Raw genomic sequence first — 56,081 nt, forward strand, 5'->3', positions numbered from 1 at the left:
AGACGCAACCGGCGACCGGATCCGGTCGGTACCTGCACGGCTGCCGCTCCCCAGTGGCAGTGCTCCGCGCTCCCTGTACCCGTTGGATCAGTACTGCTTCCCGCCCGACGCCCCCTCGCGCTGCAACGATTGACGGCGCGCCGTGCCGAACGGGCCGCCATTGTGCAGGCCGATTACGACAAGTCCATTGATCAGGATCAACGCGCTGTAAAAGTGTGAACCAGCTAACGCTTTTTCCGGACTTTGGTCAGTGGGCGTGCTGCCGTGCATCGTTGTGAGAACGCTTCCACAACGGGCGTTGCGCAGAGTCAGGAAGTTTCCAGCCAACGGCGCAGCCCCTCGTGGGTGGGGTGTGTTGCGGAAAGCAGAAGCCGCCGCTGGGCCGGTCGGGTTGGGTACGCGGGGGACGCCGTGAATCCGTCCCTGGAGGCTTGGCAGCCGCTTGCTCTTGCGCGCAGTCCTGCACGCGCGGCAAGGCCAGGGTTGGGCGTCCTGCCCAACCCGCCCGATGCATGCCTCGGGCCCATGCGGCTGACACCCCCGCATACCCAACCCGACCGCCCTCTGACAGATTTCGGTGGTCTGCCACCCACGGAGAAGAAAGAGAAGATCGCAAGCGGGTCGCGCGCTGCGCTTGCTCGAGAGCCGAGCATGGCTATGCCGGTCGTCCTGACCGGCACCCTTCGGGCCGTCGCCGTGGGCGACGTTGGCAGCGGCTCCTGCCGCTGCCTTCGGCTCTACACAAAGCAAGGAAGCGACCCGCCAGGCCGCTTTTGCTTTTGATCTTCTTTTTCTTCTCCGTGGGTGGACGCGCACGGAACCTGTCCGTGGCCGGGTAGATGGGCTGCGCAGGGGCGTGAGCCGCATGGATGCGGCGACCGAGCTTACATGGACGTACTTGCAGCGTCCCCTGCGCAGCCCATCTACCCGGCCCCACCCATGAACTGCTTTGCGCGACCACCCACGAGGGGCTGCGCCGTTGGCTGGAAACCCTATCCCCCGTGCACGGGCCGGTGCCCACGTACCGCCATCACCAGTCCAATGCCGGCCAGCAGCGAGACCGCTGATGTCCCGCCATAACTGATCAACGGCATCGGAATGCCCACCACCGGCAGCAGGCCGGAAATCATTCCACCGTTCACCAATACGTAGACGAAGAACGCCAGCCCCAGGCTGCCGGCCAGCAACCGCGCATGGGTGTCGCGCGCGTGCACTGCGATCCACAGGCAACGCCCGACCACGAACAGGTACAGCGCGAACAGCGTCGCCACACCGATCCAGCCGAATTCCTCGGCCAGCACCGAAAACGCGAAGTCGGTGGTGTACTCGGGCAGGAAATCCAGCGTGGCCTGGGTGCCCTGCCCCCAGCCACGGCCGTGCCATCCGCCCGAACCGATCGCGATGCGCGACTGCAGGATGTTCCAGCCGGTGCCGAGCGGGTCTGCTGCCGGGTCGAGGAAGGTCAGTACGCGATCCTTCTGGTACTGCCGCAACACGCCGAGCCAGGCCAGTGGCGCGGCCACCGCCAGCCCCACCGCGCCGGTGGCCACCCAGCCCCAGTGCAGGCCCGCCAGCAACAACGCGAACACGCCGCTGGCGGTGACCAGCGTGGCGGTGCCGAGGTTGGGCTGCATCAGGATCAGCACGGCGGGAACGCCGATCAGCACTGCGGCCGTCAGTACCGTGCGTGGTGACGGTGGCAGCGGTTGCCGGTGCAGGTACCAGGCCATCATCAACGGCAGGCTGAGCTTGAACAGCTCGGAGGGCTGCAGGTAGAAGACGCCGAGGTTGAGCCAGCGCTGCCCGTACTTGCCGGTGCCGATCACATACACCGCCATCAGCGGCAGCATCGACAGCGCGTACAGCGCCGGTGTCCACGCGCGCAGGCGCAGCAGCGAAACACGCGACAGCAGCCACATCGCCAGCAGGCCACCGGCGAAGCGCGCCGCCTGCCCGGTGACCGGACCGGAAACGCTGTGCAGCACCGCCAGCCCCGCGCCCATCAGGATCAACAACGCGACCAGCAACGGCAGGTCGATCGTGCGCACCGCCTCACGGCAGCCGCCAAGCATTCGTTTCCAGTCCACGCTGGCCACGGTAACAACGCGCGCTTGCGTGAAGCTGTCAGGGTGCTTCTGCGTCTGTAGAGTCGAGCCGTGCTCGACTGCCTTTCATGCAGCAGAAGCAGTCGAGCACGGCTCGACTCTACAGAACAGCGAGAAGCAATCGAGCATATGGAAGCGCGATGAAAGGCGCGGCCGTTGTTACCCGTAGCCGCCGTGCACTGGATTGTGGCTACGCACGGCCATCACCAACCCGAAGCCGGCCAGCAGCGAGACCGCCGAGGTACCGCCATAGCTGATCAGCGGCATCGGCACGCCCACCACCGGCAGCAGGCCCGAGATCATCCCGCCGTTCACCAGCACGTAGACGAAGAACGCCAGGCCGGTGGCGCCGGCCAGCAGGCGCGAATAGGAATCGCGCGACTGGCTGGCGATCCACAGGCAGCGCCCGATCACCACCAGGTACAGCGCCAGCACGGTGGCCACGCCGATCCAGCCGAACTCCTCGCTCAGCACCGAGAACGCGAAGTCGGTGGTCTGCTCGGGAATGAAGTTCAGATGCGACTGCGAGCCCTCGCCCCAGCCCTTGCCATCGAAGCCGCCGGAACCGATCGCGATCTTCGACTGGATGATGTTCCAGCCGGCTCCCAGTGCATCCATCTCCGGGTCCAGGAACATCATGATGCGGTCCTTCTGGTACGGCCGCAGCAGCCAGAACCAGGCCACCGGCGCGACCGCAGCCACGCCACCCACGCCCAGCCCGACCCACCACCACGGAAGGCCTGCCAACAGCAGCACGAACACACCACTGGCGGCGATCAGCACACCGGTACCGAAGTCCGGCTGCAGCATCACCAGGCCGGTTGGCACGCCGATGATGACCAGCGCCACGAGCACGGTGTTGAAGCGCGGCGGCAACGGCATCTTGTGCAGGTACCAGGCCACCATCATCGGCAGACTGACCTTCAGCAGCTCGGCCGGCTGCAGGTAGAAGAATTTCAGGTCCAGCCACTGCCGGCCGTACTTGCCGGTGCCGAGCACGAACACCGCCAGCAACGGAATCATCGAGATCGCGTAGATCATCGGCGTGGCCGAGCGGATGCGCAGGATCGGTACCCGTGAGATGCCCCACAGCGCCGCCATGCCCACTGCGAAGCGCGCGCCCTGGGCCATCACCAGGCCGTCGCCACCGGCGCTCTTCAAGGTGGCCAGGCCGATCACCATCAGCGCGCCGAGGGCCAGGCACAGCACCCAGTCCAGCGTGCTGAAGAAGCGGCGCAGCATGTCGCCAGCCCAGCGCAGGAACACTCTCATCGTGCGGGCTCCGCGGGAGTCGGGCGCGGCGTGGCGGGCAGCGCTGCGGCGGCCGGCGTACCCGGCTGCGGTGCGGGTACAGGTTCCGGCGCAGGCACGCCGACCAGCACCGGATGTTCACCCAGCTGCGCAGCGGCAAGGTCGCCGGCCTGGCGCGCGCCGGCGTCTTCGTTGTCGAACGCGGTGGCGCCGATGGCAGTGGTGCCGCGCTCGCTGTCCAACGGCTGCATGCCTTCGGGCATCTTGCCCAGCAGGTAGGCGTCGAACACCTTGCGCGCGATCGGTGCAGCGGCCGAACCACCATAGCCACCGCCTTCCACGGCCACCGCGATCGCGATCACCGGGTTCTCGACCGGCGCGAAGCCGACGAACAGCGCGCGGTGGCGCAGGTGCATCGGCAGGCTCTTGGGATTCACCGCCGCCGTGCCCTTGCGGCTGATGACCTGCGCGGTACCGGTCTTGCCGGCCATCACGTACGGCGCACCGACCGCCACGCGCCAGCCGCTGCCGCCGGGCCGCATGGTCGCCATCATGCCCTCGCGCACGGCCTGCACGTTGTTGGGGTTGGGGCTGACCGGCTTGCTCTCGCCAGCCGGCATCGCCGACCAGTCGCTGTCGAAACCGTCGCGCTGCTGGATGACCAGATGCGGGGTGCGCAGCTGGCCGTCGGCCAGACCGCTGACGCCGCGCGCCAGCTGCAGCGGGGTGACCTTCCAGTCGCCCTGGCCGATGCTGATGTTGACCGTATCACCGGGGTACCAGGCTTCCTTGCGGCTCTTCCGCTTGTAGGCCGGCGACGGCAGGATGCCGCCGATCTCGCCGGTGAGGTCGATGCCGGTCGGCTGGCCGAAGCCGTAGTACTCCATGTAATGGTCGAAGCGCTCGATACCCAGGTCCAGCGCCAGCTTGTAGTAATAGGTATTGACCGATTCGGCGATGGACTTGCGCAGGTCGGTCCAGCCGTGGCCGCCACGGTGGGCGTCACCCCAGCCGCGCGAGGTGCCCGGCAGGTAGAACATGCCGGTGGACAACACCTTGTCTTCCGGGCGGCGCACGCCCGAATCGAGGCCGGCCAGGCCGATCAGCGGTTTCAGCGTGGAACCGGGGGCGACGCCACCGAGCACCAGGCGGTTGAACTGCGGCCGCGACGGGTTTTCGTTCAACGCCTTGAAATCGGCATGCGAGATGCCGTTGACGAACAGGTTGGGGTCGTAGGACGGCAGGCTGACCATCGCCAACACCTCGCCGCTACGCGGGTCCATCGCCACTGCCGAGCCTTCCTGGTCGCCAAAGGCGGCCACCATGGCGCGCTGCAGGTCGGCGTCGATCGACAGCCGCAGGTCGGCACCGGACTGCGCGGCGACGCGACCGATAGTGCGGATCGCACGCCCCTGCACGTTGGTCTCGACCTGCTCGTAGCCGACCTTGCCGCGCAGCTGCTGCTCGTAATAACGCTCCAGGCCGGACTTGCCGATGTGGGTCAGCGCGGCATTGCCCTCGCCGAGGATTTCCAGGTCCTTGTCATCGACGCGGCCGACGTAACCGATGATGTGCGCGAACAGATCGCCATAGGGATAGCGACGGGTCAGGTAGGGTTCCAGCTCGACGCCGGGGAAGCGCCAGCGGTCGACGGCGAAGCGTGCCATCTCCTCGTCGCTCATGCGCAGCTTCAGCGTGACCGGCAGGAACTTGCGGCGCGCCTTGCGCGACTTGTTGAACGCTTCCAGTTCTTCCGGGCTGATGCTGATGATCTTCGCCAACCCTTCCAGGGTGGCGTCCATGTCCTTGACCTTGTCCGGGGTCACGTCCAGGCGGAAGGCCGGCACGTTCTCGGCCAGCAGGCGGCCGTTGCGGTCGTAGATCATGCCGCGCCCGGGCACCACCGGCCGCGGCTTGATGCGGTTGGCTTCCGAGCGCGTGGCGTAGACGTCGTGGTCCAGCACCTGCAGCTTGAAGTACCAGCCGCCCAGGCCCAGCAGGCAGACCAGCACACCCAGGAAGCCCAGCGCCGCGCGGCGGCGGAACTGTTCGGCTTCGGCATGCGGATTCTTGACCTGGCGGCGCGGAATCATGGCTCAGCGCCCGCGCTTGCCGAAGCGCACCGCGTCCAGCAGCACGAATACCAGCGGCCACAGGCCCATGCCCAGCAGCGGTGCCCACCAGTACGACCACGGCAGGGTCGGCTCATCCACCACGATGTGGACCAGCGCGCTGACGATGCGGTCGTTGAACAGCAGGCCGCCGATGGCCAGCATCTGCTGGGACATCGGGAAGAAGCGGATGCGGGCGCGGAAGCGCTGCAGGATGAAGGCCAGCATCACCAGCCGCAGCGACTGTTCGCCGAGTACACCGCCGTACAGCAGATCGGCGATGACGCCACTGGCGAAAGCGACGCCCAGGCCGACACGCTCAGGCGCTTCAATCACCCAATAGGCCAGCACCAGCGCCAGCCAGTATGGGCGCAGCGGCTGCAGCAGCGCCGGCAACGGCAGCAGGCCCAGCAGCAGCGCCACCACCAGGCTGGCCGGCAACACCCACGGGTTGTCGCGCAGGCGGCTCATCGCTGGGCCTCCGGCGTGGTCGGTTGCCGGCCAGCGGCCGGCACTACCGTCGCCGACCCAGCATCGGGTGGAGAGCCCCCCTCTTGTTGAGGGGGGCGCGCTGAAGGCGCGGGGGTAAGGGAGGATGCGCGGGCCGGTTGCACCGAAGGTGCAGTCGGCGGCAATTCGCTGGCCGCAGGCAAGCGAATTGCCGCGCCCGGGCGCAGCAGCAGCACGTCGCGGCCGCGGTCCAGCTGCGCCGCCGGCTTCAGTTCGCCGACCAGGAAGGCGTGCGTGTCGTCCGGACGCAGGCCGGTGATGGTGCCGACCGGGAAGCCGGCCGGGAAGCGGCCACCGAGGCCGGAGGTGACGATCTCATCGCCCACTTCCACGCCGGCACTGAGCGGGATGTCGCGCAGTTCCAGCTTGTCGCCGCGGCCGTAGACGATCAGGCGAACGCCGTTGCGGGCCACCGTCACCGGCACGGCATGGTCGGGGTCGGTCAGCAGCAGCACGGTGGAGGTACCGCCAGTGACGCTGATCACCTGGCCCATCAGACCGCCGGCATCGATCACCGCCTGGCCGACGTGCACGCCTTCGCGGCTGCCGGCGTCGAGCACCAGACGCTGCTTCACCGGATCCAGGTCGATGTCCAGGATCGGCGCCAGCTGCACGTCCAGGCCACTGCGCTCGGCCACATTCAGCAGTTCGCGCAGCTGGGCGTTATCCAGCGCGGCGGTCTGCAGGCGGGTCAGGCGGGCGTTGGCCAGCAGCAGCTGGTTGCGCAGTTCACGGTTCTCGTTGACCAGCTGGCCGTGGCTGGCCGCCGAGTCCTTGACCTGGTTGCCGAGCTTGCCCGGCAGTCCCGCCAGTGCCCATACCGGCTGCACCAGGCTGTTGGCCTGCCCGCGCAGCTGCGCAAGCCAGCCGGCCTGGTCGTCAAGCACGATCAGGGTGATGGCCAGTGCGAGATAAGCCAGCAGACGCAGCGGGCTGGCGGCATCACCGGATCGGGAAGCAACGGGAGGTCCGGCGTAGGGCGGCACGGCAACGATTCAACTGGCAGAAGGCGGAAGGGAAACACGCGGACGCCCCGCCGGTGCCGGCCTACCCTCATGGTGGGCCGCACCCCGGAGGGGCGCTGCGGGCGCAGGCAGCCGGGACGGCTTATTCCGGCGCAAAGAACTCGTTGCCGTGCATGTCGACCAGCTCCAGCGCACGGCCACCGCCGCGGGCCACGCAGGTCAGCGGATCGTCCGCCACCTGCACGTGCAGGCCGGTTTCCTCGGAAATCAGGCGGTCCAGGTCACGCAGCAGGGCGCCACCACCGGTCAGCACGATGCCGCGCTCGGCGACGTCGGCGCACAGTTCCGGCGGGGTCTGCTCCAGCGCCAGCTTGACCGCGCTGACGATGCCCGACAGCGGCTCGTGCAGGGCCTCGAGCACCTCGTTGGAGCTGATCTTGATCATCTTCGGCACGCCCTCGGCGAGGTTGCGGCCGGAGATTTCCATCTCGATCACTTCCGCCTGCGGGTAGGCGCAGCCCAGCTCGACCTTGATGCGCTCGGCGGTGGCTTCGCCGATCAGCATGCCGTGGTTGCGGCGCACGTAGTTGGTGATCGACTCGTCGAAGCGGTCGCCGCCGATGCGGACCGAGGCCGAATAGACGATGCCGTTGAGCGAGATCACCGCCACCTCGGTGGTGCCGCCGCCGATGTCGATGACCATCGAGCCACGGGCTTCGGTGACCGGCATGCCGGCGCCGATCGCAGCGGCCATCGGTTCTTCGATCAGGAACACGTCACGGGCACCGGCTTCCTCGGCCGATTCCTTGATCGCGCGGCGCTCGACCTGGGTCGAGCCGGCCGGCACGCAGACCAGCACGCGCGGGCTCGGGCGCAGCACGCGCGACTTGTGCACCTTCTTGATGAAGTGCTTGAGCATCGCCTCGGTGTAGGTGAAGTCGGCGATGACGCCGTCCTTCATCGGGCGGATGGTGGTGATGTGGCCCGGGGTACGGCCAAGCATCTGCTTGGCTTCGGCGCCTACGGCTGCCACCGAGCGGGTACCACCAATGGCACGGTCCTGACGCACGGCCACGACCGATGGCTCGTTCAGCACGATCCCCTGCCCGCGCACGTAGATGAGGGTATTGGCCGTGCCCAGGTCGATGGACAGGTCGTTGGAGAACATGCCACGGAGTTTCTTGAACATCTGAGGAAGGAGTCCTGAGGGGTGTCGTGCCCGCCGCGGGATGGCGAAAAAATGGGCAGAAATCGAGGCCGACAAGCCTAGCAACCCGCCTGCCGCCGAGCAAGGAAAAAACTAGCTGAACCCGCGTCTTCACAGGCTTTCGGCCTGATCGGGTCTCACCCGGTTCTGGCCCTGAGCGGCACCAGCGGGTAACCTTTGCGCCGTCGGGCGCCCAAGGGCGCCGTTTGCTTGCCCGCCGAACCGGGCCGGCCCACCCCAAAATTCACCGCATAGGCTTACATCGATGTCCGCTCTGATCTGTGGTTCTCTTGCCTTCGACACCATCATGGTGTTCCCGGACCAGTTCAAGAATCACATCCTGCCGGACAAGGTGCACATCCTGAACGTGTCCTTCCTGGTGCCGCGCATGCGCCGCGAGTTCGGCGGCTGCGCCGGCAACATCGCCTACAACCTGCACCTGCTGGGCGGCCAGCCGATCCCGATGGGCACCGTGGGTTCGGACTTCGGCCCGTACCGCGAATACTTCGACGGCCTGGGCATCGACCTGTCGCGCGTGCGCGTGATCGATGAGCTGTTCACCCCGCAGGCGTTCATCACCACCGACCACGACAACAACCAGATCACCGCCTTCCACCCGGGCGCGATGATGCGCTCCTACGAAAACCACGTGCGTGGCGTACCGGGCGTGACCCTGGGCCTGGTCGGCCCGGACGGCCGCGAAGGCATGATCCAGAACGCGCAGGAATTCCACGAAGACGGCATTCCGTTCATCTTCGACCCGGGCCAGGCCATGCCGCTGTTCAACGGCCCGGAGCTGCGCGCGTTCATCGAGCAGGCCGACTACGTGGTGGTCAACGACTACGAGTCGAACCTGCTGCAGGAACGCACCGGTTGGGACGAGAAGGAGATCGTCAGCCGGGTCAAGGCCTACATCACCACCCGTGGCCCGAAGGGCGCGGTCATCCACACCCCGGAAAAGAGCTACGACATCCCGCCGGCGCACGAACGCCGCGTGGTCGACCCGACCGGCTGTGGCGACGCCTTCCGTGCGGGCCTGATCTACGGCATCCAGAAGGGCTACGACTGGCTGACCATCGGCCGCATGGGCAACCTGATGGGCGCGCTGAAGGTCGAGCACCCGGGCACGCAGAACCAGCGCTTCACCTTTGACGAGTTCAACGAGCAGTTCAAGCAGCAGTTCGGTTACGCGCTGGGCGCGTAAACGAACTGCCCGCGCATCTGTTCGGTGGGTGTCGACCTTGGTCGACACGCTGTGCCCTGGTAGGTGTCGACCTTGGTCGACACTGCCGGCCAGCGGCCGGCACTACCCCTTCTGCTGCAAGGCCGCCAACAGTGCACGGCAATCGGCGAAATGCCAGTCGGCGCGGTCCGGCCACGGGTGATCCGGTAGGTGTCGACCTTGGTCGACACTGCCGGCCAGCGGCCGGCACTACCCCTTCTGCTGCAAGGCCGCCAACAGTGCACGGCAATCGGCGAAATGCCAGTCGGCACTGCCCGGCCACGGGTTCTCCGGCAGATTGACCAGCACGGTGTGCGTGCCCGCGGCGCGGCCGCACTCCAGGTCGTAGGCGTGGTCTCCGACCATCACCGCCTCTGCCGCTGCGATGCCCCAATGCCGCAGGTGCTGCTGCAGCCCATCCGGTGAGGGCTTGGGCACCGCTTCATCGCGACCAATGATGTCGGCATCGTCGAACAGCTCCCCGACCCCGATCGCGTCCAGGGTCAGCTTCGCCAGCGCATGGTCGTTGCGGGTCAGGATGCCCAGCCGGCAGCCCGCCGCCGCCAGCGCGCGCAGCAGCTTCACCGCGCCCGGTGCCGGCAGTGCCTCCTCGGCCAGCGCACGTTCGTGATCCAGCAGCCACTCGCGCTTGGCCTGCGCCGGCGCATCCGGCAGCGCTGCGATATGGTCGAGGATATCTTCCTCCGCGGCGATCTGCAGCGCGCGGCGGATCGCGGCGAAGTCATGCACGGCCACCGTCAGTGTGCCGTCCATGTCGAACACCCAGTGCCGGATCGCGGACAACGCGTGCACTGCGCTGCCCGCCGCAACCATCACTGCCACCACTGCGGCATGCGGCTGGCGTCGACACCACCGGTTTCGAACACGGCGGTACGCGTGCCGCCGGCCTTGACCGGGAACTCGATGCTGATCGACTTGCCCTTGCGCGCCAGCTTCCACAGCGCCTTCTGGTCGGTGATGAACAGCGCGATGGCTTCATCGGTCTTCGGGCGCCAGGCCGCCATGGAAATCGGCTTGCCGTCGTCCACGGTCACCTTCACCGTGCACTGCGGGCAACGGAAATCGCCGGCCTGCAGCACCAGGTAGGCATGCCGCTTCCACTCCGGATGATCGCGGAACACCAGCTGCACCGGCTTGGCACCGCTGCCATCCACGTCCACCCGTTCTTTGCTGTAGATCTGCGCCGAGACCTGGTTGCCCTTGTTGCCCACCGGGATCTGGTTGTACTGCCACAGCGCCTGCATGCGGCGCAGGTCGCGCGCGGCATCACCCTTGGCCTTGACCTCGTCGAAGCCGGCGGCGATGCGCTCGGCGGCGGCGGTGTCCTTGTACTGGTCCAGCAGCGAGGCGCCATGCAGGCGCGCACGCTCCCAGTCCTGTGCGGCCACGGCCATGTCGTACTGCTTGGCCACGTCTTCGGCCTTGGCTTCCTTCTGTGCCTGCACGGCGGCTGCGGCGGCTTCCTGCGCCTTGCGCTCTTCCTCGGGGTTGCTGCAGGCAGCCAGGGCCAGGGTGCAGGCGGTGAGCAGGATCAGTCGTTTCATGGCGGAGGTCCTTCGTGTTTTCGCATATCTGTAGAGTCGAGCTTGCTCGACTGCTGTTGAAGAGCCAGTCGAGCAAGCTCGACTCTACAAAAAAAGCGCCGGGGGATGCCCGGCGCGTTTTCTTACTTGGCTTCGGCCTTGGCCAGCATGTCCTGGACCGAGGCGGTGGTGATCGGGTGGTAGCCCGGCTTGGCCTTTTCGAAGGCCTGCTTGGCCAGCTCCAGCCCCTTCGGCGTTTTCACCAGTTCGGCGTAGATCGGCAGGATCAGCTTGCGACGGCCGACGCGCTCGATGAACGCGGCTGCGCCTTCATTGGCCTGCTCGTAGCCGCTGCGGATCGCCAGCGGGTACCAGCGCATGGCGATCTCGCCATTCGGGGTGCCGGTGAAGTGGAAGGCCTTGTCCAGCGTGGCCAGCTTGTCCAGCGGCTGGGTCGCGCCCAGGCCGTCGATGAAGCGCACCCATTCCTGCGTGCTCCAGTCGGCGATGACCTGGCTGCTCGGCACGGTGCCGGCGCTGGCAAACGCGATGCGCGCGGTATCGACGCTGCTGAAGTTGCGCGACTGCGCCTTGGCCGCGAACGCCGGGATGCCCGGCTCGTCCAGCCATGCCTTCAGTTCGGCCTCGGTCACTGCCGACGGATTCTTCGGGAGCAGGTTCTTTTTCAGGTACTCGACGAACTGGTCGGTGTTCGCGCTCTGGAAGGCGTGGTCATCGAACCAGCCACGCAGGAACGGATCGAAGGTTTCGCGGCCGAAGCGCTGCTCCAGGAATTCCAGGAACCACGAACCCTTGACGTAGGCGACCTGGCTGAGGGCTTCGTCGGGGTCACGCTCGTTCAGCGGCGGCAGCGCCAGCGCCTGGTCGGCCGGGCTCATGTCCTTCACTTCGGCCAGCAGGTCGGTCTGGTCGATCTGCTTCTCCATCTCGGCCATCTCCTTGCCGTACAGGGCTTCGGTGATGCGGCCCTGGACGTAGGTGGTGAAGCCTTCATTGAGCCAGATGTCCTTCCAGCTGGCGTTGGTCACCAGGTTGCCCGACCAGCTGTGCGCCAGTTCGTGGGCGACCAGCGAGACCAGCGACTTGTCACCGACGATCACGGTCGGGGTGGCGAAGGTCAGGCGCGGGTTCTCCATGCCACCGAACGGGAACGACGGCGGCAGCACCAGCATGTCGTAACGGCCCCAGCGGTATTCGCCGTACAGCTTCTCGGCGGCACCGATCATCTTCTCGGTGTCTTCGAATTCCTTGGCGGCCTTGTTGACCATGGTCGGCTCGGCCCAGACGCCGGAGCGGCCGGAGATCGGCTCGAACACCAGATCGCCGGCGGCGATGGCCAGCAGGTACGACGGAATCGGCTGCGGCATCTTGAAGGTGTAGTCACCGTCACGCGCGGCCTTCGGATCGTTGTCGGCGCTCATCAGCACCATCACGTCCGGGCGCGAGACCACGTGCGCGCTGTAGGTGAAACGCACGCTCGGGGTGTCCTGCAGCGGCACCCACGAACGGGCGTGGATGGCCTGCGACTGGCTGAACATGAAGGGCAGCTTCTTGCCCTCGGTCATCGACGGTGCCAGCCACTGCAGGCCCGAGGCGGTCGGTGCGGTGTGGTAGGTCACTTCCACCTTGGCCGGCTGTTCCGGGGCTTCGATGGTCAGCTTGCTGCCGAACACCTTGTCAGCGGCGGCCAGCTCGAACTTCAACGGGCTGCGCGCGCCATCGGCAGCGACGGCCTCGACCTTGGACACGGTCAGCTCGCGGGTGTCGAGCACCAGCTGCTTGGCGTCCTTCTGCTTCCATTCCAGGGTGTAGGTGGCGGTGCCGCCGATCTGCTTCTGGTCGAAGTCCAGCTTCAGGTCCAGCGCGATGTCCTTGATGACGACCTTGTCCGGCTCGGCGTACGAGCTTTCGTCGTGGCTGCGGTTCTCGGCGTTCACGGGGGCGGCGGGGGCCTTTTCGGCAGTCGGGGCGGCGGCGGGCGCGGCCGCCTCCTGGGAGCAGCCGGCGGCCAGGGCCACGGCCAGCGGAAGGAGCATCAGCGGATTACGCATGAATCGGGACCGTTACGGGGATCAGACCCCCAATGGTAACTCCCTCCGGCTCCGCAGGCGTTGCGCGGTGCGGGGTAATGGCGGCCGGGGCCGATCCTGCGCCTCCGGCGCATGCCAACCAAGGTTGGCTTCTACCGGAATGGCGGCGGACGCGGTACGGGCGGCCGGGGCTGCGCTGCGCCTCGGGCGCATGCCAACCAAGGTTGGCCTCTACCGGTAGGTGCCAACCTTGGTTGGCACGGATGTGTCAGCGCCCGGTGCAGGGGTGTGCCAACCAAGGTTGGCACCTACAAAAGCGCGGTTTACAGCTTGTAGCCGGAGTGGATCGAAACAATGCCGCCGGTCAGGTTCTTGTAGTGGCAGCGCTCGAAGCCGGCCTGCCCCATCATCGCCTTCAGCTCATCCTGCGGCGGATGCTTGCGGATGCTCTCGGCCAGGTACTGGTAGCTGTCCGAATCGTTGGCGAACAGCTTGCCCAGCTTGGGCAGGATCTTGAACGAGTGGAAGTCGTAGATCGGCTTGAACCAGTCGGCGGTGACTTCGGAGAACTCCAGCACGCGGGCCTGGCCGCCCACCTTCAGCACGCGGTACATCTCGCGCAGGCCAGCGTCCTTGTCGGTCACGTTGCGCAGGCCGAAGGCGATGGTGACCAGGTCGAAGCTGTTGTCCGGGAACGGCAGGGCTTCGGCGTTGCACTGCACGTAGTCCAGGCCGAGCACCAGGCCGCGGTTGGTCAGGCGGTCACGGCCGACCGACAACATGCCGGCGTTGATGTCGCCCAGCACCACCGAGCCCTCGGCGCCAACGCGCTCCTTCAGCAGGGCGGCGATATCGCCGGTGCCGCCGGCCAGGTCGAGCACACGGTCGCCCGGCTTCACCTGCGCGGTCGCCACGTAGTAGCGCTTCCACGCCCGGTGCACGCCCAGGCTCATCAGGTCGTTCATCAGGTCGTAGTTGCGCGCGACCGAGGTGAACACCTGGCCGACCAGCTTCTGCTTGTCCTTGGCGGCGACGTCGCGGAACCCGAAATGGGTGGTACCGGCTTTGTAGGGGGATTCGCTCATGGCCCCGATTATCGCACCGCCGGGGGCCAGCGGCACCCCCTGCCCGTATCATGGCGGGCCACGACTTACCGGAGCCCCGCATGATCACCACGCCCGACTACCAGGCCCTGCTGCAGACCGCCATCGCCGAAGCCCGCCAGGGCCTGGCCGAAGGCGGCGTGCCGATCGGCGCGGCGCTGTACCACAACGACGGCCGCCTGCTCGGCTGCGGCCACAACCGCCGGGTGCAGGAAGGCGACCCCTCCGTGCACGGCGAAACCGACGCCTTCCGCAAGGCCGGCCGCCAGCGCCGCTACCAGGACACCATCATGGTCACCACGCTGGCGCCTTGCTGGTACTGCTCGGGCCTGGTGCGCCAGTTCAACATCGGCACCGTGGTGGTGGGCGAATCGCGCACATTCCAGGGCGGCATCGACTGGTTGCGCGAAAACGGCGTCAACGTGATCGACCTCGACAACCAGGAATGCGTCGATCTGCTCGGCGGCTTCATTGCGCAGCATCCCGAGATCTGGAACGAAGACATCGGTGAATGAGCACCACGCAGTGTGCTGTTGAACCCGCTTAATGAACGCTTCAGTGCCGGCACGCCCTAGTGCCGGCAGCGTTTGCGGCGCCAGCCGTGAACCCGTGCACAGTCAGCCGTGCCCCGTGCACACGCTGCGGTAACACCCCGCCCCAGCGTCGCGCCTAGGGTGGGGCTACCGGGACCTTCCTTCCCCGGCGGAGCCAGCCATGTGCGCGCACGCCGTACGCCCCACGCCCGACCCGATCCTTGACGCCATCCGCAAGCGCCTGCAGCAGCAGTTCGCGCTGCATCAGCGTGGCGCCCGGTTCTGGACCGCTTACCAGGGCCTGCAGCTGGAACTGGTGCGCGGCCATCCGCTCGAACACGAACGCCTCTGCAATGCCATGGCCGACATGGCCGAAGAGATGGGCGCGGTCGAGCATGCGCAACTGATAGGCAATCGCAACGCCGGCTGCACATCTCCCTGACGCGGTATCCACCGGGGTCCGGGCCACACTGCGATGAACCCCCACTCCCATCCACTTCAACCGATTGGATCGACATGCACGCCGAAGTCCCCACCATTCCCCCGGTCATCAATGTTGACGCTGAGCTTGACCACTGGCGCCGCCAGCATGCCGACGGTGCATTGGCGCACAACTCGTTCGGCTCGTACGTACCGTGGATCAAGTTCGCTTGCGATTCGCTGATCACCCAGCCGCGCGCCAGCAATGCGCAGCGCGACGAGATGTTCCAGACCCAGTACGCCCTGCAGATCATGCCGCGCCTGAGCGAAGCCCAGGCCCGCGAATTCGTCGACCGTTGCTGGCAGCACGTCTACCAGACCAGCCCGGTGCGCCTGCAGGACGCCCCGCGCCTGCGCGCCTGAGCTGCACAGCCCCTGCACGAGCCGCTGCCGATCATCCTCGTCACCTGAGTGGGACGACGACGATGAAAGCACGCAACCTGTTCAATACGATCGCCAAGAAGGCCGCGGCCGCCACCGGCTCGCCGTGGACCTTCCTGGCCGCGGTAGCGATCGTGGTGATCTGGGGCATCAGTGGCCCGGTATTCGGTTTCAACGACACCTGGCAGCTGGTGATCAACACCGGTACCACCATCATCACCTTCCTGATGGTGTTCCTGATCCAGCACACGCAGAACGCAGATACCGCCGCGATGCAGATCAAGCTGGACGAGCTGATCCGCGCGACGGCCGAAGCCAACAACGAACTGTTGGATCTGGAAGAACTGGACGAGGAGCGGCTGGAAGAGATCCGTCGCGAGTACGAGCAGATGGCGCGCGAAGCTGGCGACGCGCTGGCGCGTGTGCGCGCCTGCCATGCAGCGCGGCGCGACGATGAAGCGGTGTAGCGCACACGCTCTGGAATGACAATGCCGGCCCGCGGCCGGCATTACCCTCGATCTCCAGGTAGGTGCCAACCTTGGTTGGCACAGGGCCAGCCGCCTGCGCTGACGCATCCGTGCCAACCAAGGTTGGCACCTACCAGAAGCACTGCTTACCCGCGCTCGTGCCAGCCGCCGCCCAGCACCTTGTACAGGGTGATGCGGTTGGCCTGCTGGGCCAGCTGCGCCTGCAGCTGGGTCTGCTGCGCGTTGTAGGCGGTACGGCGCGCATCAAGCAGGGTCACGAAGCTGTCCAGGCCAGCGTCGTAGCGTGCCTGCGACAGGCGGTTGGCCTGTTCGGCCGCTTCCACCAGGCGCTGCTGTGAACTCACCTGCTCATCCAGGCTGACGTTCAACGCCAGCGCATCGGCGGTTTCGCGGAAGCCCACCTGGATCGACTTCTCGTACTGTGCCAGCGCGATGTCACGGTCCGCATTGGCGATGGCCAGGTTGGCGCGCAGCTTGCCGCCCTGGAAGATCGGCAGCGTGATCTTCGGCAGGAAGCTCCACACGCGGGTCCCACTGTCGAACAGGTTGGACAATTCGCTCGAACCACTACCGATGCTGCCGGTCAGCGAGATGCTCGGGAAGAACGCCGCGCGTGCCGCACCGATGTTGGCGTTGGCCGCCAGCAGCTGGTGTTCGGCGGCCATGATGTCCGGGCGCTGCAGCAACACGTCGCTGGGCAGGCCGGCCGGCGGCGGTGCCAGTGCCAGCAGCTGCGGTTCGATGCTGTCCGGCAGCAGTGCCGGATCCAACTGGCCACCGGCCAGCAGCGCCAGCGCATTGCGGTCCTGGGCCAGCTGGCCACGCAGACGTGCAGCATCCGTACGTGCGGTCTCGACCAGGGTACGGGTCTGGGTCAGCTCCAGCGCCGAACTGCCACCACGCTCGTGGCGGGCCTCGGCCAGCCGCAGCGAATCCTCGTAGGTCTTCAGCGTGGCATCGGCGATCTTCAGCCGCTGCGCATCAGCCCCGTAGGTCAGCCACGCCGTGGCGGTCTCGGCCACCAAGCTCAGCTGCGCGTTGCGGCGGTTGGCGGCCACGGCGAAGTACTGCTGCAGCGCCGCTTCACTGAGATTGCGCACGCGGCCGAACAGATCCAGCTCGAACTCGGCTACGCCAACACCGGCGGTGAACTGCTCGGTGACACCGGCGTCGGTACCACGGCGGTCCATCTGGCCGGTGACTGCCACGCCGGGCACACGGTCGGCGCGCTGTACGCGGTACTGGCCGCGCGCGCGTTCAACGTTGAGTACGGCCACGCGCAGGTCGCGGTTGTTCTGCAGCGACTGGTCGATCACCTGCTGCAGGCGCGCATCGGTGAAGAAGTCGCGCCAGCCGACGGCGGCGACATCGGCCACCTCGCCCTGCGCGGCCTCGGCCGGCCACTGCGCCGGAATGGCCGGAGCAACGGCGGTGTTCTTCGGCACCAGGGTGGAGCAGCCGGCGAGCGCGAGCGCGGCGGCAATGGAAACAAACAGGGATGCACTTTTCATGGGAATGACTTCCATCGGTACTGCCGGATGGCAGGAGGTAGTGCCGGCCGCTGGCCGGCAACCTCGTTGGATTCACATCACGCGGGCAGTAGGTGCCGGCCAGCGGCCGGCACTACCGTTTCAGGTCACGTCGTGGACTTGCGCTTGAACACGCGCTGCACCACCACGAAGAACAGCGGCACGAAGAACACGCCGAGCACGGTGCCGACGATCATGCCGCCGAGCACACCGGTGCCGATCGCCTGCTTGGCACCGGAGCCGGCACCGGTGGAGATTGCCAGCGGCACCACGCCCATGCCGAAGGCCAGCGAGGTCATCACGATCGGGCGCAAGCGGTCGCGCACGGCGTGCATGATCGACTCGATCAGGCTGGCCCCCTTCTCCAGGTTTTCCTTGGCGAACTCGACGATCAGGATCGCGTTCTTGCTGGTCAGGCCCACCGTGGTCAGCATCGCCACCTGGAAGTAGATGTCGCGTTCCAGGCCCTTGAAGGTATTGGCCAGCACCGCGCCGAGGATACCCAGCGGGGCCGCCAGCAGCACCGCGGTCGGCACGCTCCAGCTTTCATACATCGCGGCCAGGCACAGGAACACGATCATCAGCGACAGCGTGTACAGCAGCGGCGTCTGCGAGCCGGCCTGGCGTTCCTGGTAGGACATCGCCGTCCACTCGATGCCGAAGCCCGCCGGCAGCTGCTTGGCCAGCTGTTCGATCTCGGCCATGGCGTCACCGGACGCGACACCCGGGGCCGGTTCGCCCTGGATTTCCATCGCCGACACACCGTTGTAGCGTTCCAGGCGCGGCGAACCGTAATCCCAGTGCTTGGTGGCGAAGGCACTGAACGGCACCATCTCACCCTTGTCGTTCTTCACGGACCAGAGATCGAAGTCCTCCGGCACCATGCGGAACGGCTGGTCGGCCTGCACGAACACACGCTTGACGCGGCCACGATCGACAAAGTCGTCAATGTACGAGCTGCCCCATGCGGCGGCCAAGGTACCGTTGATCTGGTCGATCGACAGCCCCAGCGAGGTCGCCTTGGCTGCATCGATGTCGATGCGGAACTGCGGCGTGTCTTCCTGGCCGTTCGGGCGCACGTTGGCCAGCTTCTTGCTGCCGGCGGCGAGGCCCAGCAGCTGGTTGCGCGCGGCCACCAGTGCCTCGTGGCCCTGGCCGCTGTTGTCCTTCAGGAAGAAGGTGTAGCCCGACGCGGTACCCAGTTCCGGAATGGCCGGCGGCGGGAAGGCGAAGATGAAGGCATCCTTGATCTGGCCCAGTGCCGCCATGGCGCGACCGGTGATCGGCATCACGCCATTGTCGGCGTCACGCTCGCTCCAGTCCTTCAGCTTGACGAATGCCATGCCCGCGTTCTGGCCCATACCGGCGAAGCTGAAGCCCTGCACCGAGAAGACCGAGTCCACCGCATCCTTCTCGTTCTGCAGGAAGTGGTTTTCCAGTGCCGCGATCGATTCCAGCGTACGTTCCTGGGTGGCACCGACCGGCGCCTGCACCAGCGCCATCAGCACGCCCTGGTCTTCGTTGGGCAGGAACGAGCTGGGCAGGCGCACGAACAGCACGCCCATCAGCACGAACAGTGCCGCCACGATGCCCATGAAGCGCCACGGACGGTGGATGATGCCGCGCACACCGCGCTGGTAGCTTTCGCTGGTGCGGTCGAAGCCGCGGTTGAAACCGTTGAAGAAACGACCGGACCAGCCCTTGTGTGCGACGTGGTGCTCACCCTTCTTCAGCGGCTTGAGCATGGTCGCGCACAGCGCCGGGGTCAGCACGATCGCGACCAGCACCGACAGCGCCATCGCCGAAACGATCGTGGCCGAGAACTGGCGGTAGATCACGCCGGTGGAGCCGCTCATGAAGGCCATCGGTACGAACACCGCCGACAGCACCAGGCCGATACCCACCAGCGCGCCGGTGATCTGGCCCATCGACTTGCGGGTGGCCTCAAGCGGCGACAGTCCTTCCTCGGACATGATGCGCTCGACGTTCTCCACCACCACGATGGCATCGTCCACCAGCAGGCCGATCGCCAGCACCATCGCGAACATGGTCAGCATGTTCACCGAGAAGCCCAGCATCGCCAGCACGCCGAAGGTACCCAGCAGCACCACCGGCACGGCGATGGTCGGGATCAGGGTGGCGCGGAAGTTCTGCAGGAAAAGGTACATCACCACGAACACCAGCACGATCGCTTCGATCAGGGTCTGCACCACGCCCTTGATCGACACGCGCACGAACGGGGTGGTGTCGTACGGGATCTCGGCCTTCAGGCCGGCCGGGAAGAAGCTCTTCATGTCCTGCAGCGCGGCATCCACGCCGGCCGCGGTATCCAGCGCGTTGGCGCCGGTGGCCAGGGTAACCGCCAGGCCGCTGGCCGGCTGGCCGTTGTAGCGGGTGACGAAGTCGTAGGACTCTGCACCCAGTTCGACGCGGGCGACATCGCCCAGGCGCAGTTCGGCACCGTCCTGCGCACCGCGCACGATGATGTTGCGGAACTGTTCCGGGGTCTGCAGGCGCGACTGCGCATTGATGGTGGCGTTGAGCTGCTGGCCCTTGATCGACGGCGCGCCGCCGAGCTGGCCGATGGCCACCTGGGCGTTCTGTGCCTTGACTGCTGCAGTCACTTCCGCAACGGACAGGCCGTAGGTGTGCAGCTTGTTCGGGTCCAGCCAGATACGCATGGCGTACTTGCCACCGAACACCTGGATGTTGCCCACGCCCGGCACGCGGCTCAGACGGTCGACGACATTGGAACCGACGTAGTCGGCGATGTCGTTGGCGTCCATGCTGCCGTTCTCGGACACGAACGCGATGACGTTCAGGAAGCCCGAGCTGGACTTGGCCACGTTGATGCCCTGCCGCTGCACTTCCTGCGGCAGCAGCGGCATGGCCAGCTGCAGCTTGTTCTGCACCTGCACCTGGGCGATGTCCGGGTTGGTGCCGCTCTCGAAGGTCAGGGTGATGGTGGCCTGGCCGTTGGACGAGCTGTTGGAGGAGAAATAGATCAGGCCATCAAGGCCCTTCATGTTCTGCTCGATGATCTGCGTCACCGAGTCCTCGACCACCTTGGCCGATGCACCCGGGTAGGTGGCGCTGATTTCCACCGCCGGCGGTGCGACGTTGGGGTACATCGAGACCGGCAGCTTGAACAGGGCCAGGCCGCCGGCGAGCATGATGATGATGGCGATCACCCATGCAAAGATGGGTCGATCGATGAAAAAGCGTGCCATGGGGTTCTCCGCTTACTTCGCGTCGCCGGCCGGAGCGGCAGGCTGGGCGGCCGCTGCCGGCTTGGCCGGAGCAGCGCCCTTCTCGGTGGCCTTGACCGGCATGCCGGGGCCGATCTTCTGCAGGCCTTCGACAATCACCTTGTCGCCGGCCTTCAGACCGTCCTCGACCAGCCACTTGTCGCCGACCGTGCGGCTGACCTTGACCGGGCGCACTTCGACCTTGTTGTCCTTGTCGACCACCATCGCCGAGGTGTCACCCTTCGGATCGCGGGCGATGCCGGCCATCGGCACCAGCACTGCATCGCTGCGCACGCCGCCGCCGATCACCGCGCGCACGTACGTGCCCGGCATCAGCAGGCCGTCCGGATTGTCCACCTTCACGCGCAGGCCGAAGCTGCCAGTGGCCGGGTCGACGCTGACTTCGGAGAACTCCAGCGTGCCCTTGTGCTCGAAGGTGCTGCCGTCTTCCATCAGGATGCTGACCGGCAGCGTCTGGTTGTCCTGCAGGCGGCCCGCGGCCAGCTCGCGGCGCAGCTGCAGCAGCTCGGCCGAGGACTGGGTCAGGTCCACATAGATCGGGTCCAGCTGCTGCACGGTGGCCAGCGCATTGGCCTGGCCGGCGCTGACCAGCGCACCCTGGGTGACGCTGGACTTGCCGATGCGGCCGCTGATCGGCGCGGTGATGCGGGCGTAGCCCAGAGTGACGTTGGCCGCATCCAGCGAGGCCTTGGCGGCGCCGACGTCGGCCTCGGCCTGCTTCTGCGCGGCCACCGCGTTTTCCAGGTCCTGCTGGCTGACCGCATCAACCTTGGCCAGCTCGGTGATGCGCTTGGCGCTCAGGCGCGCGGCGTTGGCGGTGGCCTCGGCACGCGCCAGCTGGGCACGGGCACTGTTGGCCTGTGCGCGGTAGCTGGCGTCCTCGATCTGGTACAGCGGCTCGCCGGCCTTGACCATGCCGCCCTCGGTGAACAGACGCTTGGCGACGATGCCGTTGACCTGCGGACGCACTTCGGCGACCAGGAAGGCGTTGGTACGGCCCGGCAGCTCGCGGGTGAGGCCCACGGTCTCGGACTTCAGCGTGACCACGGTGACGTCACCCGGGCCCTGTTCGGGGGCCTGGGGTTGGCCGCCGCAGGCAGCCACGGTCGCGGCGATTGCCAGCGACAGTGCAAAGGGTCGGATTCGGCTCAGCAACATGACGGAAAGGCTCTTGAAGGAAAGGGTCTCAGCCAGCGCTGATACGGCGGACCCTCCACCAGCGAAGGTGAAGACCGTGCGAACAGCGCCCACCCGGGTGGAGTGGGAGCCGGACGGGCCTGCCACGCACACGACGGGAATGATGGGTGCGAAATATACATACATGCTTGTTTGTTTGTAAACCGGTACAATTCAGCCACGTTTCACCCGCACTCGTACCCACACCCATGGCCCGCAAGACCAAAGAGGACACCCAGGCAACCCGGGAAGGCATCCTTGACGCCGCCGAAGCCTGCTTCCATGAACACGGCGTGGCCCGTACCACGCTGGAGATGATCGGTGCCCGCGCCGGCTATACCCGTGGCGCGGTGTACTGGCACTTCAAGAACAAGAGCGAGGTGCTGGCCGCGATCGTCGAACGGGTGCACCTGCCCTTCATGCAGGAACTGGAGCGCACCTCCACCGACCAGCGCGACACACCGGTGCACGACCTGCGCGCAGTGATGATCCACTCGTTCATCGAGCTGTCCGAGGACGAACGCCTGCGCAAGACCATGGAGATCATGCTGCGCAGCGACGCCTCGGCCGATACCAAGGTGCTGACCGAAATGCAGCAGGCCGGCTTCCGCGATGCGCTGGACCGGATGGAGCGCGCCCTGCGCCGGGCCCAGGACCTGGGCCAGCTGCGCGAAGGCGCGGACCCGAAGATCGCCGCGCGCATGCTGCACGCCACTGTGCTGGGCGTACTGCATGGCGCGATGGTCGAACCGGAACTGATGGATCTCAAGCGTGACGGCATGCTTGCGCTGGACATGACCCTGGCCGCCTACGTGAAAGAAGGCGTGTTCGTGCCCGGAACGGTGCCCGAGCCGCTGCCCGAAGCGTGAGCGGCATTGCTGCCGCCACTGCGGCACTGCACGATCTCTACCTGCCCGCAGGGCTGCAGTTGACCGGACCGATCGTGGCGGAAGCGGAAAGCGCAGAGTACGGTGCCTGCCGCTTTGCCCTTGAGGGTCACAGCATCGTGTTCCGCGTCGCGAAGATCACCCCCACCAAGACCGGCCAGTTCGTAACCCTGTGGAAGCGCCCCGCCCCCGGTTCTGATATCGCTCCATTGGATGCAGCCGATGCTGTGCACTTCGTGGTGATCGCGGTCTTCGACGGAACACAGCGCGGGCAGTTCATCTTCAGTCGTGACCTGCTGATCGAGCGCGGCGTGATGTCGCGCGATGGCGAGGGCGGAAAGCGCGCCCTTCGTGTCTATCCGCCGTGGAGCACGCCGACCGCAAAGGACGCGATCCGGACCCGGCAGTGGCAGCTTCGTTGCTTCCTGCCCACCGGTGCCGATGTCTCCGCCTCCGCCGGTGATCGATTACGCTTACTGTTGGGTTGAACCCGGCGGACCTTCCCTTTTCTGGACGCATCGTGATGATCCTGGACAACGTGGTATGGGGCTTCATCGGCTGTGGCAGCGTCACCGAGAAGAAGAGCGGGCCGGCCCTGGCCAACACGCCGGGCTCACGGGTGGCGGCGGTCATGCGCCGCAATGCGGCGTTGGCCGAGGATTATGCGCGGCGCCATGCGATTCCCCGCTGGTACGCGGACGCCGATGCACTCATCGCCGACCCGGAAGTGAGCGCGATCTACGTTGCGACGCCGCCCTCCACGCACATGCACTACGCGTTGCAGGCGATTGCCGCGGGCAAGCCGGTCTACATCGAAAAGCCGATGGCCATGGATCACGCGGAATGCGAACGCGTGCTGGAGGCCAGCGCGCGCAGCGGCGTGCCGGTGTTCGTGGCCTACTACCGCCGCGCCCTGCCCCGCTTCGCGCAGGTGAAGCAGCTGCTGGACAGCGGCACGATCGGCACGCCGCGCAGCGTGCGCGCCACCCTGCACCGGCCGCATTCGGCGAACGCTGCATCGCCGGACTTCTGGCGGACCAACCCGGCGATCGCCGGCGGCGGGCTGTTCGTCGATCTGGGCTCGCACACCCTGGACCTGCTGGATCATCTGCTGGGGCCGCTGAGCGATGTGCGTGGCCTGGCCAGCTCGTTGACCGGCGCCTACGCCGCCGAGGACAGCGTTTCGATGTGCTTCCGCACCGGGACGGGGGCGCACGGCATCGCGCAATGGAGTTTCTGCGCGTTCCGCCGCCAGGATGAAATCGAAATCACCGGCGATCGCGGACAACTGCGCTTTGCCACCTTCGAGGACGTTCCAGTGGTTCTGGAGACGGAAGCGGGCGTGCAGGCGTTCGACATCCCGAACCCGCCGTCGATCCAGCAGCCGTTGATCGCCACTCTGGTGGATGAGCTGCGCGGCAGCGGCCACTCACCATCCAACGGCATCAGCGCCGCCCGCACCAGTGCGGTGATCGACCAGGTGCTGCAGGCCTACCGCACACGGCACTCGCGCTGACTGCCAAAGCAGAAGGCCGCCTTTCGGCGGCCTCATGCTTTGCAGCGTCGGGCGTTACAGGATGTAGCGGCTCAGGTCCGGGTCCTGCACCAGCTCACCCAGGTGCGCATCGACGTAAGCGCTGTCGATGGCCAGGGTTTCGCCATCGCGGTCTGGTGCCTCGTAGCTGAGCGAATCCAGCAGGCGTTCCAGCACGGTGTGCAGGCGGCGGGCACCGATGTTCTCCTGGCGCTCGTTCACCTGGAAGGCGATCTCGGCCAGGCGGTCGATGGCATCGGCGGTGAAGCTGACCTTGACGCCTTCGGTGGCCAGCAGCGCTTCGTACTGTTTGGTCAGCGCGGCCTTCGGCTCGGTCAGGATGCGCACGAAATCACCCTTGCTCAGCGCACCCAGCTCCACGCGGATCGGGAAGCGGCCCTGCAGCTCTGGAATCAGATCGCTGGGCTTGGCCAGGTGGAACGCGCCCGAAGCAATGAACAGGATGTGGTCGGTCTTGATCGTGCCGTACTTGGTCGACACGTTGGAGCCTTCCACCAGCGGCAGCAGGTCGCGCTGCACGCCTTCGCGCGACACGTCGCCACCACCCACGTTGTCACCACGCTTGGCGACCTTGTCGATCTCGTCGATGAAGACGATGCCGTGCTGCTCGCAGGCCTCGATCGCGGCAGTGCGGATGTCGTCCTCGTTGACCAGCTTGCCGGCTTCTTCCTCGATCAGCAGCGGACGCGCGGCCTTGATGGTCAGCGTGCGCTTGTGCGCCTTGGCGCCGCCGCCGAGGTTGGCGAACATCGACTTCAGCTGCTGGCCCATTTCCTCCATGCCCGGCGGGGTCATGATGTCCATGCTGACGTTGGCAGCCAGGTCGAGCTCGATCTCGCGCTCGTCCAGCTCACCGTTGCGCAGCATCTTGCGGAACTTGATGCGGGTCTCGTTGTCCTGCGCCGACGGCTCGTTGCGGGCGACTTCCGGATCGAAACCGATGCCACCGCTGCGGCGCGGCAGCAGCGCATCGAGGATGCGGTCTTCGGCGCGCTCCTCGGCCTGGGTACGCACGCGCACCTTGGCCTGTTCGCGGTACAGCTTGACCGCGGTATCGGCCAGGTCGCGGATGATCTGCTCGACGTCCTTGCCGACGTAGCCGACTTCGGTGAAGCGGGTGGCTTCAACCTTCACGAACGGTGCGTTGGCCAGGGTGGCCAGGCGACGCGCGATCTCGGTCTTGCCGACGCCGGTCGGGCCGATCATCAGGATGTTCTTCGGCATCACTTCATTGCGCAGCTCCGGCACCAGCTGCATGCGGCGCCAGCGGTTGCGCAGGGCAATGGCCACGGCGCGCTTGGCGTCGTGCTGGCCCACGATATGCCGGTCCAGTTCCTGCACGATCTCGCGCGGGGTCATGGTGGCGGAGGAAACTTCGATCTTCGACATGGATGTGCTCACGGATTCATTGTCGGTAGTGCCGGCCACTGGCCGGCAACCAGGCACGCGTGCGGGGGATCATGAGGTTGCCGGCCAGCGGCCGGCACGCCCCTCACAGCTCCTCGACCACCACGTTGCGGTTGGTGTAGATGCAGATGTCGCCGGCAATGCCGATCGCTTCGCTGGCAATGGTGCGCGCATCCAGTTCGGTGTGCGCCATCAGTGCGCGCGCGGCCGACAGTGCATAGGAACCACCGGAACCGATGGCGATGATGCCGTCCTCCGGCTCGATCACATCACCGGTGCCGCTGATGATCAGCGAGGTTTCCTTGTCGGCCACTGCCAGCAGGGCCTCTAGCTTGCCGAGGCGGCGCTCGGTGCGCCAATCCTTGGCCAGCTCGACCGCAGCGCGCTGCAGCTGGCCGTGCTTTTCCAGCTTGGCCTCGAACAGCTCGAACAGGGTGAAGGCATCGGCGGCGGCACCGGCGAAGCCGGCCAGCACCTGGCCATCACGACCGAGACGGCGCACCTTGCGTGCATTGCCCTTCATCACGGTGTGGCCCAGCGTGACCTGGCCGTCGCCGGCAATGGCCACGTGCTCGCCGCGACGGACGCAGACGATGGTGGTGGCGTGGAAAACGTTGGGATTCTGACTGGGGTCCATGCGGCCTCCGATAGCTGTTCCCGGGACATGGGGACAGCGCCGGGTGCGATCAAGCCTGTGCGGATGGCTGCCGTTCAGCGCTTGGCCGCGCCCCATCGACAGGAGGGCGTCTTTCTGACGAGCGCATCGCAATGCGCGCGGACCCCGCCGCCCGAACGTGGAACACCTGCCGTTCAGCGTTTTGCCTGCGACGGCCGATCCGGATTCGGCTCGATGCCCCAGGCGAGGTACCAGTCTTCACCCTGCGTCTCGATCGGATGCTGGGTGCGGCCGGAGCCATTGCCGCAGGCCAGGGCGTCAGCCGCGCAGTAGCGGTCGCAGCCCCAACAGATGCGCTCGGGGTGTTTGGGATGCAACGGTATGGGCTTCGCCATGGTGGCGGTGTCCTCGTGGCCTGCGGCCACGATGCGCCGATAGCGCCCGCCCTGCCCTGATCCAGATCAAGGGCGCGCTATTCAGCCTTGTCGTCCCTGCTGCGGCGCTTCGCACGTGGATGCGCGGCGTCGTAGACCTTGGCCAGGTGCTGGAAATCGAGGTGGGTGTAGATCTGCGTGGTGGCGATGTCGGCATGGCCAAGCAGTTCCTGCACGCCACGCAGGTCACCGGACGATTCCAGGATATGGCTGGCAAAACTGTGCCGCAGCATGTGCGGGTGCACGTGCTTGAACAGGCCCTGGCGCTGCGCCAGCTGGCGGATGCGGATCTGCACCGCGCGTTGGCTGATCGGCCCGTTGCGGCCGGGAAACACCGGCGAGGCCGGGCCGCCCCCGCTTTCCGCACGCCACGCCTGCAGCGCTTCGCGCGCCGGCCGGCCGAACGGTACCCGGCGCTGGCGGTTGCCCTTGCCCAGCACGTTGACCAGGCCGCTGTCGAAATCCAGGTCACGCCAGGTCAGCGCGCAGACTTCGCTCAGGCGCAGGCCAGAGGAATAGAACAGTTCCAGCAGCGCGCGGTCACGGCGGCCGAGCTCACCTTCCGGTTCCAGCTCGACCAGCTGCACGGCTTCGTCGGCGTCAAGCACCTGCGGCAACCGGCGCGGCGCACGCGGCGCCTTCAGCGTCGCCGCCGGGCTGACCTCGATGCGCCCGTGCTTGAGCAGCCAGGCGTAGAAGCTGCGGCAGGCCGACAAGCGGCGTTGCAGGCTCTTGGCCGACAGGCCTCGGCGATGCTCATCGGCGACGAACTGACGCAGCGCCTCGGCATCAAGTGCCTCCACCGCAACACCGCGCGGCTCGGCCCAGACCGACAACGCGTCCAGGTCACGGCGGTAGGCATCGAGCGTATGCGCCGACATCCGCCGCTCCACCTGCAGATGCTGCAGGAAGGCCTGCACCGCGCTCATCGTCGTATCCTGCTCAGCCCGGGAAGCGCTTCAGGCCGGTGGCCAACGCATCGCCCATCATGCGCAGGAACAGCGTGCCCATGCCCGGGTAGAAGCGGTTCGGGTCGTGGCTGCCCACAGCAATCAGGCCCACGCCCGGCAACGGCAACAGCGCGGTGGTCTGCACTTCTTCGCTGCGCACGCCGTACAGCACGGCATTCTTTTCTGGCTGCAGGCGCCCGCAGATCGGCTCGCCGTCCTTCAGGCAGTCGCGGAACGGGCCCAGCTGCGCATCATCGGCGGCGATCACCTGCAGCCAGTCGGCCTGTTCCAGCCCGGCCACCGGTGTGTGCACCACCAATCGCACCAGGTCGCCGGCGAAATCTTCCTGCAGCGACGCTGCCATCGCACGCAGGGTGTCGGCGGCGTTGTCCTGCTTCATCAGCGCCAGGGTCAGCTGATGCGTGCGCACTGCCAGGCGTTCATTGACCTGGGCGGTGGCGCCCAGATCGGCCAACCGTCGTGCCAGCTCGCGGTTCTTCTCGCGCAGCACTTCCAGCTGGTAGCTGGCCAGCGACGCGGTCGGGCCGTCGTCGCGTGGCACCACCAGGGTCAGGGCCAGGTCCGGGAACTGCTTGAGGAAGCCGGGATGCCGCCGCAACCAGGCAGCGACTTCATGGGCCCCGAGCTTGTCGACGGTTTCGGTCATGCGATCCACTCCCCTTCGAAGACGAATGCGGTCGGGCCGGCCATCACCACCGGGTGGCCATCGCCCGGCCACTGGATGCGCAGGTCACCCCCGGGGCAGGCTGATGCGCGCATCGCGCTGCAGGCGGCCACGCTGCATCAGGGTCACCGCAGCGGCGCAGGCGCCGCTGCCGCAGGCCAGGGTTTCGCCGACGCCACGTTCATTCACACGCAGACGTGCATGCGCCGGGCCCATCACCTGGGCAAAACCCACGTTCACCGAGCGCGGGAACGAGGCATGCTGCTGCAGCAGCGAACCGACGCGCTCGACCGGTGCTGCATCGATCAGGCCCACTTCGATCACCGCATGCGGATTGCCCATCGACACCGCGGCGAAGCGTATGCTCTCGCCCTGCAACGGCAGCAGGTACTCCTCGCGTGCATGGGCGAAGCCCACCAGCGGCACGTTGACCGGCTCGAACGCAGGCACGCCCATGGTCACCGCGAACTGGCCATCGCCCAGGGCCTTCACCTCATGACTGGCCAGCGGGCTGTCGATGACGAACTGATCCCCCTGCGTACTGCCCTCACGCACCAGCCAGGCCGCGATGCAGCGCGCGCCGTTGCCGCACTGCTCGGAGTTGGAACCGTCGGCATTCCAGATGCGGTACGACGCCACCGAGCCTTCCGCGCGCGGCGCTTCGATGGTCAGGATCTGGTCGCAGCCGACGCCGGTGTGGCGGTCGGCCAGGCGCGCGGCCAGTTCAGGCGTGGGCGGCGCAGTGCCGTCACGCAGGTCAATCACTACGAAATCATTGCCCGCGCCATGCATCTTGCTGAAGCGCAGCGGCTTGGAACCGGCCTTACTCATTCCCGCCGCCCACCTTCTTCGCAGGCGCAGGCGCCGGTTGCGTGGTCGGTGCAGCCGGCTCCACGGTCGTGGCCGGGGTGCCGCTGCCTTCGGTCTGCGCCGGGGTCGCTTCGGTAGCGGGCTCGGCAACCGGTTCGACGGTTTCTTCCACCGGCACCGGCTTCTGCGGCAGTACCAGCGGGCCCTTGTTGCCGCAGGCGGCGAGGAGCAGCAGCGAGGCCGCTGCCAGCGGAATCAGGATGGCGTTTCGATGGGGGATCTTCATGCCCCGAGTATAGCCATTGGCGGCTGAGCGGTTGGTGCAGGGGATCGGGTTGCCGGCCAGCGGCCGGCACCACCGCAGGCGCTCAGTCTGCAGGCGGCGGCAGCGGCCGGGTCCACAGCCAGATCGCCACCACGGTCATGCTGCCGATCGAGAACCACTTCACCCAGGCGATCGGCACGCACCACAGCATGATGCCGGCGCACACTGCCATGGTGATCGTGGCCATCCACTTGCCGTAGCGGCTGACCGCCCCGTGTGCCTGCCAGTTGGCAATGGCCGGGCCGAAGCGCGGGTGCTGCAGCAGCCAGTTGTGCAGGCGCTCGGAACCACGCGAGGCAGCCCAGGCCGAGATCAGGATGAATACGGTGGTGGGAAGGCCCGGCACGAAGATGCCGACGATACCGGTGCCCAGGCTGACGTAGGCCAGCAGCCACCACGCCCAGCGGAAACGCAACACGCGCGGTGGCGTGGCAGCATCGCGGGATGCGGAGGGGTCGGGCTGGCTCATGGCCGCAAGGATACCGGTTCGGGATGCCAGGCAACGCCCGGCACCCCTGCATCATTACGGCTGGGCGATGCCCAGCTGCTGCAGCACGAACGCGTACGACTCGGACAGTTCACGGTAGCGCTGGAAGCGCCCCGACTTGCCGCCGTGGCCGGCTTCCATGTTGGTGCGGAACAGGATCGGGTAATGGCCGGTGTTGTCGTCACGCAGCTTGGCCACCCACTTGGCCGGCTCCCAGTACTGCACCTGCGAATCCCACAGGCCGGTGCCCACGAACAGCGCCGGGTACGCCTGCTGCTTCACGTTGTCGTAGGGCGAGTAGGACAGCATGTAGTCGTAATACTGCTTCTGCTCGGGGTTGCCCCACTCGTCGTATTCGTTGGTGGTCAGCGGAATGGTCGGGTCGAGCATGGTGGTGACCACGTCGACAAACGGTACCTGCGCCACCATCACCCGGTAGTCCTGCGGCGCCTGGTTGGCCACGGCGCCCATCAGCAGGCCACCGGCGCTGCCGCCGGACGCGGCGACGCGATCCTTCGCCGCCCAGCCCTGTGCGACCAGGCCGCGGGTGACGTCGATGAAGTCGTTGAAGGTGTTCTGCTTGTGCAGCAGTTTGCCGTTCTCGTACCAGTCGCGGCCCATCTCCTGGCCGCCACGGATATGGGCGATGGCATACACCACGCCACGATCGAGCAGGCTCACCGCGGTCTGGTTGAAGTACGGATCCATCGACATGCCGTAGCTGCCATAGGCGTACTGGAACAGCGCGCCCTTGCCGTCCTTCTGGTAGCCCTTGCGGTAGACCAGCGACACCGGCACCTTCACGCCATCGCGTGCGGTGATCCAGACACGATCGGTTTCGTACTTCGACGCGTCATAGCCGATCACCGGTTGCACCTTCAGCTGGCGGCGCTCGCCGGTGGCGGTGTTCAGCTCGAACACGGTGGTGGGGGTGGTCATCGAGGTGTAGACGTAGCGCAGCCACGGCGTATCGGCCTCGGTGTTGTCGCCCAGGCCCATCGAGTACGCCGGCTCATCGGCCTTCACGTAGTCACTGCGGCCATCCTTGAACAGCAGGCGGATGCGCTCCAGGCCCTCGGAACGTTCGGCGATGGCGGTGTAGCTGTCGAACAGCTCGAAGCCTTCGATGAACACCGCATCGTCATGCGCGATCCAGTCCTTCCACTGTGCGCGCGAGGTCGCATCGGTCGGTGCGGTGACCAGCTTGAAGTTCTTCGCACCGTCGTTGGTGCGGATCACCCAGCGGCCGTCGTAGTGGTCAGCGTCGTACTCCACATCGCGCTGGCGCGGCGCCAGTACGGTGAACGTGGTCGGGTCGCTGGCCGGCGCGTAGCGCTCTTCCGAGGACACGGTGCTGTGCACGCCGATGGTGATGAAGCGATCGTCGCGGGTGCGGCCGATGCCCATGTAGAAGCTGTCGTCCTTCTCCTCGTAGACGACGGTGTCGGCGCTGGCCGGGGTGCCCAGCACGTGCTTCTTCACGCGCACGGTCAACAGCGTTTCCGGATCGTTCTCGACGTACAGCACGGTGCGGTTGTCGTCGGCCCAGACCAGGTCACCGGAGCTGCCGGTGATCACATCGGGCAGCACCTTGCCGGTGGCCAGGTCCTTGAAGCGGATGGTGTACTGGCGCCGGCCGACATCATCATCGGCCCAGGCCAGCAGCTGGTTGTCCTGGCTGACTTCCATCGAACCAACACTGAAGTAGCCCTTGCCGGCAGCCATCGTGTTGACGTCCAGCAGGATTTCCTCGGCGGCATCCATGCCGCCCTTGCGGCGTGCGTGGATCGGGTAGTCCTGGCCGGTCTCGAAGCGGCTGTAGTACCAGTAGCCGCGCTCGCGCGCCGGCACGCTGGAATCGTCCTGCTTGATGCGGCCGACGATTTCCTTGTACAGGGTGTCTTCCAGCGGCTTCAGCGGCGCCAGCAGCTGGTCGGCGTAGGCATTCTCGGCCTGCAGGTAGGCCAGCATGTCCTTGTTCTCGCGCTTGTCGTCGCGCAGCCAGTAATAGTCGTCGTTGCGGGTCGCGCCGAACGGCGCCTTGACCACATGCGGATGCTTGGCGGCATCCGGCGGAACGGGCGGCGTGGCGGCGGTAGCAGTGGTGGTCATCAGGCTGGCAAGCAACAGGCAGAGGGTGGATTTCATGAGATAGGGGTCCTGGTGCGGTTACGCAATGGCGTCCGTGGCATAGGTAGAGTCGAGCTTGCTCGACTGACCGCAACCGCAGTCGAGCAAGCTCGACTCTACCACCGCTGCGGCGCACCCTTGCCGCGCGGCGTACCATGGGCACATGAGTACCCTGCCCCACACGCCGGGCTACAGCCGGCGCAGCCATGAAATCGCTCCGTTCCACGTGATGTCCCTGCTGGCCCGCGCGCAGGCGCTGGAACAGGCGGGCCACGATGTGATCCACCTGGAAATCGGCGAACCGGACTTCACCACGGCCGAACCGGTCGTGCGGGCCGGCCAGGCCGCATTGGCCGCCGGCCATACCCGCTACACCACCGCACGTGGCCTGCCGGCCCTGCGCCAGGCGATCAGCGGCTTCTATCGCAGCCACTACGGGCTGGACATCGACTCCGAGCGCATCCTGGTCACTCCCGGCGGCTCCGGTGCGCTGCTGCTGGCCAGCAGCCTGCTGGTCGACCCGGGCCGCCACTGGCTGCTGGCCGACCCCGGATATCCCTGCAACCGTCATTTCCTGCGCCTGGTGGAAGGCGGTGCGCAACTGGTGCCGGTCGGCCCGGACACCGCCTACCAGCTCACGCCGTCGCTGGTGGAACAGCACTGGAATGCCGACAGCGTCGGCGCACTGGTGGCCTCCCCCGCCAATCCGACCGGCACCGTGCTGTCCGCCGACGAACTGGCGGCACTGTCGCAGGCCCTGCACGCGCGTGGCGGCCATCTGGTGGTGGACGAGATCTACCACGGCCTGACCTACGGCCTGGATGCACCCAGCGTGCTTCAGGTGGACGACAGCGCGTTCGTGCTGAACAGCTTCTCCAAGTATTTCGGCATGACCGGCTGGCGGCTGGGTTGGCTGGTGGCGCCGCCAGCGGCGGTGCCGGACCTGGAGAAGCTGGCACAGAACCTGTACATCAGCGCGTCGAGCATCGCCCAGCATGCCGCACTCGCCTGCTTCAGCGAGGAATCGATGGCGATCTTCGAACAGCGCCGCGAGGCGTTCCGCCAGCGTCGCGACTATCTGCTGCCGGCGCTGCGCGAGCTTGGTTTCCGCATCGAAGTGGAACCGCAGGGTGCGTTCTACCTGTACGCCGACGTCAGCGCGTTCACTGACGACGCGCAGGCGTTCTGCGCGCACTTCCTGGAAACCGAGCACGTGGCGTTCACCCCGGGGCTGGATTTCGGTTTCCATCGCGCCAACCAGCATGTGCGCCTGGCCTATACCCAGGAAGTGCCGCGGCTGCAGGAGGCGGTGGCGCGGATTGCACGCGGGTTGAAGAGCTGGGGCGCCTGATCGATCTGCGCGAACGGCATCCACGCATGGCGTGGATCTACTGACCCAGCGCACGATACGTAGGTAGATCCACGCCATGCGTGGATACGTGAACCCAACGAAAAACGCCGCCCTGGGGCGGCGTTTTCCGTTCTGCTTACTTGCCGCCCAACCGCTCCCACAGGAAGCTGTAGGCCAGTGCGGACATGTGTGCTGCCTGCGCGTTGTTGGCTGCGCCGCCGTGGCCACCTTCGATGTTCTCGTAGTAGGTCACGTCCTTGCCGGCGTCGATCATCTTCGCCGCCATCTTGCGGGCATGGCCCGGGTGCACGCGGTCATCGCGGGTGGAGGTAGTGAACAGCACCGGCGGGTAGTTCTTCTTCTCGTTGAACAGATGGTACGGCGAGAAGGTCTTGATGAACTCCCAGTCGCTGGTGTCAGGGTTGCCGTATTCGGCCATCCACGAGGCACCGGCCAACAGGTGGCTGTAGCGCTTCATGTCCAGCAGCGGCACCTGCACCACCACTGCACCGAACAGCTCCGGGTACTGGGTCAGCATATTGCCGGTCAGCAGGCCACCGTTGCTGCCGCCCTGCACGCCCAGGTGCTTGGCGGTGGTGATCTTGCGCTTGACCAGATCCCGCGCCACGGCGGCCATGTCTTCGTAGGCCTTGTGGCGGTTCTGCTTCAGCGCTGCCTGGTGCCAGCGCGGGCCGTACTCGCCGCCGCCACGGATGTTGGCAACCACGTACACGCCGCCCTTCTCCAGCCAGGCGCGGCCCATGCCACCGGAATAGCTCGGGGTCAGCGAGATCTCGAAGCCACCATAGCCGTACAGCAGGGTCGGGTTGGAGCCGTCCAGCTTCATCGCCTTGTCGTGCACCACGAAGTACGGCACGCGGGTGCCGTCCTTGCTGGTGGCGAAGTGCTGCTCGATCACCTTGCCCTTGGCATCGAAGAAGGCCGGCATGGTCTTCAACGTTTCCGGCGCCTGGCCGATCTCGGCCAGAGCCAGCGTGGTCGGGGTCAGGTAGTCGGTGGCGGTCAGCCACACCGCATCGCTGTCGTTGCTGTCCACTGCGCCCACGGCCAGCGTGCCAAAGGCCGGCGCGCCGACGAAGCGGCTGGTCTGCCAGCCATCGGCGCCCGGGGTCAGCACCGACAGGCGGTTCTTGACGTCATCCAGCACGTTCAGCACCAGGTGGCTCTTGGTCCAGGTGGCGCCGGCCAGCGAGGTGGTCGCGGTCGGGGTGAACAGCACCTCGAAGTCGCGCTTGCCGGCCAGGAAGTCGTCCAGCTTCGTCGCCAGCAGCGAACCGGACGCGTAGGTCTTGCCGCCCACGGTCCACGGATCGCGCAGTTCCAGGGTCAGCCACTGCTTGTGCAGGCCCTTCTCGGCCGAATTCGGCGCGTCGATCTTGGTCAGCGTGCCATCGTCGCCACGCAGGTAGAGCTCGTTGTTGTAGAACGCCAGCGTGCGGCTGACCAGGTTGCGCTCGAAGCCCGGGGTGTCATCGTGCATCGCCGCGATGTACATGTCCTCCGGCTTGCCTTCGTACACCACGGTGGCCGAGGTCATCGGCGTGCCGCGCTTCCACAGCTTGGCCACGCGCGGGTAGCCGGAGGTGGTCATCGAGCCCGCACCGAAGTCGGTGTAGACGAACACGGTGTCGCGGTCGACCCAGTTGAGGCCGCCCTTGGACTCGGGACGGAAGAAGCCGTCCTTGATCCAGGTCTTGTTGGCCAGGTCGAACTCACGGGTGACGTCGGCGTCGGCGCCACCGCGCGACAGCGCGATCAGGCAGCGGCTGTAATCCGGGCGCAGGCAATCGGCGCCGTGCCAGACCCAGTTCTCACCCTCGGCCTTGTTCAGCGCATCCAGGTCGAGCACGGTTTCCCACTGCGGCGAGGCCTTGCGGTACTCGGCCAGGGTGGTGCGCCGCCACAGGCCGCGCTCGTGCTGCTGGTCCTTCCAGAAGTTGTAGTAGTAGTCGCCGATCTTCTGCACGCCGGGGATCTTGGCATCGGAGTCGAGCACCTCGCGGATGCTGGTCTCCATCTGCTTGAAGGCCGGGGTCTGCGCCAGGCGCGCCTCGGACTTGGCGTTCTGTTCCTTGACCCAGGTCAGCGGCTTGTCGCCGGTGACGTCTTCGAGCCAGGCGTAGCGATCGGTGTCTTCAGCGGCCACGGCGGTCCCCACCGAGGCAGCGGTCATCATGCCGGCCAGCAGGCAGGCGGAAGCGAGTCGAGACATTGCAGCTCCAGGCAGTCATAAGCCGTGGAACGCTAGCATGGATCGCCGCGGCCGCCCCCGTGTCGAAGGTCAGGCCGCGGCGGTGGAGCCGCGACGGCCTCGCGCCGCCCCGCCGCTACGGCGACGTGCCTGTCCACCGGTACGACGCGCCAGCCGCAGCCACGACAGGCGCGGCAACGGAAAGCGCAGCAACGCCCACCAGGCCACCAGCGGCATGCCCACCAGCCACATCGGCAGCCAGCCCAGCCAGGCACTGCTGCCGCGCGCGGCCGGCCAGACCAGTACCAGCGCCATACCGGCCAGGGCCAGCTGCTGCACGCTGCGCAGCAGGCGCGGGTCGGCACGCTCGAGAATGACGCGTTCAGTTGCAGAGCGGCGAACGGAACGTGCGTTCATGGGGCTTCTCCGGTGGACAATGCAACACAGCATGGGCAACCCCCTTCTCACAGGTTGCGACACCATTGACGGATCGCGTGCACACAGTCGACCATGCGCGTGCAAGCCCACTGGAGCCCGCTCCCGCATGACTTCGATCCGCCCGCTCTGCGCCGCGCTGCTGGCCCTTTCCCTGGCCGGCCCCGCCGTGGCCGCCAGTGAGCCGCCGTCGCCCCGTACCAGCGCCTCTGGTGCGGCTGCCCTGGACGCACCGATCGACCTGAAGCGCTTCATGGGCACCTGGTATGTGATCGGCCGCGTGCCGAACTTCATCGAACGTGGCCATGTCGCCAGCGTCAACGAGTACGAGTTGCGCGATGCGCACAAGGTCGGCATCACCTACCGCTACCGTGATGGCTTCGGCGAACCGCTGCAGGAAGTGCGTGCCCGCGCCAGCGTCGACCCGGACAGCGGCAACCACGGCTGGCGCACCTGGTTCTACCGTGTCGTGCCTACGCATTCGAGGGTGCTGGAAGTAGCGCCGGATTACTCGTGGGCACTGATCGGCTACCCGGGCCGCGAAATGGCCTGGATCTTCTCGCGTACGCCGGACATGGACAAAGCCCTGTACAAGGAGCTGGCCGAGCGCCTGCGTGACGAGTACGGCGTGAACACCGACAAGCTCAAGCGCGTGCCGCAGCACCCGGAGCAGGTCGGCAAGCTGGGCTACGAAGTACCGAACGTGCGTTGATTGCAGGTGGGATTGCCGGCCAGCGGCCGGCACTACCGTTTCCAGGCAATGGGGTAGAGCCGGCCGCTGGCCGGCTGCCGCGATGCACCGGGCGACGCCGGGGGCAGCGCCCCGGCGCCTCGTCATTTGCGGCTGTAATGCGCGACCAGGCGGTCGCCGAGCATCTGCAGCAACTGCACCAGGATCAGCAGCAGGACCACGGTAACCAGGGCCACGTCGGTGTGCGAACGCTGGTAGCCATCGCGGAACGCCAGGTCACCAAGGCCGCCGGAACCGATCGCACCGCCCATCGCGGTGAAGCCGATCAGCGCCACGGTGGTGACCGTCGCACCGGCAATCAGGCCGGGGCGCGCTTCGGGCAGCAGCACGCGGGTGACCAGCTGCCAGGTGGTGGCGCCCATCGCCTGGGTCGCCTCGATCACGCCCCGGTCGACTTCACGCAGCGCGGTCTCGACCAGGCGCGCATAGAACGGTGCTGCGCCTATCACCAGCGGCACGATCGCACCCCGCACGCCCAGCGACGTCCCCATCAGGAACAGCGTGACCGGGATCAGCACGATCATCAGGATGATGAAAGGCACCGAGCGCAGCAGGTTCACCACCAGCGCCAGCACGCCGTAGGCGAACGGACGGCGCTTCATCTGCGGCGCGCCGAACAGGTACAGCAGCACGCCCAGCGGCAGGCCGATGGCCAGGGTCAGCGGCAGCGAACCGAGCAGCATCAGCAGGGTGTCGATGGTGGCCTGGCCGATGTCGGCCCACTTGCCCGCATCCAGGTGGCGGAAGAAGCCGCCGGCAGTGGCGATGATCATCGACGCAGCTCCTCAACGTGCACGCCGGCAGCCACGAACGCGGCCTGCGCGGCGGACTGGTCACCGCCCACCAGGGCGACCACCAGCTGGCCATACGGGGTGTCCTTGATCCGGTCGATACGGCCGGACAGGATGTTGTAGTCGACCCCGGTCTCCCGCGCGACACTGCCGAGCAGGGGTTCGTAGGTGTCTCCGCCGAGGAAGGTCAGCCGCACGATGCGGCCACCGACGGCATCGAAATCACGATGCAGCGCGCCTTCGTCCACGTGCTCCGATTCGCTGACGAAACGGCGCGTGGTCGGGTGCTGCGGATGCAGGAACACCCGGGTGACCGGCCCGGTCTCGACCATCTGGCCGGCGTCGAGCACGGCGACACGGTCGCAGACACGGCGGATCACATCCATCTCGTGGGTGATCAGCACGATGGTCAGGCCCAGCTCGCGGTTGATCTTCGACAGCAGCGACAGCACCGAGGCCGTGGTCTGCGGATCCAGCGCACTGGTGGCCTCGTCGCACAGCAGGATCTGCGGGCGGGTCGCCAGCGCACGGGCGATGCCGACGCGCTGCTTCTGCCCACCGGACAGCTGTGCCGGGTACTTCTGCGCGTGCGCCTCCAGGCCCACGGTCTGCAGCAGCTCGGCCACGCGTGCATCGATCTCTGCCTTCGGCGTGCCCGCCAGCTCCAGCGGGAAGGCAACGTTGCCGGCCACCGTGCGCGAAGACAACAGGTTGAAGTGCTGGAAGATCATGCCGATGCGCCGGCGCAACGCGCGCAGGCCATCCGCGTCCAGTGCGGTGACATCCTCGCCACCGATCAGCAGCCGGCCACCGCTGGGTTCTTCCAGACGGTTGATCATGCGGATCAGGGTCGACTTGCCGGCGCCGGAGTGGCCGATGATGCCGAATACCTCACCGGCCTCGATGGTCAGGTCCAGCGGCTGCAGCGCGCTGACTGCGCGGCCGGCAACGGCATAGGATTTGTGCAGGCGCTGGAACTCGATCACGGGCGTGGCTCACCGGCTGGGTGACGGAAGGGGGCGTGCAGCCTACCAGCGCAGGCGGTCGCGCGCCCGCGCCATGGGCCAGAATGTTATTCCTTTTGGTTCTAAGCAGCGTGTACCGGGGATGCCGGTGGGGGTCGGTAGAGTCGAGCTTGCTCGACTGCTTTTCGTCCGGCCACCGAAGCAGTCGAGCAAGCTCGACTCTACGGATGATCCAGCGGCTTCGGCGGTTCCTGCCGGTTCACCCGCTCACGGTGCAGCAGGTACAGCCCCGAGGCGACGATGATCGCCGCGCCCACCCAGGTATAGCTGTCCGGCAGCTGGCCCCAGAAGGCCAGGTCCCAGCCGATCACCCACACCAGGCCGCTGTACTCCAACGGCGCGATCATCGACGCCTCGCCCAGCTGGAAGGCCTTGGTCAGGGCGATCTGACCGAGCGCCCCAGCCAGACCCATGCCGGCGATCAGCGGCGCATGCGCCAGCTGCAGTGGCACCCAGCCGGGAAGGGCCAGCAGGCCGGCACCGATGGCCATGATCACCAGGAACCAGACCACCATCGACTGCGAGGTATCGGTGCGGGTGAGCAGGCTGACCGTGATCGCCGCCACGGCATAGGCGGTGGCGGCGGCCAGCACCATCAGGCCGGGCACCGAGATGAAACCGTCCACACCCGGCCGCAGCACCACCAGCACGCCGACCAGGCCGATGCCGATGGCCACCCAGCGCCGTGGCCCGACCCGCTCGCCCAGCAGCGGCACCGACAATGCGGCGATCAGCAGCGGGGCGACGAAATAGATGGTGTAGGCGGTGGACAGCGGCAGGTCGCGCAGGGCGAACACGAAGCAGCCGATCATCGCCATGCCCAGCGCGCCACGCAGCAGGTGCAGCCCCCAGCGACGCGGGATCAGCGAGCGCGGGCCGGCGCTGGCCAGCACCCAGACCAGCACGAACGGCAACGAGGCCGCGCCGCGCAGGAAGGTCACTTCCAGGGTCGGATAGCTGGCCGACAGCTGCTTCATGCCAGCGTCCATCAGCGAGAAACAGGCGACCGCAGCGACCATCCAGGCCACCGCGCGCGAGGGAGAGCGTTGCACGTTCATGGCCCATTATCGCCGACAGCACCGGTTTGTAGAGTCGAGCTTGCTCGACTGGCCGTTTTGTAGAGTCGAGCTTGCTCGACTGGCCGTTTTGTAGAGTCGAGCCATGCTCGACTGCTCTTCACAAAGCCGCCGAGCATGGCTCGGCGCTACAAGGGAGGGAGCGAGTCGAGCATGGCTCGACTCTACAGAAAGCGGGCATGCGGGCCAGCACGATAGAATGACCGCCACTGAATCCTGCGGAGCATCGCCCATGCCTTCCTTCGACGTCGTGTCCGAAGTCGACACCCACGAGCTGACCAACGCCATCGACCAGGCCAACCGCGAACTGGCCACCCGCTTCGACTTCAAGGGCGTGGACGCCAAGTTCGAACGCGATGGCGATGTCATCAACCAGACTGCGCCGACCGAGTTCCAGCTCAAGCAGATGAACGACATCCTGCGCGCACGCCTGGCCGCGCGCGGCATCGACGTGCTCAGCCTGGAGTTCGGCGACATCGAAACCAACCTGGCCCAGGCCCGGCAGAAGATCACCGTCAAGCAGGGCATCGAGCAGAAGATCGCCAAGAAGATCGCGGCGGCACTGAAGGACGCCAAGCTGAAGGTGGAAAGCCAGATCAACGGCGACAAGCTGCGCGTGCAGGGCAAGAAGCGCGACGATCTGCAGGACGCCATCGCCGTGCTCAAGGCCGGCAAGTTCGAACTGCCGCTGCAGTTCAACAACTTCCGCGACTGATGCCCCCGCCGGGCCCTGCCCGGTGGACTACGCGGTCAATCGCGCAGCAGCTTGTACAGCGTGGTGCGCGAGATTCCCAACTGGCGTGCGGCCAGGCTGAGGTTGCCGTCAGCGGCCTGGGCCGCGCGACGCGCGGCCTCACGCTGCTGGTCACGCAGCAGCGGCGCGCCTGGATCTGCCGGGGTGCTCCGCACAGTAGACCGGTGCGCCGCGCCCCGCGGCCCCTGCAGACGCTGCAGGTAGACCGCACTGCCCTCGCCCAGCCGGACCCGATGCGCTGCGCCCGGTTGCAGCAGCCGACGCCGTTGCGCCGCACTGGCACCGGCAAACAGCGCTTCCAGACCCAGCAGCGGCAACGGCCCGCGCCGTGGCAGGCCCAGCAGGCGCCGTGCAACGCGGTTGGCTGCACGCAGCTGGCCATCCTCCTGCACCGCCAGCAGCCCCTGCAGCGGTGACGCCAGCCAGCGCGGATCATGTTGCACGGCGAGCAGATGCACGTCGGTGAGGCTGTGGAACAAGCGATTTTCGCTGGCCAGCGCAGCCTGCCGGAAATAGCCCTGCAGCAGCGCGGGATCGCGCTCGCCAAGACCGGTGATGTCGATCACTCCGCAGACCCGACCGTCGAGATCGTGCAGTGGCTCGCTCAGGCAGAACACCGGCGCGAACCGCTGCAGGTAGTGTTCGTTGCCGCGCACCAGTGCCGGCACATCGTCGGCCAGGCTGACCGCTGGCGCGGTGGTGCCGATCTCGGTCTCGCCCAGCTGTCGCCCGACCTGGATCGGCCGCAGCAAGGGAGCATCTTCCAGCCCGTGGGCCTGCTGCGCGATCACCATGCCGTCGCGGTTGGCGCAGAACATCGTCCAGCCACGCCCACCGAAGGCCGCCCAGAGCTGTTCCAGCTCCGGCTGCACGCAACGCGCCAGGCGCCGGTCATCGGGATGGGACAGATGGCGGCCATCGCCCAGCAGCGGCCGATAGTCCGGCTCCTGCCCCGGCTGCAGGCCCGCCGCGCGCGAACGCAGCCATGACTGCTGCAGCGGCAGCGGCAACACGCCCAATGAGCGCGCATCGCCGTCGGCGAAAGCGGCACGTGCCGCCACCAGTTGTTGCTGCCCGACTGTCGTGGCCATCATGGACGCAGCGTACACCCGCCAGCGGCAACGCCATGTTACGTCCCGGCAACGGAGCGTTTCCGTTTCAAGACGCGTTCAAACAAAGGGGCAGAGCCGTTATGGAAAACGGATCTGCCCCATGCAGGCCAGCGGCCGGCACTACCAACAAGGGAAACTACGCCGCGATGCGCAGCACCGGCTTCAGGGTAATGCCACGGGTACTGTCTTCTGCGGCCTGGTTGATCTGTTCCAGCGGATAGAACTTCACCAGTTTGTCGAACGGGAAGCGTCCCTGCTGGAACAGGGTCACCAGCTGCGGAATGAACACCTGCGGCACACTGTCGCCCTCGACGATGCCGCGGATGCTGCGACCGCCGAGCAGCAGGTTGTTCACATCGAAACTGGCGGTGGTGCCCAGCTTCGGCGCACCGACCACGCCCATCATGCCCAGCCCACCGAGCGCTTCGATGCCAGCGGACAGCACGTCCGGACGACCGGTTGATTCCAGCGCGAAGTCAGCACCCCCACCCGTGATCGCACGCACCGCCTCGACCACATCGGTCTCCCGGCTGTTGACCACGTGGGTGGCCCCCAGCTCCAGAGCAAGCTCCAGGCGCGAAGGCACCACGTCGATGGCAATGATGGTGGTGGCCCCGGCCACCCTGGCCGCCATCACCGCGCTCAGGCCCACCGCACCGGCACCATAGCTTGCAAAGCTGCTGCCCGACCGCACCTGCAGCGAGTTGAGCACCGCACCGGCACCGGTCTGGATGCCGCACCCCAGCGGGCCCAGCAGTTCCAGTGGTGCGTCATCAGGCACCTTGATCGCATTGATCTCGCGGGCCAGCGCGTAGGTGGCAAACGAGGACTGGGCGAAGAAATGATCGTGCAGCGGCTGGCCCTGCGCATCGGTGATGGCGGTATGGCCGTGGCCATCATCGCCACCGAAGTTCAGGGCGAAGAAATCCCTGCAGTAAGCACCGTGTCCACCCCGGCAGGGATTGCAGTGACCACAGGCGCCGTAGGTCAGCACCACGTGATCCCCCGCCTTGAGGTCGCGCACGTTCGGGCCAACCGCTTCGACGATGCCCGCCCCCTCATGGCCCAGCACCGCCGGCAGCGGCACCGGATAGTACTGATCGCGCACGATCAGGTCGGTATGGCACAGGCCGGTGGCCACCACCTTCACCAGCACCTCGTCGTCCTGGGGACCGCGCAGCGTCGCCTGCTCGATGACGAAGGGCTGCTCCTTGCCGCGTACCACGGCGGCGGTGATCTCACGCGTTGCGTTGTTGTCGTTCATCGTGATGGCTCCTTCGATCAGATCGGGTAAGCGGGCGCTTCGCCCTTGACGGTCAACCACTGCCACTGGGTGAACTCCTCGCCGTTGGCCGGGCCACCGATGCTGGTGCCGTTGCCGGACGCGCCGACGCCGCCGAAGGGGTTGATCACCTCGTCATTCACGGTCTGGTCGTTGATGTGCAGCAGACCGGTACGCAGGCGCTCGCCGATCTTCAGCGCGCGGCCGACGTTGCTGGACACGATCGCCATCGACAGCCCGTACTCGCTGTCGTTGGCCAGGCGCACCGCTTCGTCGTCATTGTCGAACGGCACCACCACCGCTACCGGCGCGAAGATTTCCTCGCTGAAGGCCGGATTGTCGGCCGCAACGTTGCCGAGCACGGTGGGTGCGAAGAACAGCTCCCGGTGCGTGCCGCCCGCTTCCAGCGTGGCACCGGCCTGCACCGCCTGCTCGACCACGCGTGCAGCATGGTCGCGCTGGCCAGCATTGATCAGCGGGCCGATCGCCACGTCCTCACGTGCCGGGTCGCCTACCTTCAGCGCGTTGGCCTTGGCCACCAGTTTCTGCAGGAACGTGTCATGGATCTTCCGGTGCACCAGCACGCGGCCGGTCGCCATGCAGATCTGGCCCTGGTGCAGGTAGACGCCCCACGCGGTGTTGGCCACCGCCAGGTCCAGGTCCGCATCGTCCAGGATGATCAACGAATTCTTGCCACCCAACTCCAGCGAAACCTTTTTCAGGTGCTTGCCCGCCGCTTCGCCGACCTTGCGCCCGGCGGCGGTGGAACCGGTGAACTGGATCATCGCCACGTGCGGGTCACTGGACAGCGCGGCCCCGGCCGCGCCATCGCCGGGCAGCATGTGCAGCACGCCTGCCGGCAGGCCCGCCTGCTCGAACAGGCGTGCGATCACCGCGCCACCACACACTGCCGTACGCGGGTCCGGCTTGAGAACCACAGCGTTGCCCAGCGCGATCGCCGGGGCCACCGCACGCATCGCCAGGTAGAGCGGGAAGTTGAACGGCGAAATGACCCCGACCACACCCAGCGGGCGGCGCCGCGCCAGATTCAGCTTGCCCGGCTCGGAGGGCAGGATCTCACCCGTGCTGCGCGACGGCAGTGCGGCGGCCTCGTGCAGCGCCTTGATCGTCACCTTGGCCTCGAAGCCGGCCTTCAGGCGGGTCGAGCCGCTTTCGCGCACCAGCCACTCGACCAGGGTGTCGATGTTCTCTTCGGCCAGACGCGCGGCCTTGCGCAGCACGTCTGCACGCTGTTCGTAGGGCGCCGCCGCCCAAGCCTGCTGCGCCTGTGCCGCGGCAGCCGCCGAACGCGCGATCTGCGCCGGGTCGGCCAGGCCGATCTCGCCCAGCTCCCGGCCAGTGGCCGGTTCAATCACCGGGTGCCGTTGCGGGGCAGCCTGCCAGTGGCCATCAAAGAAGGCGCCGGCCCAGAGGGCGTCCGGCAGCCACGGGGAAGATGCAGTCATGGGTGTCCTCCTGTGTCGTGCATCCATTCCACGCCCGTCGCCCCGGACTGGCAATCGGCCATCCATCGGTAGCGCGCAACGGTTTGAATCTTCAGGAATTTCCAGCTTCGCCACTGTCCAGTTCCTGCACAGTGGACAGCGCAGCACCGGCACACTGCCTACAATGGCGGCCCCGCCAGCCCACGTGCCCGCCATGACCGATTCCCACCTGCCCACCGATGACCCGATCGCCGCCACCCGCCTGTGGCTGGAGCGCATCGTCATCGGCCTGAACCTGTGCCCGTTCGCCAAGGCGGTGTACGTGAAGGACCAGGTCCGCATCGTGCTCAGCGATGCGACCACGCCGGAAGCGCTGGTTGAACAGCTGGCCGAGGAGCTGGTGCTGCTGCGCGATACGCCGGCCGAGCAGATCGACACGACGCTGATCGTGCATCCGCAGGTGCTGACCGATTTCCTCGACTACAACGATTTCCTCGACAACGCCGATGCGGCGATCGAGGCACTGGACCTGCAGGGCATCCTGCAGGTGGCCAGCTTCCACCCGGACTACCAGTTCGATGGCGTGGCCGCGGACGACGCCAGCAACTACACCAACCGCGCACCCTTCCCCACCCTGCACCTGCTGCGCGAAGACAGCGTGGCACGCGCGGTGGATGTCTATCCGGACCCGGACGTGATCGTCGAGCGCAACATCCAGACCCTGGACCGCATCGGTGTGGACGGCTGGCATCGCCGCCTGCGCGGCGAAGACCTGACGTGAGCACGGTGCCGCCGATCGCCGCATGGCCGGCCGCGCCACTGTCGGGCAAGGTTGTGCTGGTCACCGGCGGTGCCAACGGCATCGGCCGTGGTATTGCCCAGGCCGTACTTGGTGCCGGTGGACGCGTGCTGATCGGCGACCTGGACGTGGAGGCCGGAGAAGCGTGTCTGGCGGAATGGCAGCGCGGCGAGGATGCCGCGTTCCAGCGCCTGGACATCACCGACGAAGCCAGCGTGCGCGACTTCATCGCCGTGGCCCTGCAGCGTTTCGGCCGTATCGACGGACTGGTGAACAACGCGGGCATCGCCGGTCCACACGGCACAGGGTTGCAGGATATGGACTGGGACGAGTGGCAGCGCCGGCTGTCGTCACTGCACGGTGCATTCCTGTGCAGCAAGCACACGTTGCCAGCACTGACCGCCAGCGCCGCCGGTGCGATCATCAACATCGCCTCCACCCGCGCCTGGCAATCCGAAGCACACAGCGAAGCCTATGCGGCAGCCAAGGGTGGGCTGGTGGCCTTCACCCATGCACTTGCGATCAGCGCCGGTCCGGCGGTGCGTGTGAACAGCATCAGCCCCGGCTGGATCGGCACCACTGCGTGGCAGGCCCCCTCACGGCGCCACGCGCCGGAATACTCAGCCATCGACCATGCGCAACACCCGGTCGGCCGGGTCGGCCGCCCCGAAGACATCGGTGCACTGGCGGTGTACCTGCTGTCGTCGCTGTCCGGTTTCACCACCGGCCAGGACTTCATCGTGGACGGCGGCATGACCCGGAAGATGATCTACGCCGAATGACCCCAAGGCGCGACGCCCGGTAGAGGCCAACCTTGGTTGGCCTGGGCTTTTCGCCAACCAAGGTTGGCGCCTACCAAGGCGTTACGCCATGTCCGAACATTCCGGTAGATCCACGCCATGCGTGGATCGCGGTAACGTGCCAACCAAGGTTGGCACCTACCAAACACCTTACGCCATGCCCGAGTGGCGCAGCAGCGCGTCGATCTGAGGCGCGCGGCCGCGGAAGGCCTTGAAGTTCTCCGCCGCCGGGCGGCTGCCACCGCGCGACAGGATCTCTTCGCGGAAGCGCGCGCCGGTTTCAGCCAGCGCCTGCGGCGCCTCCTCGAACGCCGCATAGGCATCGGCGCTCAGCACCTCGGCCCACTTGTAGCTGTAGTAACCGGCTGCGTAGCCGCCGGCGAAGATGTGGCTGAACTGATGCGGGAAGCGGTTCCAGACCGGCGGGTGGTTCACTGCCACTTCCGCACGCACGCGGTCGAGCAGTGCCAGCACGCTGTCCTGCGCCGGTTCGAACTGGCTGTGCAGCAGCATGTCGAACAGGCCGAACTCCAGCTGGCGAACGGTGGCCATGCCGCTGTGGAAATTGCGCGCGGCCAGCATGCGCTCGTACAGCGCGCGCGGCAGCGGCTCACCCGTTTCAACATGCGCGGTCATGCCCTGCAGGTGGTCCCATTCCCAGCAGAAGTTCTCCATGAACTGGCTGGGCAGCTCCACCGCGTCCCATTCCACGCCGTTGATGCCGGCCACACCCAGTTCGCCGATGCGGGTCAGCAGCTGGTGCAGGCCGTGGCCCATCTCATGGAACAACGTGGTTACTTCGTTGTGGCTGAAGGTCGCCGGCTTGCCGTTGGCACCACGGCCGAAGTTGCACACCAGGTAGACCAGCGGCGTCTGCACGCTGCCATCCCCACGCACGCGGCGGTTACGGCAATCATCCATCCACGCGCCACCGCGCTTGCCTTCGCGCGCGTACAGGTCCAGGTAGAACTGGCCCACCAGCGCACCCTGCGCATCGACCAGGCGGAAGAAGCGCACATCCTCGTGCCACACCGGCGCGCTGTCCTCCTGCACGCGCAGGCCGTACAGCTGCTCGATCACCGAGAACAGGCCGCCCAGCACCTTCGGTTCGGTGAAGTACTGCTTCACCTCCTGCTCGGAGTAGCTGTAGCGCGCCTGCTTCAGACGGTCGGCGGCGAACGCCAGGTCCCAGGCCTGCAGGCTGTCGATGTCGAGCTGTTCGCGTGCAAACTGCTCCAGCTCAGCGCGGTCCTTGGCGGCGAACGGCTTGGCGCGCGTGGCCAGGTCGCGCAGGAAACCGAGCACCTCGGCCGGGTCCTGCGCCATCTTGGTGGCCACAGAATAGTCACCATACGAACCGAAGCCGAGCAGTGCGGCGAGTTCCGCGCGCAGGGCGAGGATGCGGTCGATGTTGCCGCTGTTGTCCAGCGTGTCATCGCCGAATTCGGACGCACGCTGTGCGCTGGCACGGTACAGGATCTCGCGCAGGTCGCGGTCCTCACCCCAGGTCTGCACCGGCAGGTAGCACGGCATCTGCAGGGTCAGTTTCCAGCCAGACTTGCCGTCCTTCTGTGCTGCGGCATGCGCGGCGGCCTTCACGTCTTCCGGCAGGCCCTTCAATCGCGCTTCGTCCTCGACGATCAGCGACCAGGCATCGGTAGCGTCAAGAACGTTCTGCGAGAACTTCGCCGACAGCGCCGACAGTTCTTCCTTGATCGCCGCGAAGCGCTGCTGCGCCTCCGGCGCCAGCTCGGCGCCGCCGAGGCGGAAGTCACGCAGCGTGTTGTCCAGCACCTTGCGCTGGGCCTCGTCGAAGCGCGCCGCCTCGGTGCTGGCGGCCAGTGTCTGGTACTGCCGGTACAACGCCAGGTTCTGGCTGAGCGCACTGGCGAAGCGGGTCACCCGCGGCAGGTTGCTGTTGTAGGCCTCACGCAGTTCCGGGGTGTTGACCACGCCCTGCAGGTGGCCGACCAGGCCCCAGGCGCGCCACAGGCGCTCGGTGGCGTCATCCAGCGGGGCCACGAAGGTCTCCCAGCGCACCGGCTGCACCTGCTCGGCCGCGCTGACGGCGGCTTCGGCCTCGGCCAGCAGCACGTCCAGCGCCGGTGCCACGTGCTCGGGGCGGATGGCCTCGAAGCGCGGCAGGCCGGAAAAATCGAGCAGGGGGTTGGCAACGGTCACGGCAGATCTCCAGGGAACGGGCCCGGCGGGCGGGCAGCTTGGTAGATATGGCGCTGGCAGGCGTGGCTGACAAGGGGGCGCGGCATTCACATCGGCCTTACGGTCACGCATCGAAGCTCTGGCTGCGGGGGAGTCCGCAGCGGTAGGTACTGAACGAGGCCCTACATGGAAGGTCTGGCTGCAGTTGCATCCGCCTCACCGGCCCGGTCACTGGCATTGTCCGCCAGCCCGGCCGAACTGACCTGGATCGCCGCATTGTGCGATGCCGGCGACGACGCCCCACGTCACCTGCAGCAACTGCAGGCAGTGCTGCAGCAGGGCGGCACCTTCAACGATGCCCAGGAGTGGTACCCGTTCGAGGTGATCGAGCGCGGCGCCAGCCAACTGCGGCTGGGCCATGAGCGCGAGTTCGTGATCTGCGTGCTGCTGTGGCTGCAGGCGCTGGCCCAGGGCCGTGCCAGCATCCTGGACCCGAGCCTGCATCTGGATGATCGCGCGATGGACATCGAGGCCTTGCCCGATGCGCTGCGCGATGCAGTACTGGATGCGTTCACCGCGGCGGGGTACTGAATCTGTAGCGTCGAGCCATGCTCGACGGCTCTTTCCCGGAGTCGAGCATGGCTCGCCTCTACAAGGGCTCTACAACGCTTCCAGGCTGCACCACGGCAGTTCCGGCAGCCCCTGCCCGGCCACTGCCGCCGCCAGCTGCGCATCGGCGCCGTCGACATCGATGCCCTGGCGCGCGTACCACGCCGGGTCGTAATAGCTCTGCGCGTAGCGCTCGCCACTGTCGCACAGGATGCTGACAATGCTGCCCTGGTGGCCCGCGTCTCGCATCCACTGCGCGGCCTGCAGCACACCGATGAAGTTGGTGCCGGTGGAGCCACCCACGCGTCGACCGAGCTGGCGGCTGACATGGCGCATCGCGGCCAGGCTCAGCGCGTCGGGCACCTTCACCATCGCATCGACGCTGGTCGGGATGAAGCTCGGCTCCACCCGCGGCCGGCCGATGCCTTCCACGCGCGAACCGCCGCTGCAGGTCAGGCCGCGCCAGTCCTGCTGGCCGGCCACGGCAGCCTGATAGCCATCGAAGAACACCGACACTTCCGGGTCCGCGCAAAGGATGCGGGTGTCATGCCGGCGGTAGCTGACATAGCGGCCCAGCGTCGCTGCGGTACCGCCGGTACCGGGGCTGCACACGATCCATTCCGGAACCGGGCTGGGCTCCTCGGCCATCTGCTTGAAGATGGACTCGGCAATGTTGTTGTTGGCGCGCCAGTCGGTGGCACGCTCGGCATAGGTGAACTGGTCCATGAAGTGGCCACCGGTTTCGCGGGCCAGCTTCTCCGATTCACCGTTGAGTTCGCAGGCGCGCTCGACCAGGTGGCAGCGGCCCCCGTGGAACTCGATGGCCGCAATCTTCTCTGGGGAGGTCGTGGCCGGAATCACCGCAATGAACGGCACCCCCAGCAGGCGCGCGAAATAGGCCTCGGACACTGCCGTCGACCCGCTGGAGGCCTCGATCACCGGCCGTCCTTCGCGCAGCCAGCCGTTGGTCAACGCATACAGGAACAGCGAGCGCGCCAGCCGGTGTTTCAGGCTGCCGGTGGGATGGCTCGATTCATCCTTCAGGTACACATCGATGCCCGCGAACCCGGGCAGCGCCAGCGGGATCAGGTGGGTATCGGCGGAACGGTTGAAATCGGCTTCGATCTTGCGGATGGCGGCAGCCACCCATTCACGCTGCGACATGGCGGGCAATGCTCAGAACGGAACGGTGCGATCCGCCCATTGTACGTCGCGGTGCCGTCAGGTGACGGCCGGTAGAATGGCCCCATCCGGCCAGCAACGGCCCTGTCTGAAGGACCTCCCCCATGACCATTCCCGCCCTGCGCGATGTCCCCGGCGTCGCCGCCCAGGCCCCGGCCGAAACCACCGGCTTCGTGTTCAACCACACCATGCTGCGGGTGAAGGACATCACCGCCTCGCTGGACTTCTACACCCGCGTGCTCGGCTACCAGCTGATCGACAAGCGCGACTTCCCGGACGCCCAGTTCAGCCTGTACTTCCTGGCCTACGTACCGGCCGGCGCGGTGGTGCCGGAAGACGACAGCCAGCGCCGCGTGTGGATGGCCGGCCTGCCGGGTGTGCTGGAACTGACCCATAACCACGGCACCGAAACCCAGGACGGCGCGGTCTACCACGACGGCAACAGCGACCCGCGCGGCTTCGGCCACATCTGCGTGTCCGTGCCGGACATCGAAGCCGCCTGCCAGCGCTTCGAGGACCTGGGCGTGACCTTCCAGAAGCGCCTGACCGACGGCCGCATGAAGAACCTGGCCTTCATCAAGGACCCGGACGGCTACTGGGTCGAGATCATCTCCAACGTCTGACCCAAAAAGGGGACGGAGGGGATTAAGTCGTTTCTGGCACTATTGGCTGGAAGCGACTTAATCCCCTCCGTCCCCTTTTTTGCGAGGTTCGTATGGAAACGATGGAACTGCACCGTGGCCGCCTGATCGACCACATCCAGCTGGTAGTGCGCGACCTGGCCGCCAGCCGGCGCTTCTACCAGGCGGTGTTCGATACGATCGGCATCCCGATCGCCGGTGAAGGCGAGGATTACTTCTGGGCCGATGAGCTGTTCATTTCCAGCGCCAGCAGCGAGGCCGCCGCCGGCCAGCTGACCGGGCGCCACCATCTGGCGTTCCAGGCACGCGACAGCGCCACCGTCGATGCCTTCCACACTGCGGCCATCGCCGCCGGAGGCAAAGACAACGGCGCACCCGGCGAGCGCCCCTACCATCCCGGCTACTACGGCGCCTTTGTGCTCGATCCGGATGGCAACAACATCGAAGTGGTCTATCACGGTCCGGCGAACTACAGCGCCGATTCGGTGAAGGTCACTTTCTGATATCACCGAAGCAGTGAACGAAGAAGCCGGGCAATGCCCGGCTTCTCTGCATCCAAGGGTCCAGCCCTCAGTGGGCGGCCATGTAGATGTCCTGCAGCACGGCCTTTTCCAGCTCCAGCTCGCCCAGCAGGTTCTTCACGATGTCACCCAGGCTGAGGATGCCAACCAGTCGGGTGCCTTCGGTGACCATCAGATGACGGCGCCGCGAGTATGTCATCAGCGACATGGCCTGCTTCAGGGTCGCTTCCGGCGCAATGCCTTCCAGGCCGGTGGACGGCAGGCTGGAAATCACCCGGCGGCCGGCCTGCGGGCCGTCGTCGGCCAGGGTGCGCACGATGTCCTTCTCGGAAATGATGCCGACCGGGGCATCGTCCTTCATCACCACCAGCGCAGCGATCTTGTTCGCGCTCATCTTGTGGGCGGCGGCACCGATGGTGTCTTCGGCGTCGATGGTGATGACAGCTTCTTTCTTGGATTGCAGGAGTTCGCGGACGTTCATTCTTGTTTCCTGGTGCAGGTCACTGAAGTCAAAAAAGTGTGCTCTTCCGATACGCCCCCTCCCCGGGAACAGACCTTTCAGCGCACGTCTGGCGCACCCGGCTGCCGGTGGAAATGGATCGGCAGACGACGTGCTGCAACGCGAACGAGGTGGGTTCAACCGCTCAACCCGGCCCTCGGTCAAATCGATTCTACGACTGCGACCATCGGTCACTACCGGCATCGATAGGACAGTTCGTCGTGGGAACCAACTGACGATCCAGAGAATGGCACCGCGGCTGAAACCGCCGCTGAATACAGGCGATGTCGCGCATTAAAGATTGATTGCCTGCTGCCGACAGCGGACAGAACACCCGGCGGCTGTCCCACTTGGCACGACCACCGGCGCAAACGAAAGGGGCCCACGTGGGGCCCCTTTCGCATGCAGCTTCCAGCGGTTCCGGCGGAGTTACTCCACCGTCACGCTCTTGGCCAGGTTGCGTGGCTTGTCCACGTCGGTGCCACGTGCCAGTGCGGTGTGGTACGCCAGCAGCTGCACCGGGATGGTGTGCACGATCGGGCTGAGCACGCCGGCATGGCGCGGCGTGCGGATCACATGCACGCCTTCGGACTCGTTGAAGTTGCTGTCCTGGTCGGCGAACACGAACAGCTCGCCGCCGCGCGCGCGCACTTCCTGCATGTTCGACTTCACCTTCTCCAGCAGGCTGTCGTTGGGCGCGATCACCACTACCGGCATGTCCTCGTCCACCAGCGCCAGCGGGCCATGCTTCAGCTCGCCCGCCGGGTAGGCCTCGGCGTGGATGTAGGAGATTTCCTTGAGCTTGAGCGCGCCTTCCAGCGCGATCGGGTAATGCAGGCCACGACCCAGGAACAGCGCACTGCTCTTGCGGGCGAAACGCTCGGCCCAGGCGGCGATCTGCGGCTCCATGTTCAGCGCGTGCTGCACGCTGCCCGGCAGGAAGCGCAGCTGCTCCAGGTAGTCCGCTTCCTGCGCCGCGTCGATGCGGCCATGCAGCTTGCCCAGCACCACGGTCAGCTGGAACAGTGCGGCCAGCTGGGTGGTGAAGGCCTTGGTCGAGGCCACGCCGATCTCGGCGCCGGCGCGGGTGTAGCAGACCAGCTCGCTGGCGCGCGGAATCGCGCTTTCCGGCACGTTGCAGATCGACAGCGTGTGCCTGTGGCCCAGCGACTTGGCGTACTTCAACGCCTCCATCGTATCCAGCGTTTCGCCGGACTGGGAGATGGTGACGATCAGGTGCTTCGGGTTGGCATACGCGGCGCGGTAGCGGTACTCGCTGGCAATCTCCACGCTGCACGGCAGCCCGGCGATGGCTTCGATCCAGTAGCGCGCGGTCAGGCCGGCGTAATAGCTGGTGCCGCAGGCGATGATCTGCACGCCTTCGATGCCGGACAGCACGGCCTCGGCATTCTTGCCGAACAGTTCGGCCGGGAAACCACCGGCGTCGATCGCTGCCTCGATGGTGTCGCCCAGCGCGCGCGGCTGCTCGTGGATTTCCTTCTGCATGAAGTGGCGGTACGGGCCCAGCTCCAGCGATGCCAGCGATACGTCGGACAGGTGCACCTCGCGCTCGATCGGCTGGTCGTGCTCGTCGAAGATACGCACACCGTCGCGGCGGATCTCCGCGGTGTCGCCCTCTTCCAGGAAGATCACCTTGCGGGTGGCCGAGATCACCGCCGAGACGTCGGACGCCACGAAGTTCTCGCCCTCGCCCAGGCCGATCAGCAGCGGGCAGCCCATGCGCGCGCAGACGAAGCGTTCCGGCTCGGCGCGGCTGACCACGGCCAGTGCGTAGGCACCGGTCAGCTCCTTCACCGTATGCTGCAGCGCCACCAGCAGGTCGTCGCCGTCCTTCAGGTGGTGATGGATCAGGTGCGCGATGACTTCGGTGTCGGTCTGCGACTCGAAGGTGTAACCCAGGGCACGCAGCTTCTCGCGCTGCTCCTCGTGATTTTCGATGATGCCGTTGTGCACCAGCGCCACGCCGTGGCTGATGTGCGGATGCGCGTTGGCCTCGGTGACACCACCGTGGGTGGCCCAGCGGGTGTGGCCGATGCCCAGCACTGCATTGAAGCCCTCGGCCTCGGCCGCAGTGGCCATTTCCGACACACGGCCGGTACGACGCACGCGGCGCACATCCGGCCGTTCGGCATGGTCGATCACCGCGATGCCCGAGGAATCGTAACCACGGTACTCAAGGCGCTTCAGGCCTTCGATCAGCACCGGCACTACGTCGCGATCAGCGATCGCACCCACGATTCCACACATGTCACGCGTTTCCTTGAAGACGATCGCCGCATTCTAGCCTGCGGGCCCGCGCTCCCCCTCCTGTCCGCTTAATGAAAGTGTCCGGAAAGGTGTCCGCGGACACCCGGACACTTCAGGGCGCCTCCCAACCCATTGACCCACAAGGAAATAAAGTTGGCACGCTACGTGCTTGGTACCCACTACCACCGTCAGGCACGCACCCGATGATCCGCGACACCTCCGCACAGGACCAGATCGTTTCCTCCGCCCCGGCCGGCACCACCCGCGCCAACTGGCAGCGTTACCGCTGGCCGGCACTGGGCGCCATCGCGCTGCTGGCCGGCATCGGCTGGGCCGTGTACGCCTGGTCCAACGCCAGCCGCTCCTACGACAGCAGCCGCGTGCGCATCGCCGAAGTGAAGCGCGGCGACCTGGTCCGCGACATCGCCGCCGACGGTCGGGTGATTGCCGCCAACAGCCCGATCCTGTACGCCATCTCGGCCGGTACCGTGGACCTGAAAGTCGTTGCCGGTGACGTGGTCAAGAAGGACCAGGAGCTGGCGGTCATCGACAGCCCGGAACTGCGCAGCAAGCTGGCCCAGGAGCAGGCCACCCTGGCCGGCCTGGAAGCCGAGGCCAGCCGCGCCGCGCTGGACGCCACCCTGGCCCGCGCCAAGTCGCGCAAGGAAACCGACCAGGCCACCATCGAGCGGCAGGCCGCCGACCGCGACCTGCAGCGCTACCAGCGCGGTTACGACGGCGGTGCAGTACCGCAGATCGATCTGGCCAAGGCCAAGGACTCGCTGAAGAAGGCCGACATCACCCTGGCCAACGCCACCACCGATGCACGCCTGCAGAGCCAGGGCGCTGACCTGGACGCCCGCAACAAGCGCCTGCTGGCCGACCGCCAGAAGGCGGTGGTGGCCGAGGTGCAGCGCCAGGTGGACGCGCTGACCCTGCGCGCGCCGTTTGACGGCCAGGTCGGCCAGGTGCAGGCCGTCCAGTCCACCAACCTGGCCGCCAATGCGCCCGTGCTGGGCGTGGTCGACCTGTCCAAGTTCGAGGTCGAGATCAAGGTGCCGGAGAGCTTCGCCCGCGACCTGGCGATCGGCATGCCGGCGCAGCTGACCGGCGGCAACGGCAAGCCGTTCCCGGGCGAGATCAGTGCGGTGTCGCCGGAAGTGGTCAACGGCGAGGTCAACGCCCGCGTGCGCTTCGCCAGCGCGCAGCCGGAAGGCCTGCGCCAGAGCCAGCGGATGTCGGTGCGCGTGCTGCTCGACACCCGCAAGGACGTGCTGAAGGTCGAGCGCGGCCCGTTCGTCGAACAGGGCAACGGCATCGCCTACGTGATGGATGGCCGCACCGCAGTGCGGCGTCCGGTGGAACTGGGCGTCAGCAGCCTGGGCGAAGTGGAAATCAAGTCGGGTGTGCAGCCGGGCGACCGCATCGTGGTCTCTGGCAGCGACCTGTTCAAGGACGCCGAACGCGTCTCCGTCAACTGATACCTGATACCTGAATCCTGGAGAGAGGACACCCCATGTACATGCTCGAAATGCGTTCGGTCGCCAAGGTCTTCCGCACCGAACAGGTGGAAACCCACGCACTGCGCTCGCTGGAACTGCAGGTCAAGGAAGGTGAGTTCGTCGCCGTCACCGGCCCGTCAGGCTCCGGCAAGACCACCTTCCTCAACATCGCCGGCCTGCTGGAAACCTTCACCAGCGGCACCTACATGCTTGACGGCCAGGACGTGAGCACGCTGGGCGACGACGCCCGCAGCCGCCTGCGCAACCAGAAGATCGGCTTCATCTTCCAGGGCTTCAACCTGATCCCCGACCTGAACCTGTTCGACAACGTCGACGTGCCGCTGCGCTATCGGAAGATGAGCGCCAACGAGCGCCGCGAACGTATCGAGAAGGCGCTGAGCCAGGTCGGCCTCGGCTCGCGCATGAAGCATTATCCGAATGAACTGTCGGGTGGCCAGCAGCAGCGCGCGGCCATCGCGCGTGCGCTGGCCGGCAGCCCGCGCCTGCTGCTGGCCGACGAACCGACCGGCAACCTGGACACACAGATGGCCCGCGGCGTGATGGAACTGCTGGAGGAGATCAACGCTGCCGGCACCACCATCGTGATGGTCACCCACGATCCGGAACTGGCCGCGCGCGCGCAGCGCAACGTGCA

At 66.7% G+C, this 56,081-nt stretch carries 51 protein-coding genes and 1 pseudogene (1 of these 52 running past the window's edge); 18 read left to right on the forward strand and 34 right to left on the reverse strand.

The window, feature by feature from the left end; genetic code table 11:
* Nucleotides 1–992 precede the first annotated feature (992 nt).
* The 6 genes from rodA (ACZLIB_RS19700) to ACZLIB_RS19725 all read right to left on the reverse strand — a co-directional run bounded on the left by rodA (ACZLIB_RS19700) (nt 993) and on the right by ACZLIB_RS19725 (nt 8,131).
* A complete protein-coding gene (gene rodA / locus ACZLIB_RS19700) occupies nt 993–2,072 on the reverse strand; it encodes a rod shape-determining protein RodA (protein ID WP_478469949.1) in 1,080 nt (359 codons plus the stop codon).
* Between the two features lie 192 nt (nt 2,073–2,264).
* Entirely contained in the window at nt 2,265–3,377 is a 1,113-nt protein-coding gene (gene rodA / locus ACZLIB_RS19705; RefSeq protein ID WP_010481418.1) for a rod shape-determining protein RodA, read from the reverse strand.
* The gene (mrdA, locus tag ACZLIB_RS19710; RefSeq protein ID WP_478468503.1) at nt 3,374–5,449 is read right to left on the reverse strand and encodes a penicillin-binding protein 2; all 2,076 of its coding nucleotides are present in this window, start codon (nt 5,447–5,449) and stop codon (nt 3,374–3,376) included. Before mrdA ends, rodA (ACZLIB_RS19705) begins: the two co-directional genes overlap by 4 nt.
* A gap of 3 nt (nt 5,450–5,452) precedes the next feature.
* Complete coding sequence (gene mreD / locus ACZLIB_RS19715) at nt 5,453–5,938, reverse strand: rod shape-determining protein MreD (RefSeq protein ID WP_032130319.1); 486 nt, start codon at nt 5,936–5,938, stop codon at nt 5,453–5,455.
* Nucleotides 5,935–6,963, reverse strand: coding sequence for a rod shape-determining protein MreC (gene mreC, locus ACZLIB_RS19720; protein ID WP_478468504.1), 1,029 nt, complete (start codon nt 6,961–6,963; stop codon nt 5,935–5,937). The genes mreD and mreC overlap by 4 nt, the downstream gene beginning before the upstream one ends.
* 121 nt (nt 6,964–7,084) lie before the next feature.
* A complete protein-coding gene (locus ACZLIB_RS19725) occupies nt 7,085–8,131 on the reverse strand; it encodes a rod shape-determining protein (protein WP_005419402.1) in 1,047 nt (348 codons plus the stop codon).
* A gap of 283 nt (nt 8,132–8,414) precedes the next feature.
* On the opposite strand from ACZLIB_RS19725, the gene ACZLIB_RS19730 reads away from it, so the two are divergent.
* On the forward strand, nt 8,415–9,353 hold the full coding sequence (locus tag ACZLIB_RS19730) for a carbohydrate kinase family protein (RefSeq protein ID WP_014038522.1): 939 nt from the start codon (nt 8,415–8,417) through the stop codon (nt 9,351–9,353).
* A gap of 228 nt (nt 9,354–9,581) precedes the next feature.
* Here the strand turns inward: ACZLIB_RS19730 and ACZLIB_RS19735 are convergent, their stop codons facing one another.
* The 4 genes from ACZLIB_RS19735 to ubiE form a co-directional block, all read right to left on the reverse strand.
* A complete protein-coding gene (locus ACZLIB_RS19735) occupies nt 9,582–10,205 on the reverse strand; it encodes an HAD family hydrolase (protein ID WP_478469950.1) in 624 nt (207 codons plus the stop codon).
* Complete coding sequence (locus ACZLIB_RS19740) at nt 10,205–10,936, reverse strand: hypothetical protein (protein ID WP_019337678.1); 732 nt, start codon at nt 10,934–10,936, stop codon at nt 10,205–10,207. Before ACZLIB_RS19740 ends, ACZLIB_RS19735 begins: the two co-directional genes overlap by 1 nt.
* Before the next feature lie 122 nt (nt 10,937–11,058).
* Nucleotides 11,059–12,987, reverse strand: coding sequence for a M1 family metallopeptidase (locus tag ACZLIB_RS19745; protein ID WP_142806765.1), 1,929 nt, complete (start codon nt 12,985–12,987; stop codon nt 11,059–11,061).
* Between the two features lie 302 nt (nt 12,988–13,289).
* The gene (gene ubiE, locus ACZLIB_RS19750; RefSeq protein ID WP_005411082.1) at nt 13,290–14,051 is read right to left on the reverse strand and encodes a bifunctional demethylmenaquinone methyltransferase/2-methoxy-6-polyprenyl-1,4-benzoquinol methylase UbiE; all 762 of its coding nucleotides are present in this window, start codon (nt 14,049–14,051) and stop codon (nt 13,290–13,292) included.
* A gap of 80 nt (nt 14,052–14,131) precedes the next feature.
* Here ubiE and ACZLIB_RS19755 point away from each other — a divergent pair, with 80 nt between their 5' ends.
* From ACZLIB_RS19755 to ACZLIB_RS19770, 4 genes are all read left to right on the forward strand, one after another.
* Complete coding sequence (locus tag ACZLIB_RS19755; protein ID WP_049399252.1) at nt 14,132–14,584, forward strand: nucleoside deaminase; 453 nt, start codon at nt 14,132–14,134, stop codon at nt 14,582–14,584.
* Nucleotides 14,585–14,783: 199 nt separating this feature from the next.
* Complete coding sequence (locus tag ACZLIB_RS19760) at nt 14,784–15,044, forward strand: hypothetical protein (RefSeq protein WP_049399251.1); 261 nt, start codon at nt 14,784–14,786, stop codon at nt 15,042–15,044.
* A 74-nt stretch (nt 15,045–15,118) separates the two neighbouring features.
* Nucleotides 15,119–15,445, forward strand: a complete 327-nt coding sequence (locus tag ACZLIB_RS19765; RefSeq protein WP_049463228.1) for a hypothetical protein — start codon at nt 15,119–15,121, stop codon at nt 15,443–15,445.
* A 62-nt stretch (nt 15,446–15,507) separates the two neighbouring features.
* Complete coding sequence (locus ACZLIB_RS19770; protein ID WP_032129005.1) at nt 15,508–15,930, forward strand: low affinity iron permease family protein; 423 nt, start codon at nt 15,508–15,510, stop codon at nt 15,928–15,930.
* 146 nt (nt 15,931–16,076) lie between these two features.
* Here ACZLIB_RS19770 and smeF read toward each other — a convergent pair whose 3' ends face one another.
* The 3 genes from smeF to smeD form a co-directional block, all read right to left on the reverse strand.
* On the reverse strand, nt 16,077–17,477 hold the full coding sequence (gene smeF, locus ACZLIB_RS19775) for a multidrug efflux RND transporter outer membrane subunit SmeF (protein WP_134951031.1): 1,401 nt from the start codon (nt 17,475–17,477) through the stop codon (nt 16,077–16,079).
* 110 nt (nt 17,478–17,587) lie between these two features.
* Nucleotides 17,588–20,710, reverse strand: a complete 3,123-nt coding sequence (smeE, locus tag ACZLIB_RS19780; RefSeq protein ID WP_049399247.1) for a multidrug efflux RND transporter permease subunit SmeE — start codon at nt 20,708–20,710, stop codon at nt 17,588–17,590.
* Between the two features lie 12 nt (nt 20,711–20,722).
* Entirely contained in the window at nt 20,723–21,907 is a 1,185-nt protein-coding gene (smeD, locus tag ACZLIB_RS19785; RefSeq protein WP_032129008.1) for a multidrug efflux RND transporter periplasmic adaptor subunit SmeD, read from the reverse strand.
* Between the two features lie 227 nt (nt 21,908–22,134).
* Here smeD and smeT point away from each other — a divergent pair, with 227 nt between their 5' ends.
* Genes smeT through ACZLIB_RS19800 form a run of 3 tightly spaced genes read left to right on the forward strand, consistent with a single transcriptional unit; the run spans nt 22,135 to nt 24,328 of the window.
* A complete protein-coding gene (gene smeT, locus ACZLIB_RS19790; RefSeq protein ID WP_032129009.1) occupies nt 22,135–22,794 on the forward strand; it encodes an efflux transporter SmeDEF transcriptional repressor SmeT in 660 nt (219 codons plus the stop codon).
* On the forward strand, nt 22,791–23,300 hold the full coding sequence (locus ACZLIB_RS19795) for a MepB family protein (RefSeq protein ID WP_032129010.1): 510 nt from the start codon (nt 22,791–22,793) through the stop codon (nt 23,298–23,300). The genes smeT and ACZLIB_RS19795 overlap by 4 nt, the downstream gene beginning before the upstream one ends.
* Nucleotides 23,301–23,335: 35 nt before the next feature.
* Entirely contained in the window at nt 23,336–24,328 is a 993-nt protein-coding gene (locus ACZLIB_RS19800) for a Gfo/Idh/MocA family protein (protein ID WP_478468507.1), read from the forward strand.
* Nucleotides 24,329–24,382: 54 nt separating this feature from the next.
* Here ACZLIB_RS19800 and hslU read toward each other — a convergent pair whose 3' ends face one another.
* The 9 genes and pseudogenes from hslU to ACZLIB_RS19845 form a co-directional block, all read right to left on the reverse strand.
* Nucleotides 24,383–25,756, reverse strand: a complete 1,374-nt coding sequence (gene hslU / locus ACZLIB_RS19805; RefSeq protein ID WP_014038532.1) for an ATP-dependent protease ATPase subunit HslU — start codon at nt 25,754–25,756, stop codon at nt 24,383–24,385.
* A gap of 103 nt (nt 25,757–25,859) precedes the next feature.
* A complete protein-coding gene (hslV, locus tag ACZLIB_RS19810; RefSeq protein WP_005411093.1) occupies nt 25,860–26,411 on the reverse strand; it encodes an ATP-dependent protease subunit HslV in 552 nt (183 codons plus the stop codon).
* Nucleotides 26,412–26,584: 173 nt separating this feature from the next.
* Complete coding sequence (locus ACZLIB_RS19815) at nt 26,585–26,785, reverse strand: DUF3079 domain-containing protein (protein WP_032129030.1); 201 nt, start codon at nt 26,783–26,785, stop codon at nt 26,585–26,587.
* A 77-nt stretch (nt 26,786–26,862) separates the two neighbouring features.
* Complete coding sequence (xerC, locus tag ACZLIB_RS19820) at nt 26,863–27,753, reverse strand: tyrosine recombinase XerC (RefSeq protein ID WP_478468508.1); 891 nt, start codon at nt 27,751–27,753, stop codon at nt 26,863–26,865.
* Nucleotides 27,754–27,766: 13 nt separating this feature from the next.
* Complete coding sequence (locus ACZLIB_RS19825; protein WP_032129013.1) at nt 27,767–28,441, reverse strand: DUF484 family protein; 675 nt, start codon at nt 28,439–28,441, stop codon at nt 27,767–27,769.
* Nucleotides 28,438–29,290, reverse strand: a pseudogene (gene dapF / locus ACZLIB_RS19830) (diaminopimelate epimerase). Before dapF ends, ACZLIB_RS19825 begins: the two are co-directional and overlap by 4 nt.
* Nucleotides 29,283–29,555: an LPS translocon maturation chaperone LptM gene (gene lptM / locus ACZLIB_RS19835; protein ID WP_049399234.1), complete on the reverse strand. Its 273-nt coding sequence runs from the start codon at nt 29,553–29,555 to the stop codon at nt 29,283–29,285. The pseudogene dapF and the gene lptM overlap by 8 nt, the downstream one beginning before the upstream one ends.
* A gap of 82 nt (nt 29,556–29,637) precedes the next feature.
* Nucleotides 29,638–30,063, reverse strand: a complete 426-nt coding sequence (locus ACZLIB_RS19840) for a YbaN family protein (protein ID WP_478468510.1) — start codon at nt 30,061–30,063, stop codon at nt 29,638–29,640.
* A 54-nt stretch (nt 30,064–30,117) separates the two neighbouring features.
* Nucleotides 30,118–32,229: a prolyl oligopeptidase family serine peptidase gene (locus ACZLIB_RS19845; RefSeq protein ID WP_279913799.1), complete on the reverse strand. Its 2,112-nt coding sequence runs from the start codon at nt 32,227–32,229 to the stop codon at nt 30,118–30,120.
* Nucleotides 32,230–32,374: 145 nt separating this feature from the next.
* Between ACZLIB_RS19845 and ACZLIB_RS19850 the strand changes: the two genes are divergently transcribed.
* Entirely contained in the window at nt 32,375–33,562 is a 1,188-nt protein-coding gene (locus tag ACZLIB_RS19850; protein ID WP_478468512.1) for a pyridoxal phosphate-dependent aminotransferase, read from the forward strand.
* A 136-nt stretch (nt 33,563–33,698) separates the two neighbouring features.
* Here ACZLIB_RS19850 and ACZLIB_RS19855 read toward each other — a convergent pair whose 3' ends face one another.
* Together ACZLIB_RS19855 and ACZLIB_RS19860 are read right to left on the reverse strand one after the other, a co-directional pair.
* Nucleotides 33,699–35,795, reverse strand: coding sequence for a prolyl oligopeptidase family serine peptidase (locus ACZLIB_RS19855; protein ID WP_049399227.1), 2,097 nt, complete (start codon nt 35,793–35,795; stop codon nt 33,699–33,701).
* Nucleotides 35,796–35,864: 69 nt separating this feature from the next.
* Nucleotides 35,865–36,191: a hypothetical protein gene (locus tag ACZLIB_RS19860; RefSeq protein ID WP_049399225.1), complete on the reverse strand. Its 327-nt coding sequence runs from the start codon at nt 36,189–36,191 to the stop codon at nt 35,865–35,867.
* 127 nt (nt 36,192–36,318) lie between these two features.
* Here ACZLIB_RS19860 and ACZLIB_RS19865 point away from each other — a divergent pair, with 127 nt between their 5' ends.
* Nucleotides 36,319–36,921, forward strand: a complete 603-nt coding sequence (locus ACZLIB_RS19865; RefSeq protein ID WP_010481371.1) for a lipocalin family protein — start codon at nt 36,319–36,321, stop codon at nt 36,919–36,921.
* Nucleotides 36,922–37,043: 122 nt separating this feature from the next.
* Here the strand turns inward: ACZLIB_RS19865 and ACZLIB_RS19870 are convergent, their stop codons facing one another.
* The 3 genes from ACZLIB_RS19870 to ACZLIB_RS19880 form a co-directional block, all read right to left on the reverse strand.
* Nucleotides 37,044–37,733: a methionine ABC transporter permease gene (locus ACZLIB_RS19870; RefSeq protein WP_010481370.1), complete on the reverse strand. Its 690-nt coding sequence runs from the start codon at nt 37,731–37,733 to the stop codon at nt 37,044–37,046.
* Nucleotides 37,730–38,737, reverse strand: coding sequence for a methionine ABC transporter ATP-binding protein (locus ACZLIB_RS19875; protein WP_032129022.1), 1,008 nt, complete (start codon nt 38,735–38,737; stop codon nt 37,730–37,732). Before ACZLIB_RS19875 ends, ACZLIB_RS19870 begins: the two co-directional genes overlap by 4 nt.
* A gap of 200 nt (nt 38,738–38,937) precedes the next feature.
* The gene (locus ACZLIB_RS19880; RefSeq protein ID WP_110713766.1) at nt 38,938–39,834 is read right to left on the reverse strand and encodes a DMT family transporter; all 897 of its coding nucleotides are present in this window, start codon (nt 39,832–39,834) and stop codon (nt 38,938–38,940) included.
* 250 nt (nt 39,835–40,084) lie between these two features.
* Here ACZLIB_RS19880 and ACZLIB_RS19885 point away from each other — a divergent pair, with 250 nt between their 5' ends.
* The gene (locus ACZLIB_RS19885) at nt 40,085–40,567 is read left to right on the forward strand and encodes a YajQ family cyclic di-GMP-binding protein (RefSeq protein WP_006471121.1); all 483 of its coding nucleotides are present in this window, start codon (nt 40,085–40,087) and stop codon (nt 40,565–40,567) included.
* A gap of 35 nt (nt 40,568–40,602) precedes the next feature.
* Here the strand turns inward: ACZLIB_RS19885 and ACZLIB_RS19890 are convergent, their stop codons facing one another.
* From ACZLIB_RS19890 to ACZLIB_RS19900, 3 genes are all read right to left on the reverse strand, one after another.
* Nucleotides 40,603–41,697, reverse strand: a complete 1,095-nt coding sequence (locus ACZLIB_RS19890; RefSeq protein ID WP_239669742.1) for a helix-turn-helix domain-containing protein — start codon at nt 41,695–41,697, stop codon at nt 40,603–40,605.
* 157 nt (nt 41,698–41,854) lie between these two features.
* Nucleotides 41,855–42,982, reverse strand: a complete 1,128-nt coding sequence (locus ACZLIB_RS19895) for an NAD(P)-dependent alcohol dehydrogenase (RefSeq protein ID WP_049421406.1) — start codon at nt 42,980–42,982, stop codon at nt 41,855–41,857.
* Between the two features lie 17 nt (nt 42,983–42,999).
* Nucleotides 43,000–44,466, reverse strand: a complete 1,467-nt coding sequence (locus ACZLIB_RS19900; RefSeq protein WP_164080133.1) for a benzaldehyde dehydrogenase — start codon at nt 44,464–44,466, stop codon at nt 43,000–43,002.
* 193 nt (nt 44,467–44,659) lie between these two features.
* On the opposite strand from ACZLIB_RS19900, the gene ACZLIB_RS19905 reads away from it, so the two are divergent.
* Both ACZLIB_RS19905 and ACZLIB_RS19910 read left to right on the forward strand, forming a co-directional pair.
* Nucleotides 44,660–45,226 (forward strand): DUF1415 domain-containing protein, encoded by a 567-nt coding sequence (locus ACZLIB_RS19905; protein ID WP_032129027.1) that lies wholly within the window; start codon nt 44,660–44,662, stop codon nt 45,224–45,226.
* A complete protein-coding gene (locus tag ACZLIB_RS19910) occupies nt 45,223–46,026 on the forward strand; it encodes an SDR family oxidoreductase (RefSeq protein WP_049460889.1) in 804 nt (267 codons plus the stop codon). The genes ACZLIB_RS19905 and ACZLIB_RS19910 overlap by 4 nt, the downstream gene beginning before the upstream one ends.
* 168 nt (nt 46,027–46,194) lie before the next feature.
* On the opposite strand, the gene ACZLIB_RS19915 is transcribed toward ACZLIB_RS19910, so the two are convergent.
* Nucleotides 46,195–48,225 (reverse strand): M3 family metallopeptidase, encoded by a 2,031-nt coding sequence (locus tag ACZLIB_RS19915; RefSeq protein WP_478468514.1) that lies wholly within the window; start codon nt 48,223–48,225, stop codon nt 46,195–46,197.
* 165 nt (nt 48,226–48,390) lie between these two features.
* On the opposite strand from ACZLIB_RS19915, the gene ACZLIB_RS19920 reads away from it, so the two are divergent.
* Nucleotides 48,391–48,795, forward strand: a complete 405-nt coding sequence (locus ACZLIB_RS19920; RefSeq protein WP_005411111.1) for a hypothetical protein — start codon at nt 48,391–48,393, stop codon at nt 48,793–48,795.
* A 69-nt stretch (nt 48,796–48,864) separates the two neighbouring features.
* Here ACZLIB_RS19920 and ACZLIB_RS19925 read toward each other — a convergent pair whose 3' ends face one another.
* Nucleotides 48,865–49,977 carry a PLP-dependent cysteine synthase family protein gene (locus ACZLIB_RS19925; RefSeq protein ID WP_121504343.1) on the reverse strand — a complete coding sequence of 371 codons (1,113 nt, stop codon included), beginning with the start codon at nt 49,975–49,977 and terminating at the stop codon, nt 48,865–48,867.
* A gap of 122 nt (nt 49,978–50,099) precedes the next feature.
* Here ACZLIB_RS19925 and gloA point away from each other — a divergent pair, with 122 nt between their 5' ends.
* Together gloA and ACZLIB_RS19935 are read left to right on the forward strand one after the other, a co-directional pair.
* Entirely contained in the window at nt 50,100–50,618 is a 519-nt protein-coding gene (gene gloA / locus ACZLIB_RS19930) for a lactoylglutathione lyase (protein WP_032129034.1), read from the forward strand.
* Nucleotides 50,619–50,710: 92 nt separating this feature from the next.
* On the forward strand, nt 50,711–51,139 hold the full coding sequence (locus tag ACZLIB_RS19935) for a VOC family protein (protein WP_032129035.1): 429 nt from the start codon (nt 50,711–50,713) through the stop codon (nt 51,137–51,139).
* A gap of 67 nt (nt 51,140–51,206) precedes the next feature.
* On the opposite strand, the gene ACZLIB_RS19940 is transcribed toward ACZLIB_RS19935, so the two are convergent.
* Nucleotides 51,207–51,638 carry a CBS domain-containing protein gene (locus ACZLIB_RS19940; protein WP_010481344.1) on the reverse strand — a complete coding sequence of 144 codons (432 nt, stop codon included), beginning with the start codon at nt 51,636–51,638 and terminating at the stop codon, nt 51,207–51,209.
* Between the two features lie 447 nt (nt 51,639–52,085).
* Nucleotides 52,086–53,924: a glutamine--fructose-6-phosphate transaminase (isomerizing) gene (gene glmS, locus ACZLIB_RS19945; protein WP_071228878.1), complete on the reverse strand. Its 1,839-nt coding sequence runs from the start codon at nt 53,922–53,924 to the stop codon at nt 52,086–52,088.
* Between the two features lie 203 nt (nt 53,925–54,127).
* Between glmS and ACZLIB_RS19950 the strand changes: the two genes are divergently transcribed.
* Both ACZLIB_RS19950 and ACZLIB_RS19955 read left to right on the forward strand, forming a co-directional pair.
* Nucleotides 54,128–55,405 (forward strand): efflux RND transporter periplasmic adaptor subunit, encoded by a 1,278-nt coding sequence (locus tag ACZLIB_RS19950; RefSeq protein ID WP_049399200.1) that lies wholly within the window; start codon nt 54,128–54,130, stop codon nt 55,403–55,405.
* 35 nt (nt 55,406–55,440) lie between these two features.
* Nucleotides 55,441–56,081: the 5' portion of an ABC transporter ATP-binding protein gene (locus ACZLIB_RS19955; RefSeq protein WP_032129038.1), read on the forward strand. The gene runs 85 nt beyond the window's last position; 641 of the gene's 726 nt are visible here — the first part of the coding sequence; it begins with the start codon at nt 55,441–55,443; its stop codon lies beyond the right edge, outside the window.

Source organism: Stenotrophomonas sp. 220_Sma (genome assembly GCF_056487375.1).

Excerpts from the sequence above, each read along its gene's own strand:
- ACZLIB_RS19935 (WP_032129035.1), top strand. The coding sequence starts at position 50,711 with ATGGAAACGATGGAACTGCACCGTGGCCGCCTGATCGACCACATCCAG.
- ACZLIB_RS19870 (WP_010481370.1), bottom strand. The coding sequence starts at position 37,733 with ATGATCATCGCCACTGCCGGCGGCTTCTTCCGCCACCTGGATGCGGGC.
- smeT (WP_032129009.1), top strand. The coding sequence starts at position 22,135 with ATGGCCCGCAAGACCAAAGAGGACACCCAGGCAACCCGGGAAGGCATC.
- hslV (WP_005411093.1), bottom strand. The coding sequence starts at position 26,411 with ATGGACCCCAGTCAGAATCCCAACGTTTTCCACGCCACCACCATCGTC.
- mreD (WP_032130319.1), bottom strand. The coding sequence starts at position 5,938 with ATGAGCCGCCTGCGCGACAACCCGTGGGTGTTGCCGGCCAGCCTGGTG.
- ACZLIB_RS19755 (WP_049399252.1), top strand. The coding sequence starts at position 14,132 with ATGATCACCACGCCCGACTACCAGGCCCTGCTGCAGACCGCCATCGCC.
- ACZLIB_RS19865 (WP_010481371.1), top strand. The coding sequence starts at position 36,319 with ATGACTTCGATCCGCCCGCTCTGCGCCGCGCTGCTGGCCCTTTCCCTG.
- rodA (WP_010481418.1), bottom strand. The coding sequence starts at position 3,377 with ATGAGAGTGTTCCTGCGCTGGGCTGGCGACATGCTGCGCCGCTTCTTC.
- xerC (WP_478468508.1), bottom strand. The coding sequence starts at position 27,753 with ATGAGCGCGGTGCAGGCCTTCCTGCAGCATCTGCAGGTGGAGCGGCGG.
- ACZLIB_RS19765 (WP_049463228.1), top strand. The coding sequence starts at position 15,119 with ATGCACGCCGAAGTCCCCACCATTCCCCCGGTCATCAATGTTGACGCT.
- ACZLIB_RS19860 (WP_049399225.1), bottom strand. The coding sequence starts at position 36,191 with ATGAACGCACGTTCCGTTCGCCGCTCTGCAACTGAACGCGTCATTCTC.
- ACZLIB_RS19735 (WP_478469950.1), bottom strand. The coding sequence starts at position 10,205 with ATGGTTGCGGCGGGCAGCGCAGTGCACGCGTTGTCCGCGATCCGGCAC.
- ACZLIB_RS19925 (WP_121504343.1), bottom strand. The coding sequence starts at position 49,977 with ATGTCGCAGCGTGAATGGGTGGCTGCCGCCATCCGCAAGATCGAAGCC.
- ACZLIB_RS19770 (WP_032129005.1), top strand. The coding sequence starts at position 15,508 with ATGAAAGCACGCAACCTGTTCAATACGATCGCCAAGAAGGCCGCGGCC.
- smeD (WP_032129008.1), bottom strand. The coding sequence starts at position 21,907 with ATGTTGCTGAGCCGAATCCGACCCTTTGCACTGTCGCTGGCAATCGCC.
- ACZLIB_RS19885 (WP_006471121.1), top strand. The coding sequence starts at position 40,085 with ATGCCTTCCTTCGACGTCGTGTCCGAAGTCGACACCCACGAGCTGACC.
- ACZLIB_RS19880 (WP_110713766.1), bottom strand. The coding sequence starts at position 39,834 with ATGAACGTGCAACGCTCTCCCTCGCGCGCGGTGGCCTGGATGGTCGCT.
- hslU (WP_014038532.1), bottom strand. The coding sequence starts at position 25,756 with ATGTCGAAGATCGAAGTTTCCTCCGCCACCATGACCCCGCGCGAGATC.
- glmS (WP_071228878.1), bottom strand. The coding sequence starts at position 53,924 with ATGTGTGGAATCGTGGGTGCGATCGCTGATCGCGACGTAGTGCCGGTG.
- ACZLIB_RS19725 (WP_005419402.1), bottom strand. The coding sequence starts at position 8,131 with ATGTTCAAGAAACTCCGTGGCATGTTCTCCAACGACCTGTCCATCGAC.
- ACZLIB_RS19940 (WP_010481344.1), bottom strand. The coding sequence starts at position 51,638 with ATGAACGTCCGCGAACTCCTGCAATCCAAGAAAGAAGCTGTCATCACC.
- ACZLIB_RS19845 (WP_279913799.1), bottom strand. The coding sequence starts at position 32,229 with ATGAAATCCACCCTCTGCCTGTTGCTTGCCAGCCTGATGACCACCACT.
- ACZLIB_RS19815 (WP_032129030.1), bottom strand. The coding sequence starts at position 26,785 with ATGGCGAAGCCCATACCGTTGCATCCCAAACACCCCGAGCGCATCTGT.
- gloA (WP_032129034.1), top strand. The coding sequence starts at position 50,100 with ATGACCATTCCCGCCCTGCGCGATGTCCCCGGCGTCGCCGCCCAGGCC.
- ubiE (WP_005411082.1), bottom strand. The coding sequence starts at position 14,051 with ATGAGCGAATCCCCCTACAAAGCCGGTACCACCCATTTCGGGTTCCGC.
- ACZLIB_RS19905 (WP_032129027.1), top strand. The coding sequence starts at position 44,660 with ATGACCGATTCCCACCTGCCCACCGATGACCCGATCGCCGCCACCCGC.
- ACZLIB_RS19895 (WP_049421406.1), bottom strand. The coding sequence starts at position 42,982 with ATGAACGACAACAACGCAACGCGTGAGATCACCGCCGCCGTGGTACGC.
- lptM (WP_049399234.1), bottom strand. The coding sequence starts at position 29,555 with ATGAAGATCCCCCATCGAAACGCCATCCTGATTCCGCTGGCAGCGGCC.
- rodA (WP_478469949.1), bottom strand. The coding sequence starts at position 2,072 with ATGCTTGGCGGCTGCCGTGAGGCGGTGCGCACGATCGACCTGCCGTTG.
- ACZLIB_RS19760 (WP_049399251.1), top strand. The coding sequence starts at position 14,784 with ATGTGCGCGCACGCCGTACGCCCCACGCCCGACCCGATCCTTGACGCC.
- mrdA (WP_478468503.1), bottom strand. The coding sequence starts at position 5,449 with ATGATTCCGCGCCGCCAGGTCAAGAATCCGCATGCCGAAGCCGAACAG.
- ACZLIB_RS19850 (WP_478468512.1), top strand. The coding sequence starts at position 32,375 with ATGAGTACCCTGCCCCACACGCCGGGCTACAGCCGGCGCAGCCATGAA.
- ACZLIB_RS19890 (WP_239669742.1), bottom strand. The coding sequence starts at position 41,697 with ATGGCCACGACAGTCGGGCAGCAACAACTGGTGGCGGCACGTGCCGCT.
- ACZLIB_RS19745 (WP_142806765.1), bottom strand. The coding sequence starts at position 12,987 with ATGCGTAATCCGCTGATGCTCCTTCCGCTGGCCGTGGCCCTGGCCGCC.
- ACZLIB_RS19855 (WP_049399227.1), bottom strand. The coding sequence starts at position 35,795 with ATGTCTCGACTCGCTTCCGCCTGCCTGCTGGCCGGCATGATGACCGCT.
- ACZLIB_RS19900 (WP_164080133.1), bottom strand. The coding sequence starts at position 44,466 with ATGACTGCATCTTCCCCGTGGCTGCCGGACGCCCTCTGGGCCGGCGCC.
- smeF (WP_134951031.1), bottom strand. The coding sequence starts at position 17,477 with ATGGAAGTCATTCCCATGAAAAGTGCATCCCTGTTTGTTTCCATTGCC.
- ACZLIB_RS19840 (WP_478468510.1), bottom strand. The coding sequence starts at position 30,063 with ATGAGCCAGCCCGACCCCTCCGCATCCCGCGATGCTGCCACGCCACCG.
- ACZLIB_RS19825 (WP_032129013.1), bottom strand. The coding sequence starts at position 28,441 with ATGACCGAAACCGTCGACAAGCTCGGGGCCCATGAAGTCGCTGCCTGG.
- ACZLIB_RS19800 (WP_478468507.1), top strand. The coding sequence starts at position 23,336 with ATGATCCTGGACAACGTGGTATGGGGCTTCATCGGCTGTGGCAGCGTC.
- smeE (WP_049399247.1), bottom strand. The coding sequence starts at position 20,710 with ATGGCACGCTTTTTCATCGATCGACCCATCTTTGCATGGGTGATCGCC.
- ACZLIB_RS19740 (WP_019337678.1), bottom strand. The coding sequence starts at position 10,936 with ATGAAACGACTGATCCTGCTCACCGCCTGCACCCTGGCCCTGGCTGCC.
- ACZLIB_RS19950 (WP_049399200.1), top strand. The coding sequence starts at position 54,128 with ATGATCCGCGACACCTCCGCACAGGACCAGATCGTTTCCTCCGCCCCG.
- ACZLIB_RS19920 (WP_005411111.1), top strand. The coding sequence starts at position 48,391 with ATGGAAGGTCTGGCTGCAGTTGCATCCGCCTCACCGGCCCGGTCACTG.
- ACZLIB_RS19730 (WP_014038522.1), top strand. The coding sequence starts at position 8,415 with ATGTCCGCTCTGATCTGTGGTTCTCTTGCCTTCGACACCATCATGGTG.